Annotated in this window: 49 protein-coding genes, 4 tRNA genes and 1 pseudogene; 37 read left to right on the forward strand and 17 right to left on the reverse strand. The window is 39.7% G+C overall.

Annotated elements, in window-relative coordinates; all coding sequences use genetic code 11:
* Positions 1-46 precede the first annotated feature (46 nt).
* From Aba26S_RS13015 to Aba26S_RS13030, 4 genes are all read left to right on the forward strand, one after another.
* Entirely contained in the window at positions 47-3,151 is a 3,105-nt protein-coding gene (locus tag Aba26S_RS13015) for an efflux RND transporter permease subunit (RefSeq protein WP_043972540.1), read from the forward strand.
* Positions 3,152-3,440: 289 nt separating this feature from the next.
* Positions 3,441-4,778, forward strand: a complete 1,338-nt coding sequence (gene mgtE, locus Aba26S_RS13020; protein ID WP_043972543.1) for a magnesium transporter — start codon at positions 3,441-3,443, stop codon at positions 4,776-4,778.
* 77 nt (positions 4,779-4,855) lie between these two features.
* The gene (locus Aba26S_RS13025; protein WP_043972546.1) at positions 4,856-5,446 is read left to right on the forward strand and encodes a DUF4112 domain-containing protein; all 591 of its coding nucleotides are present in this window, start codon (positions 4,856-4,858) and stop codon (positions 5,444-5,446) included.
* Positions 5,447-5,456: 10 nt separating this feature from the next.
* The gene (locus Aba26S_RS13030) at positions 5,457-5,759 is read left to right on the forward strand and encodes a hypothetical protein (protein WP_043972548.1); all 303 of its coding nucleotides are present in this window, start codon (positions 5,457-5,459) and stop codon (positions 5,757-5,759) included.
* 147 nt (positions 5,760-5,906) lie between these two features.
* On the opposite strand, the gene htpX is transcribed toward Aba26S_RS13030, so the two are convergent.
* The gene (gene htpX, locus Aba26S_RS13035; protein WP_004660837.1) at positions 5,907-6,812 is read right to left on the reverse strand and encodes a protease HtpX; all 906 of its coding nucleotides are present in this window, start codon (positions 6,810-6,812) and stop codon (positions 5,907-5,909) included.
* Between the two features lie 217 nt (positions 6,813-7,029).
* A complete protein-coding gene (locus Aba26S_RS13040; protein WP_005243689.1) occupies positions 7,030-7,911 on the reverse strand; it encodes a lytic transglycosylase domain-containing protein in 882 nt (293 codons plus the stop codon).
* 497 nt (positions 7,912-8,408) lie between these two features.
* Between Aba26S_RS13040 and ttcA the strand changes: the two genes are divergently transcribed.
* Together ttcA and Aba26S_RS13050 are read left to right on the forward strand one after the other, a co-directional pair.
* On the forward strand, positions 8,409-9,314 hold the full coding sequence (gene ttcA, locus Aba26S_RS13045; RefSeq protein WP_005243687.1) for a tRNA 2-thiocytidine(32) synthetase TtcA: 906 nt from the start codon (positions 8,409-8,411) through the stop codon (positions 9,312-9,314).
* Between the two features lie 196 nt (positions 9,315-9,510).
* A complete protein-coding gene (locus tag Aba26S_RS13050; RefSeq protein ID WP_004651955.1) occupies positions 9,511-9,894 on the forward strand; it encodes an SCP2 sterol-binding domain-containing protein in 384 nt (127 codons plus the stop codon).
* Between the two features lie 54 nt (positions 9,895-9,948).
* On the opposite strand, the gene Aba26S_RS13055 is transcribed toward Aba26S_RS13050, so the two are convergent.
* Positions 9,949-11,058 (reverse strand): transglycosylase SLT domain-containing protein, encoded by a 1,110-nt coding sequence (locus tag Aba26S_RS13055; RefSeq protein ID WP_005243680.1) that lies wholly within the window; start codon positions 11,056-11,058, stop codon positions 9,949-9,951.
* A 372-nt stretch (positions 11,059-11,430) separates the two neighbouring features.
* Between Aba26S_RS13055 and greB the strand changes: the two genes are divergently transcribed.
* Both greB and Aba26S_RS13065 read left to right on the forward strand, forming a co-directional pair.
* A complete protein-coding gene (greB, locus tag Aba26S_RS13060) occupies positions 11,431-11,919 on the forward strand; it encodes a transcription elongation factor GreB (RefSeq protein ID WP_043972554.1) in 489 nt (162 codons plus the stop codon).
* A 96-nt stretch (positions 11,920-12,015) separates the two neighbouring features.
* A tRNA-Ser gene (locus Aba26S_RS13065) sits at positions 12,016-12,105 on the forward strand.
* Positions 12,106-12,932: 827 nt separating this feature from the next.
* On the opposite strand, the gene Aba26S_RS13070 is transcribed toward Aba26S_RS13065, so the two are convergent.
* Entirely contained in the window at positions 12,933-13,529 is a 597-nt protein-coding gene (locus Aba26S_RS13070; RefSeq protein WP_005243561.1) for a LysE/ArgO family amino acid transporter, read from the reverse strand.
* A 557-nt stretch (positions 13,530-14,086) separates the two neighbouring features.
* Here Aba26S_RS13070 and Aba26S_RS13075 point away from each other — a divergent pair.
* Positions 14,087-15,250 (forward strand): annotated as a pseudogene (locus Aba26S_RS13075) (MFS transporter).
* 243 nt (positions 15,251-15,493) lie between these two features.
* Entirely contained in the window at positions 15,494-16,381 is an 888-nt protein-coding gene (locus Aba26S_RS13080; RefSeq protein WP_043972557.1) for an ArgP/LysG family DNA-binding transcriptional regulator, read from the forward strand.
* 168 nt (positions 16,382-16,549) lie between these two features.
* On the opposite strand, the gene Aba26S_RS13085 is transcribed toward Aba26S_RS13080, so the two are convergent.
* A complete protein-coding gene (locus Aba26S_RS13085) occupies positions 16,550-16,885 on the reverse strand; it encodes a hypothetical protein (protein WP_005243553.1) in 336 nt (111 codons plus the stop codon).
* A gap of 324 nt (positions 16,886-17,209) precedes the next feature.
* Here Aba26S_RS13085 and Aba26S_RS13090 point away from each other — a divergent pair, with 324 nt between their 5' ends.
* From Aba26S_RS13090 to Aba26S_RS13100, 3 genes are all read left to right on the forward strand, one after another.
* On the forward strand, positions 17,210-17,626 hold the full coding sequence (locus tag Aba26S_RS13090; protein WP_043972560.1) for a J517_1871 family lipoprotein: 417 nt from the start codon (positions 17,210-17,212) through the stop codon (positions 17,624-17,626).
* 67 nt (positions 17,627-17,693) lie between these two features.
* Entirely contained in the window at positions 17,694-18,317 is a 624-nt protein-coding gene (locus tag Aba26S_RS13095) for a MarC family protein (protein ID WP_043972562.1), read from the forward strand.
* 219 nt (positions 18,318-18,536) lie between these two features.
* Positions 18,537-19,058: an acyl-CoA thioesterase gene (locus tag Aba26S_RS13100; RefSeq protein ID WP_005243546.1), complete on the forward strand. Its 522-nt coding sequence runs from the start codon at positions 18,537-18,539 to the stop codon at positions 19,056-19,058.
* A gap of 133 nt (positions 19,059-19,191) precedes the next feature.
* Here the strand turns inward: Aba26S_RS13100 and Aba26S_RS13105 are convergent, their stop codons facing one another.
* Positions 19,192-19,380: a hypothetical protein gene (locus tag Aba26S_RS13105; RefSeq protein ID WP_043972564.1), complete on the reverse strand. Its 189-nt coding sequence runs from the start codon at positions 19,378-19,380 to the stop codon at positions 19,192-19,194.
* Between the two features lie 478 nt (positions 19,381-19,858).
* Between Aba26S_RS13105 and Aba26S_RS13110 the strand changes: the two genes are divergently transcribed.
* From Aba26S_RS13110 to pgaD, 7 genes are all read left to right on the forward strand, one after another.
* Entirely contained in the window at positions 19,859-20,866 is a 1,008-nt protein-coding gene (locus tag Aba26S_RS13110; RefSeq protein ID WP_043972566.1) for a GTP-binding protein, read from the forward strand.
* Between the two features lie 84 nt (positions 20,867-20,950).
* A complete protein-coding gene (locus tag Aba26S_RS13115; RefSeq protein ID WP_005243542.1) occupies positions 20,951-21,481 on the forward strand; it encodes a YaeQ family protein in 531 nt (176 codons plus the stop codon).
* Between the two features lie 30 nt (positions 21,482-21,511).
* Positions 21,512-21,853 carry an FKBP-type peptidyl-prolyl cis-trans isomerase gene (locus Aba26S_RS13120; protein ID WP_005243541.1) on the forward strand — a complete coding sequence of 114 codons (342 nt, stop codon included), beginning with the start codon at positions 21,512-21,514 and terminating at the stop codon, positions 21,851-21,853.
* A 365-nt stretch (positions 21,854-22,218) separates the two neighbouring features.
* Positions 22,219-22,620 carry a hypothetical protein gene (locus Aba26S_RS13125; protein ID WP_005243540.1) on the forward strand — a complete coding sequence of 134 codons (402 nt, stop codon included), beginning with the start codon at positions 22,219-22,221 and terminating at the stop codon, positions 22,618-22,620.
* Positions 22,621-22,875: 255 nt separating this feature from the next.
* A complete protein-coding gene (gene pgaB / locus Aba26S_RS13130) occupies positions 22,876-24,873 on the forward strand; it encodes a poly-beta-1,6-N-acetyl-D-glucosamine N-deacetylase PgaB (protein ID WP_005243539.1) in 1,998 nt (665 codons plus the stop codon).
* Positions 24,874-24,886: 13 nt separating this feature from the next.
* Positions 24,887-26,143 carry a poly-beta-1,6-N-acetyl-D-glucosamine synthase gene (gene pgaC / locus Aba26S_RS13135; RefSeq protein WP_043972569.1) on the forward strand — a complete coding sequence of 419 codons (1,257 nt, stop codon included), beginning with the start codon at positions 24,887-24,889 and terminating at the stop codon, positions 26,141-26,143.
* A 32-nt stretch (positions 26,144-26,175) separates the two neighbouring features.
* Complete coding sequence (gene pgaD, locus Aba26S_RS13140) at positions 26,176-26,592, forward strand: poly-beta-1,6-N-acetyl-D-glucosamine biosynthesis protein PgaD (protein WP_005243536.1); 417 nt, start codon at positions 26,176-26,178, stop codon at positions 26,590-26,592.
* Between the two features lie 141 nt (positions 26,593-26,733).
* Here the strand turns inward: pgaD and Aba26S_RS13145 are convergent.
* Positions 26,734-26,819 (reverse strand) — tRNA-Leu (locus Aba26S_RS13145).
* 213 nt (positions 26,820-27,032) lie between these two features.
* Between Aba26S_RS13145 and Aba26S_RS13150 the strand changes: the two genes are divergently transcribed.
* Positions 27,033-28,793: an alkaline phosphatase gene (locus tag Aba26S_RS13150; protein WP_043972572.1), complete on the forward strand. Its 1,761-nt coding sequence runs from the start codon at positions 27,033-27,035 to the stop codon at positions 28,791-28,793.
* A 125-nt stretch (positions 28,794-28,918) separates the two neighbouring features.
* Here Aba26S_RS13150 and Aba26S_RS13155 read toward each other — a convergent pair.
* Positions 28,919-29,004 (reverse strand) — tRNA-Leu (locus Aba26S_RS13155).
* 8 nt (positions 29,005-29,012) lie between these two features.
* Positions 29,013-29,086: transfer RNA gene (locus tag Aba26S_RS13160), tRNA-Cys, on the reverse strand.
* Positions 29,087-29,238: 152 nt separating this feature from the next.
* On the opposite strand from Aba26S_RS13160, the gene folD reads away from it, so the two are divergent.
* The 3 genes from folD to Aba26S_RS13175 all read left to right on the forward strand — a co-directional run bounded on the left by folD (position 29,239) and on the right by Aba26S_RS13175 (position 31,252).
* Complete coding sequence (gene folD, locus Aba26S_RS13165; RefSeq protein WP_043972575.1) at positions 29,239-30,087, forward strand: bifunctional methylenetetrahydrofolate dehydrogenase/methenyltetrahydrofolate cyclohydrolase FolD; 849 nt, start codon at positions 29,239-29,241, stop codon at positions 30,085-30,087.
* Between the two features lie 49 nt (positions 30,088-30,136).
* Complete coding sequence (locus tag Aba26S_RS13170) at positions 30,137-30,805, forward strand: methyltransferase (protein WP_016651634.1); 669 nt, start codon at positions 30,137-30,139, stop codon at positions 30,803-30,805.
* 162 nt (positions 30,806-30,967) lie between these two features.
* A complete protein-coding gene (locus Aba26S_RS13175; protein ID WP_043972578.1) occupies positions 30,968-31,252 on the forward strand; it encodes a GNAT family N-acetyltransferase in 285 nt (94 codons plus the stop codon).
* A 56-nt stretch (positions 31,253-31,308) separates the two neighbouring features.
* On the opposite strand, the gene Aba26S_RS13180 is transcribed toward Aba26S_RS13175, so the two are convergent.
* Positions 31,309-31,731: a hypothetical protein gene (locus tag Aba26S_RS13180; RefSeq protein ID WP_043972580.1), complete on the reverse strand. Its 423-nt coding sequence runs from the start codon at positions 31,729-31,731 to the stop codon at positions 31,309-31,311.
* A gap of 290 nt (positions 31,732-32,021) precedes the next feature.
* Here Aba26S_RS13180 and glpK point away from each other — a divergent pair, with 290 nt between their 5' ends.
* From glpK to glpD, 3 genes are all read left to right on the forward strand, one after another.
* Positions 32,022-33,536 carry a glycerol kinase GlpK gene (glpK, locus tag Aba26S_RS13185; RefSeq protein ID WP_005243524.1) on the forward strand — a complete coding sequence of 505 codons (1,515 nt, stop codon included), beginning with the start codon at positions 32,022-32,024 and terminating at the stop codon, positions 33,534-33,536.
* Between the two features lie 52 nt (positions 33,537-33,588).
* Positions 33,589-34,347: a DeoR family transcriptional regulator gene (locus Aba26S_RS13190; protein WP_005243523.1), complete on the forward strand. Its 759-nt coding sequence runs from the start codon at positions 33,589-33,591 to the stop codon at positions 34,345-34,347.
* 262 nt (positions 34,348-34,609) lie between these two features.
* Positions 34,610-36,130, forward strand: coding sequence for a glycerol-3-phosphate dehydrogenase (gene glpD, locus Aba26S_RS13195; RefSeq protein ID WP_043972582.1), 1,521 nt, complete (start codon positions 34,610-34,612; stop codon positions 36,128-36,130).
* An 80-nt stretch (positions 36,131-36,210) separates the two neighbouring features.
* On the opposite strand, the gene Aba26S_RS13200 is transcribed toward glpD, so the two are convergent.
* From Aba26S_RS13200 to Aba26S_RS13210, 3 genes are all read right to left on the reverse strand, one after another.
* Positions 36,211-38,379 carry a TonB-dependent siderophore receptor gene (locus tag Aba26S_RS13200; protein ID WP_043972584.1) on the reverse strand — a complete coding sequence of 723 codons (2,169 nt, stop codon included), beginning with the start codon at positions 38,377-38,379 and terminating at the stop codon, positions 36,211-36,213.
* A 162-nt stretch (positions 38,380-38,541) separates the two neighbouring features.
* Positions 38,542-39,249 carry a hypothetical protein gene (locus Aba26S_RS13205; protein WP_005243519.1) on the reverse strand — a complete coding sequence of 236 codons (708 nt, stop codon included), beginning with the start codon at positions 39,247-39,249 and terminating at the stop codon, positions 38,542-38,544.
* A 193-nt stretch (positions 39,250-39,442) separates the two neighbouring features.
* Positions 39,443-41,272 carry a phosphoenolpyruvate carboxykinase (GTP) gene (locus Aba26S_RS13210; RefSeq protein ID WP_043972586.1) on the reverse strand — a complete coding sequence of 610 codons (1,830 nt, stop codon included), beginning with the start codon at positions 41,270-41,272 and terminating at the stop codon, positions 39,443-39,445.
* Positions 41,273-41,670: 398 nt separating this feature from the next.
* Between Aba26S_RS13210 and Aba26S_RS13215 the strand changes: the two genes are divergently transcribed.
* From Aba26S_RS13215 to groL, 4 genes are all read left to right on the forward strand, one after another.
* Positions 41,671-42,609, forward strand: a complete 939-nt coding sequence (locus Aba26S_RS13215; protein WP_043972589.1) for a diacylglycerol kinase family protein — start codon at positions 41,671-41,673, stop codon at positions 42,607-42,609.
* Positions 42,590-43,357, forward strand: a complete 768-nt coding sequence (locus Aba26S_RS13220; RefSeq protein ID WP_005243513.1) for a metallophosphoesterase — start codon at positions 42,590-42,592, stop codon at positions 43,355-43,357. Before Aba26S_RS13215 ends, Aba26S_RS13220 begins: the two co-directional genes overlap by 20 nt.
* A 175-nt stretch (positions 43,358-43,532) precedes the next feature.
* Positions 43,533-43,823: a co-chaperone GroES gene (gene groES, locus Aba26S_RS13225; RefSeq protein WP_005243512.1), complete on the forward strand. Its 291-nt coding sequence runs from the start codon at positions 43,533-43,535 to the stop codon at positions 43,821-43,823.
* A 58-nt stretch (positions 43,824-43,881) separates the two neighbouring features.
* Positions 43,882-45,516, forward strand: a complete 1,635-nt coding sequence (groL, locus tag Aba26S_RS13230; protein WP_005243511.1) for a chaperonin GroEL — start codon at positions 43,882-43,884, stop codon at positions 45,514-45,516.
* Positions 45,517-45,783: 267 nt separating this feature from the next.
* Here groL and Aba26S_RS13235 read toward each other — a convergent pair whose 3' ends face one another.
* On the reverse strand, positions 45,784-45,999 hold the full coding sequence (locus Aba26S_RS13235; RefSeq protein WP_004828347.1) for a hypothetical protein: 216 nt from the start codon (positions 45,997-45,999) through the stop codon (positions 45,784-45,786).
* A 286-nt stretch (positions 46,000-46,285) separates the two neighbouring features.
* The gene (locus Aba26S_RS13240; protein WP_004828350.1) at positions 46,286-46,978 is read right to left on the reverse strand and encodes a hypothetical protein; all 693 of its coding nucleotides are present in this window, start codon (positions 46,976-46,978) and stop codon (positions 46,286-46,288) included.
* A gap of 592 nt (positions 46,979-47,570) precedes the next feature.
* On the opposite strand from Aba26S_RS13240, the gene Aba26S_RS13245 reads away from it, so the two are divergent.
* The gene (locus Aba26S_RS13245) at positions 47,571-48,518 is read left to right on the forward strand and encodes a MobA/MobL family protein (RefSeq protein ID WP_004828353.1); all 948 of its coding nucleotides are present in this window, start codon (positions 47,571-47,573) and stop codon (positions 48,516-48,518) included.
* A gap of 153 nt (positions 48,519-48,671) precedes the next feature.
* Here the strand turns inward: Aba26S_RS13245 and Aba26S_RS13250 are convergent, their stop codons facing one another.
* Both Aba26S_RS13250 and Aba26S_RS13255 read right to left on the reverse strand, forming a co-directional pair.
* A complete protein-coding gene (locus tag Aba26S_RS13250; protein ID WP_004828355.1) occupies positions 48,672-49,523 on the reverse strand; it encodes a hypothetical protein in 852 nt (283 codons plus the stop codon).
* A complete protein-coding gene (locus tag Aba26S_RS13255; RefSeq protein WP_004828357.1) occupies positions 49,510-49,854 on the reverse strand; it encodes a hypothetical protein in 345 nt (114 codons plus the stop codon). The genes Aba26S_RS13250 and Aba26S_RS13255 overlap by 14 nt, the downstream gene beginning before the upstream one ends.
* Before the next feature lie 1,343 nt (positions 49,855-51,197).
* Between Aba26S_RS13255 and Aba26S_RS13260 the strand changes: the two genes are divergently transcribed.
* From Aba26S_RS13260 to Aba26S_RS13280, 5 genes are all read left to right on the forward strand, one after another.
* Entirely contained in the window at positions 51,198-51,806 is a 609-nt protein-coding gene (locus tag Aba26S_RS13260; RefSeq protein ID WP_004828358.1) for a hypothetical protein, read from the forward strand.
* 30 nt (positions 51,807-51,836) lie between these two features.
* Positions 51,837-53,420, forward strand: coding sequence for a CAP domain-containing protein (locus Aba26S_RS13265; protein WP_004828361.1), 1,584 nt, complete (start codon positions 51,837-51,839; stop codon positions 53,418-53,420).
* Between the two features lie 23 nt (positions 53,421-53,443).
* Entirely contained in the window at positions 53,444-54,205 is a 762-nt protein-coding gene (locus Aba26S_RS13270) for a hypothetical protein (protein ID WP_004828362.1), read from the forward strand.
* 28 nt (positions 54,206-54,233) lie between these two features.
* Entirely contained in the window at positions 54,234-54,617 is a 384-nt protein-coding gene (locus Aba26S_RS13275; RefSeq protein WP_016541226.1) for a hypothetical protein, read from the forward strand.
* A 115-nt stretch (positions 54,618-54,732) separates the two neighbouring features.
* Positions 54,733-55,035, forward strand: a complete 303-nt coding sequence (locus Aba26S_RS13280) for a hypothetical protein (RefSeq protein ID WP_004828367.1) — start codon at positions 54,733-54,735, stop codon at positions 55,033-55,035.
* Positions 55,036-55,214: the final 179 nt, after the last annotated feature.

Raw genomic sequence — 55,214 nt, forward strand, 5'->3', positions numbered from 1 at the left:
CGTATTTTTGAAAAAATTGACTGTTTCAACAATGGAATGAACAGCCATGTTATCTAAGTTTTTTATTCATCGCCCAATCTTTGCCAGTGTTCTCGCTATTATTGTTATGGCTGTTGGCTTATTTGCAATTTTAAAGTTACCTGTAGAACGTTATCCCGATATTGCACCACCCCGAATCACTGTTGCTGCAAACTATAGTGGAGCAGATGCTCAAGCGGTAGAAGACAGTGTTACTCAGGTTTTAGAACAACAAATTAAAGGTATTGATCATCTGCTCTATTTCAATTCGAGTAGTGATGCCAGTGGTAATAGCCGAATTAGTCTGTTCTTTGATCAGGGGACCGATCCCGATCAAGCACAGGTACAAGTCCAAAATGCAATTAATGGTGCGATCAACCGTTTACCCGAAGATGTACAGCGTCAGGGAGTTAATGTTCGTAAATCCTTAAGTGATTCTTTTATGGTGATCGGTCTGGGGGATAAATCAGGGCGTTCAACCAATTTGGATATTTCAGATTATCTCACCAATCACTTTGAACTCAATCTCAGCCGAATTGAAGGCATTGGGGAAGTGAGCGTATTTGGCTCGCAATATGCCATGCGTATTTGGCTGGATCCACAGCGTCTGGAACGTTATCAATTACAAGTGAGTGATGTCCGTACGGCACTTGAAAATCAGAATGCGCAAGTCGCCGCTGGTGCAATTGGAGATTTACCAACAGCGGATGACCAGTATTTAAATGCCAAGGTAACGTCGGGTTCGTTGTTAAGAACACCTGAACAATTTAAAAATATTATTGTCAAAGCCAATACAGATGGCAGTTTTGTCTATTTAAAAGATGTCGCACGGGTTGAAGTCGGTGCTGAAAATTATCAGGTCTTTAACCGTTTAAATGGTTATCCTGCTTCAGGACTTTCACTGTCCTTGACCGTCGGGGCCAATGTGATGCAGGTGGCCGATGCGGTCTATAAGGAAGTTGCCCGTTTAGAGAAAGCATTACCAGAAGGTTATTTTGTGGTTTATCCACGCGACGATACACCTTTCGTAAAAGAGTCGATGTCACAAGTGGTGTCTACCTTGATTGAAGCCATTGGTCTGGTGGTCTTGGTGATGTTTATCTTTTTGCAGAACTGGCGAGCAACCTTGATTCCAGCAGTCACGGTTCCTGTGGTCATTCTCGGAACCTTCGCCGTATTAGCCGTTTTAGGGATGAGTATCAATACTCTGACCTTGTTTGCGATGGTATTAGCGATTGGTTTGTTGGTCGATGACGCGATCGTGGTGGTAGAGAACGTTGAACGTCTGATGCATGAGCAGCAACTCAGTGCCAAGGAAGCTTCAATTCAGTCCATGCATGAGATTAGTGGAGCCTTAGTCGGGATTACCTTGGTTCTCACAGCTGTATTTATTCCAATGTCATTCTTTAGTGGCGCGACAGGCATTATTTATCGTCAGTTCTCGATTACCCTCGTGGTCGCCATGGGGCTTTCATTACTTGTGGCGTTGATTTTAACCCCGGCACTTTGTGCCATTTTATTGAAACCACAGCAAAAACAGGCGCGTTGGGCGATCAAGTTCAATCATGGACTGGACTATATAAAAACGCGTTATCTGAATGTTTCACAAAAAGTCATTAATTTAAAAGCCATTTCACTGTTGGGTATTGTGTTGCTGATTGGCTGTTTTATCTGGGTTTATCGTGATCTGCCAACCAGTTTTCTACCACAAGAAGATCAGGGCTTGTTAGGCGTTCAATTCCGTTTACCGGAAGGAACACCGATGAGCAAGACTGAAGAGGTAGGCAAACAAATCTCAGATTATTTTCTTGAACATGAAAAAGCCAACTTGAATGGTGTCATGGTGATTCATGGTCGTAACTTTTCTGGAACAGGACAGAATCTTGGTCAAGCCTTTGTGTCACTGAAACATTGGAATGAGCGCAAAGGTGCAGAAAACAGCGCACAGCAGATTCGTGCACGGGCTATGCAATATCTTTCACAAAATAATCAAGCACGTATTATGGTGTTGATGCCCTCGGTAATTCGTGGTTTAGGTAATTCTGACAAAATGGAGTTCTGGTTACAGGACACCAAGGGCCTAGGCCGAGAAAGTTTATTGAACTCTTTCAAACTGCTACAACAGCAGGGCAATGCGCTAGGCCCAGTCGCAAATCTCGACAAAAAAGGCAATGACGATCAGGCTGTGCTGAATATCAAAATTGATCATAAGGCTGCGATGATTCATGGTCTTAATGTCAGTGAAATTAACCGAACCCTCTCGACGGCGTGGAGTGGCAGCTATATCAATGACTTTATTGATCGTGGACGAATTAAACGGGTCTATTTACAGGGTGATGCGCCATATCGTTCTAAGCCTGAAGACCTGAATTATTGGTATGTAAAAAATACCAATGGTCAAATGGTGCCATTCTCACAATTTAGCCAGATTACATGGCAAGGTGCCCCACCAATGTTAGAGCGCTTCATGGGCTATCCAGCGATCAGTTTGGAAGCAGACGCAGCCAATGGATTTAGTAGTGGACAAGGGATGCAAGCCATTCGTGGCTTAGTTGATCAAATGCCTGATGTAGGGTTGGAGTGGAGTGGCTTGTCTTATCAGGAACAAGAGTCCAGCAATCAGGCGATCTGGTTATATTTAATCTCGGTTGCCTTTATTTTCCTTTGCCTTGCAGCACTCTATGAAAGCTGGTCAATTCCTTCTGTGGTAATGGCGGCGATTCCACTCGGGATTGGAGGAACGATTTTATTTAGTTATTGGTTTGGTTTCGCCAATGATATCTATTTCCAGATTGCACTGCTGACTACTATTGGTCTGTCCTGTAAAAATGCCATTTTGATGGTTGAATTTGCAGCAAGCTTGCAACAACAGGGACGAAGTGCGCTGGAAGCTGCATTACAGGCAGCAGGCCTTCGTCTCAGACCAATTCTGATGACCTCAATTGCCTTTGGTGCGGGTGTGATCCCCTTGATGTTTTCGAGTGGTGCAGGCGCATTAAGCCGACAGGCGATTGGTTATAGTGTATTTGGTGGGGTTGTGTTTGGCACCATTCTGGTACTGATCTTTATTCCATTTATGTATGTCTTGGTCAGAACTGTATTTAAACCAAAAGCGAAAATAGAAACTGCTTAAAGGCAGTAAAATTAGCAGTAGAAATGAACAATTCGTGCCCTGCATAACGGTTCGAATTGTTCATTTTTGTTGTCTAAGTTGAGAAGATAAAAAAATATTTGTAGTATTGCCGTGCCGTATAAGCGGTTGAATGAGGATTGATTGCCTACATGGACACCCAGAGTTGTAATTTTTCAAGAATTACACGTTTTTATATTTCCCAAAATCTGAATGAAGACCGTTACTCGACAGTAAAATAATCTGTTGTATTTGGCTCTTCGTTGCAGATAATTGTAGTGAAGAGGCAGATATGAGCTACAACAATTTTTTATATTTATTAAATGATGCGTTAAAGAATAATCATATTGAACTTGCGCTGGCGTCGGTTAAAACTTTTCGGGCCGTTGATATTGCTGATGTATTGACACAATTATCGGTAGAACAAAGTCAATTACTACTGACGCATTTACCAGAACGCGCTTATGTTTTTTCTTATCTTCCTCCCCATGAACAAGCCAAACTTGCTCAAACCATGCCAAGAAATATTTTGGCTGAAATTATTGGGGAAATGTCATCGGATAAACGGGCCGATGTATTTAAGCGTCTGGATGAAGAGCAGCAAAATGCACTATTGCCTGCATTAGCGCAGGCGGAACGAGAAGATATTCGTCAGCTTTCATCCTATGTGGAAGGAACCGCTGGGGCCATCATGAGCTCGGAATATGCCACGCTCAAACCCGATATGATGGTCAAAGATGCGATTAAAATGTTGCGTCTAGAAGCACCAGATACCGAAATGATTTATTTTGCCTATGTGCTGGATGAAGCACGTAAAATTTTGGGTGTTTTGACTTTAAAGCAGTTAATTCTTGCACCTGAAGAGCAAAATATTAATGAACTGATGGAAACCAATGTCCTGACAGCCTATGTTGATACCGATCAGGATGAGGTGGCCAAAACCATTGCCCGTTATGATTTACTGGCCTTACCGATTATTGATCATCAACAAATGATGGTCGGGATTGTGACTTATGATGATGCCATGGATGTGGCGAGTGAAGAAGCAACCGAAGACTTCTTGAAGGTTGGTGCGGTCAATGCATCGTCCAAAGTAAGCATTAAATCGGCTCCTATTCTGCAACTCTATCAGAAGCGGGTATTCTGGCTGGTCTTTCTGGTTTTTGGAAGTTTATTGTCAGGAATTGGGATTGCACACTATGAAGATGTGATTGCACAGCATCTGGTGTTGGTGTTTTTCTTGCCTTTGTTGGTGGGAAGTGGCGGTAATGCAGGCTCTCAATCTTCTACCTTGATGGTTCGGGCGTTGGCAACAGGGGATGTCCAGTTTAAAGACTGGTTCTATCTACTTGGGCGCGAAAGTCTGGTGGCTTTATGTCTTGGCGGAACGATGGCCGTTGCGGTTTCCTTGTTGGGTTATTTCCGGGGGGACGAATTGGTCGCTTTGGTACTGGCCCTGAGTATGATGGGGATTGTGTTAATGGGCTGTTTGATTGGCATGAGTTTACCTTTTATTCTGAATAAAGTCGGTTTAGACCCTGCCAGTGCTTCTGCACCTTTGGTGACGTCGATATGTGATGCGACAGGGGTGATTGTGTACTTGTTTATTGCATCGATGATTTTATTCTAGACCGTAATAATAATTGTACCGACAAAAGTTCAAAACTACTTTATTCTCAAGCATAAACATTGTTTTAGGTTAAGTGAATGACTGATCGATCACAACAAAAAAAATTAACTCAACAGCAAGCCATTGCTATTGAGCGTGATTTAGCAAAATTCGCCAACACCATGGACAGTCTGGTTCGGATTCCATTTACCAAACAAGGCGTGGGGGCGGATGCCGCACTGAGTACCATTCCTTTTGCCGGTGATGTCGCAGGTTTTGTTTTAACGCTATACGCTTTTAAAAAAGCCCGAGAAGTCGGTGTTCCACAGCACAAACTAAAGGGGGTGGTGAAACTGGCGATTATGGATATGTTAGTCGGCTTTATCCCGATTATTGGTACGGTCTTTGACGTGTTTATCCGACCTAGCAGAAAGACGCTTGAGATTGTACATGCGCATATCCGTGAGGAATATCAGGTCCACAGTGATATCCATGTGGTTCATCCGTTTTTACACGAGTCACTGGAACAAAAGCAGAAAACATCCGCATTTTGGCGTAATCCAGTGGTGAGCTGGATCTGGTTGCGTATTCCCGATTTATTGGGGATTGCGGTATTGATTTTATTGGTAGTAGCGGTCTGGGCTGGCTTTAGTTACCTATGGCAATTTTATCAACATACTATTTCTTAGTGGTTAATATATGAGGCATCTAAAAGAATTGCCAGAAAATTGGGTACTTATACAAGCAGAAAAAGAGTCGATATTTTCTAATGAACTTAAACGTGAGCTTATATTGGGTCATGTGCTTTTTGCTAAAAAAGCGGTAGCTATTGCTCGAAAAGATGGAGAGGATGATGTTTTATTCTTTTTAGAAAATCAGGAAGATCAATATGCTGAAGTCCATTTAACATGGAATAATGAAACTAATCCGAGATGGCCACATACTTCACTTTTTAAAAGTTTCAATGATTGGAAAAAAACAGTTGAAGATGCTTGGGAGTAAAGTAATTTATACTTATAGTATGATCATATAATCTTTGATTTACTTGATTTCTTTACCTTATCAAAATAGGGTGATTCAAACATTAATTTTGATATGGCAAAAAATAAAGCCTCCATCTTGGAGGCTTTATCATTTATCTGATACTGATTATTGAACGTTTAATTGCTGTAATGCTGCAACACGCTGTTCAATGGTTGGGTGGGTTTGGAAAAGAGCCGCTAAGCTAAAGCCTTGTTCCTTACCTTCCGCAATCGCAAATGCTTTCATTTCTTTTGGCATTTGATCTGGCATTTCTGATTCAGCTTGTAAACGAAGCAGGGCAGAGATCATTGCTTGTTTACCTGCTAAACGTGCACCCGCTTCGTCTGCGCGGTATTCACGTTGACGAGAGAACCACATCACGATGGCAGAGGCCAAAATACCAAAGACGATGTCAAGTACAATCGTAATGGCAAAATAAGCAAGTCCTGGTGCTTCACCATCTTCACGACCAAAGACATTACGGTCGATGAAGTCACCTGCAATACGTGCAAAGAACATGACGAAGGCGTTGACCACACCTTGAATCAAGGCAAGCGTGACCATGTCGCCATTAGCAACGTGACCAATTTCGTGAGCGAGTACTGCACGAAGTTCATCTTTGTTCATACGCTCAAGTAAACCCGTAGAGACGGATACTAGCGCATCGTTTTTATTCCAACCTGTCGCAAATGCATTGGATTGGTAAGAAGGGAAAATACCTACTTCAGGCATTTTAATACCTGCACGTTGGGATAATTGAGCCACTTCTTGTAATAACCAAGCTTCTGCTTGACTACGAGGTGCATTTGGGTCGATTAATTCAGTTCCAGTGGTTTTTTTAGCCATCCACTTCGACATGAATAAGGAAATTAAAGAACCCACCATACCAAAGACAAAACAGACGACTAATAGGTTGCCTAGATTCAAGCCACCCGCGCCATGGTAACTACCGACACCGAAGAGTGACAAGATAATGCCAGCTACAACCAGTACCGCGAGGTTGGTAAGCAAGAACAAACCAATCCGCATCATTGAGAAAATCCTCTTATAAATTAAAACTGATCTGATTTATAAATTATAAATCATAACGCTAATATGCAGGGCGAACCCTAAAAATTCAAGCAAAAAATAGGCATAGATACATTTAGCCTATAAAACAGTGAATTGAATGTGAAACAGGGACTTAAAGAGGATTTTGTTTAAAAAATATCAGCTAAAATCATCCTGTGAGAATAATGCCCCAGAATTATTAATTACTGAAATGTATTCGGGCTGAAGCGGTGGCATTGGTGGTGGTGTAAGTGCCTGATGGCGCGTCGGTAAAGGTACCATCCGCCAAGGTAATAATTTGGCGATTATATTGTTTTGGCGCAGGAGGTGCTGCTTCTACAGCTTCATTGACAGGGGCGCTATAATTTGCCGATTGAGCTAAGACTTGGCCATTAGTCGCAGCATTGTTTGAATTGTTGAGCGAAGTGCCGAGACCCGAGGCATAGAGATTTTGATAACGGCTAGTGACGCGACGGACGTAATCTTGTGTTTCACGAAATGGTGGAATGCCGCCATATTTATCAACATTGCCTTCGCCTGCATTATAGGCTGCGATTGCAAGTCGGGTATCGCCATTAAAACGTTTGATTAACCAACTGAGATAACGTGCGCCGGCAAAGATGTTCTGCTGTGGGTCATAGGCATTGTTGACATTAAAGCGGCGTGCTGTTGCAGGCATCAATTGCATCAAGCCTTGAGCACCCACAGGGGAGCGCGCATTAATATTGAAACCCGATTCGGTATGCATCACTGCCTTAATTAACCCTTCCGAGACACCGTGTTGTTGTGCTGCTTGGCGGATCAGGTGATCAAAGGCATTTTTATTTCGACTATAGCTGGGTAAGACAGAAGCTTCACTTGTGCCCCAGTTACTATAACTATGAATATTGCTGTCAGGGTAATACGTCGCTTTAATCACTTTTAAGTGACTGTACTCGGCTTTTTTCTTATTGGTGAGTAGGGTGGTGCCATTATTGTCTTTAAATTGGTAAATGGTCTGCCCAGCATGACTAGACGCTGTACTATTAAAAAAAACGATTGATCCCAGACAAAGAGCAAAAAAATAAGTTGTTTTGTTCATCGTTATAATATTCACGAAAGGATGAGCATAAGTTCTATTCCGAAGTTTAACAAAAAAAAGTAAAAAAAGAACTTTTGCTACAATTTTTTTATTTTTCACTGTCAGACAAAAATCAAGTCAATTTGTTCGAATGTTCAGCAAAAAAAAATTAAAAAAAAATTTTAAAAACTAAGTCTTGACTTATGTAAGTCATTGTTTTTAATTTGATAAAATAGGTGGTTAAAAAATGATCAATCTAATCGGAAGCCTTATTTTAAGATAAAAGCACTTTGTCAATAGCTAAGAAATCCACAAATTTATCCACAGCTTTTGTGGACAACTGTGGAAAAGTTTGAATTATAAGCAATCCAGCGCATCTAGGATTATTTTGATCAGAATTTTACCAGTATGAAACTCAAATATGACGATTGAAAGAAATTGAAAAATTCTTTAGATGCGCATCTTTTCGGAATGAGATAAAATCTTGCGGTATTTTTGTTTATGAGTAAATCACGTCTATGTACGCGCCAGTGGAGTCCAATCAAGGATTTAATTTCAAGCCAGAACTTCCGACAAGTTCGGCGTATTATCGCCTGTTGAAGAAACTTCGTCGTCAGGTGGGGCATGCAATTCGTGATTACAACATGATTGAAGATGGTGATAAGGTCATGGTATGTGTGTCTGGTGGTAAAGACAGCTATACCTTGCTGGATATCTTGTTGCAGTTTAAACGTATTGCACCGATCAATTTTGATATTGTGGCGGTGAATCTGGATCAAAAACAGCCAGGTTTCCCTGAAGATGTGTTGCCACGCTATATGGAAGAAAACAATATTCCATATTACATCTTGGAAAAAGATACCTATACCATTACTAAGCGCCTAACCCCTGAGGGTAAAACCTATTGTGCGGTGTGTTCACGCTTACGTCGTGGTTCGTTATATGGTTTCGCTCAAGAGATTGGCGCAACTAAAGTCGCGCTAGGCCACCATCGTGATGACATCATGGCCACTTTCTTTTTGAATTTATTCCATGGTGGTAGTTTGAAGGCAATGCCGCCAAAACTGCTTTCTTCCGACAAAAAGAATATTTTGATTCGTCCTTTGGCCTATGTCGAAGAAAAAGACATTATTAAATATGCTGAGTTACGCCAGTTCCCGATCATTCCGTGTAACTTATGTGGTTCACAAGAGAACTTGCAACGCGCCATCATTAACGACATGTTACGTGAGTGGGATAAGCAGCATCCAAAACGCTTACACAGTATCTTTGGTGCACTACAGAACGTTTCTCCATCACAACTGGCGGATCGTGAATTATTTGATTTCGAAGCGTTGGATGGCCAACGTGAATTTGATCTGAAAGATCCAGAAGAGATGAAAAACCGTCTGGATGTGGTCAATCTGAGTTTTGCTGCTGAGTAAAGTGTAAAACTTTTTGAAAAGGTACTTGTTAAGTACCTTTTTTTTATAAAAAATTTAAAAATTGAATCCTGCGTACAAAAAATCATAGCCTAAAATAAAAATTACATGCTATAACAGGGCACAAGCAAATTGCTTCATGTGATGTTGTCTGGATAGATGGCACAAGAAATTGAACAAATACATTTGAGGAATAATCATGGCTGCATTTTTAACTGATGATTGGTTTGCAACTGTTGAAAAACTGACTGCTGAAGCTGGTGATTTAAACTTGCCACCTGCACTTGCGAATTTAGCGATTAACTTGGTTGTAACAGATGCAGCCGGTAATACAGAGTTGGCTTTAGATGCGGGTAAAATCCAAAAAGGTTTATCTTCAAATGCTAAAACGACTTTGAACATGGATGCTGAAACACTACGTAAAGTATTCTTAGAGTTTGATATGGCTGCTGCAATGCAGGCATTCATGACAGGCAAAATCAAAGTACAAGGTGATATGTCTCAGCTCATGGCTTTACAAACCGCTAAGCCGAGCCAAGAGCAAAAAGATTTATTCAAGAAAGTTCTTGAGCAAACTGCTTAATTTCTCTCTTCATAAAAAAAGCTTACCCTGAGGTAAGCTTTTTTTTCATTTAATTTAGACATCTACACGGTTGTTGGTTTTGAGATGCTCTAAATAGGTACGAATACGGGTAACGTATTGAACAGCTTGCTTATAACGACCGTTACGTGCTTGATTACGCTGTAAATGATCGTACAGGTTAACCCATTGGTTCGGATCTTTACCTTGTGCACGGATTCTTTTTTGAATCTGGCTGACTGCACCTGGTCCCATATTGTAGGCAACCAATGCATACCAGTTACGGTCCGGATAAGGTACGTTAGAAAACTGATCTAACATCAGATCAAAGTATTTGGCACCGCCTTGAATACTTTGAACAGGATCGGATCGATTACTTACTCCCATCGCTTGTGCTGTACTATTGGTCAACATCATCAAACCACGGACACCAGTGGGAGAAACTGAAGTCGGTTTCAGATAGGACTCTTGATAGCCAATGGCTGCAAGCAAGTGCCAATCTAAATTGTATTTAGAAGCACTCTGTTTGAAACTGGCCTTGTAAATTGGTAAACGTTGCTTCAAATCTCTTTGAATAGTTGACCAAGACTCAGGCTTAACCACATTTCGGTTATAGAATGAGGCCAGTTGCTGTGTCATACCAGATTGTTTACTTTGACAGATAAAACCACTGGCAGTTAGTGTGAGTGGATCATCGGCCTGTTTAAATACCCAATTCAATTGAGGGTTTAAACCATTTTTGCTCAAACTTGCCTGATCACCGCAACTTGCCGAAAATGAAACCAGTTGTTTATTTTCAATTGCAGCCAGATTGGCGGTTGTCATCGCAATGTTTGCTTTACCTTGTGCAACCCACTTTAATGCTGTGGCATTGTCTGGAACGGTTTTGAAATCGAGTTTTACATTTAAGCTTTGTGCATATTTGCGCGTTAAATCGTATCCAAAACCATGTAGGAATTTATCTTCCTGGAAGACGGTTGTTGGGCTTTCAACAGCAACTACGGTTAGGACATTTGTGTTCACAACGGTATTGTATTGATGTGATTTCTCAGCATTCAAGCTATTGAACGGCAGGATTGCAACGCCTAAGGCCAAAGCTTGAAAAGGTCGTTTGGAAGATAAAGAGTTAAGGCTAGGCCTCGACCCAGAACTTGAATTACTGTGCATGTTGTCTCCGCTACAGGTAATTTATGCCCAAAAATTTCAGCAAAACAATGCCTTAACTTTTAAAAGTTGATAAATTCAATAAGGGGTGGGCAAGTCATGAACGTCATTCAAAATGACATTAATTAAAGGGAAAATAATGCAAATATTTCACAATATTTACAAAGTGTATAAAAAATAAACAAAAACAAACTTAGGGGCGCATATTAAGCGGCAAAATAAAGAATGTCAAATTTTGCTCAATAAAAAAGCGAGAATTGCATCACAAACCTATGATTCGAAAAAGAATAAAATTTATACACTTTAGTCATGGTGAAATAAGGAATACAATGCAAAAACTTGTAAATGGACTGTTGTATTCACGTATTAGGGCTTATGAAATCGAATTTAATTACGCGTACTGGACATGATCTATTGGTTGCTGAGTTGAAGAGACTTTGGCATGAGGAGCGACCTGAAATTACCAAGAAGGTAAATTGGGCAGCAAGTTTAGGTGATCGTTCTGAAAATGCGGACTACCAATACAATAAACAATTACTGAGAAAAATTGATCGTCGTGTTCGCTATCTAGGAAAACGTTTAGAAGAATTAAAAATTGTAGATTATGTACCTGAGCAAGAGGGCAAGGTCTATTTTGGTGCCTGGGTTGAAATCGAAAATGAGGCTGGAGAGCAAAAAAGCTTGCGTATAGTTGGTGTCGATGAAATTTATGACCACCACCCCCAACATATCTCGATTGAGTCACCTATGGCACGTGCACTACTGAGTAAACAGGTTGATGATGAAGTAGAAGTGCATACACCATTAGGTAAAAAACTGTGGTATATCAACTCAATTCGCTATGAAAAGCCTGAAAATGCATAAAAAAACAGGTTGTTGAGTTTATTTTGAGCATTTGATGCATGTTTTTAAATAAAAGATTTGCCAAGTCTAACTTTTATTTATATGATAGCCGCCATTGGAAGCGTGGCAGAGCGGTTTAATGCACCGGTCTTGAAAACCGACGAGGGTGTGAGTCCTCCGTGAGTTCGAATCTCACCGCTTCCGCCAAATATCAAAATAAGCCCTTGTTTTTGCAAGGGCTTATTTTTTTATCTATGCTTTTACTCCTCAACTTACCCCACATAAAAAGTTGGATTGAATTAAGTTAGCTTGGCTTGTTTATGTATTGATATGGCTATATAAAACAAATCTATTTGAAAGAGCTATAATATATTCATCAACAATCATTGTTATGCCATAAAGTTGCATCGGGATTATTTAGCGGTAGGGGGTAATCTTTTTTATCTATTTAAAATTTTTATGCGTTGCTGATTTATGTAGAAAATAGATATATAAAACAGTTAATTCTTGAGCATCGGGATCGTAATTTTGAAGTGCAAGAACATCATGCAAATTTTTTGAATGTCCTGTGTTTTTTAATCAAGGATAACAAGAAACAGTCTAGGTATTTTCAAACCTGCATAGTAGCTTTAATATCCATACAGCTTGAAAAAGCTCCATTTTCTAGACACATAGCTACAAAAGACATGCATATAACCGTTAGAACCTTAATAAGAAGGTTAGGTGCAGAAGGAAGTAACTCTGGTTCAATTTTACAGGACGTGAGAGTCGCTCTTGCAAAATGTTTAGAGCGCTAGACGCAAAGAGTGACCTATATTTCTAGGTTTTTTTGATTGCTTTGGAAGTGCACTTTTATTATCTGGTTTCAGTCAATTGTTGCAATGACACCAAACAAATATGGAGAATATTACAAGGATAGCTCGTCACTCAGTATATGAATCGTGATATGCAATAAGACTAGTCAATGATCTAAGATATTGATATAAAGCATAAAAAGCCCTTGTTGAAATAAGGGCTTTTTATGCTTGGATGGGTTAGATAATTAATTTGGTTGCAATCGCCCACATCATCATGCCAACCAACACATCTAAAACTCTCCACGAGCTGGCCTTTTTAAACAAAGGCAACAAAACTCTTGCACCATAGCCGAGTGCAAAAAAGAAAATCCATGAGGCGAGGATTGTACCTGCCGCAAATAAATAGAGCTGATCCACAAACTGTACCGAAATCGAGCCGACCAGAATCACAGTATCTAAATAGACATGTGGATTGAGCCAAGTAAAGGCAAGACACATCCCGATAATTTTAAGCAGTGAATCTTTTTCAATATCACTCGGGTTGAGTGCCGAACTATTTTTTATGGCTGAATAAAAATTTCTAAGTCCATAGAAAAATAAAAAAGCAGCGCCGAAATATTTGGCAATTGTGACAATCAAAGGAAAGTCGATCACGATTTTAGAAAAACCCGTGACCCCGAGATAAATCAAAATAGAATCCGAAAGTGCGCAGATTAAGCAGACCCAGAAAACATGTTGCTGCTTCAAGCCCTGTTTCAGGACAAAAGCATTTTGTGCCCCGATCGCTAAAATTAAAGAAAAGCCGATGCCAAGCCCATAGAAAAATGCAGTCATATTTTAGCTCCTCAATCATGTCGGTAGTCTGTACTGGCTTTGGATTGAAAAGAATCACAGTGTCATTTACAGATGAATTTAGGCAAAAGCACTCCGTCTAACGCTTGGATCAAGTGTTAGAGGCTTTTCCTGTTGAAATTTACTCTTGGCTATTATCTTTTTTTATTTTTAAAAGTCAGTAAAATTAAGATTGTTTGAGTTTGGCTAAATTTTTTTAAGGTTTATATCCTGAATAAGAAAACAATGTGAGGTATTCTTTTGTGGTCGCTGAAGAGGAGGTGTTTTGACGTTGTAACAAAGCCTATGTCGTGTGCGATAGATTGTGCTTACAGGTTTACTTATCTGAAATTTATATTGCTGAATAAGCAGCGTATAGGAACAGCTTTGTGTAACAAAACGACTTAAAATAGTGTTGTCCGAATTTCCCCCCTTATTTTTCCATTATTCCCCCTTATTTTTGGAATCATTTTAAATAAAAATTAAAAACAGTCGACACAGGAAGTGTTCGAGGCAATAACCAAGCAAACATTTAAAAAAAATAAGTCAGTGAGTCAGGCATGGACCTCAATCATAATATCCAGAGTGTAAACAATCTAATGCTCAGCAAAACACGAAAAGTAATTGCGCTCGGTTTTGCGACACAAGGTCTTGGCTACGCTACCGTGATGACCGCACTGCCTACGATAAAAGGCCGATTCAAGCTTTCGGATGATCAGTTATCGCTGATTATTCTGGGAGTATGCATTGCAGCGGCACTCGGTTCAATTTTAGCTGATCGGATAGCAGTCAAACTTGGATCACGAGCTGCTGTTGTGACGGGTTTTATTTTTGAATCCATCGGAATCGCAATTGCTGCATTGAGTCCCAATGTGATCCTGATGATTGCTAGCTTTTTACTTTATGGGCTTGGACTCGGCTGCTTAGATGCAGCACTAAATATGCAAGCTGTTATGATGGAACAGCGGCTTGGTAAAAGTGTATTTGGTGGATTCTTTGCTTGTTATACAGCGGCTGCATTCTTAGGTGCATTAATGATGTCAGCCACTGTTTCAACTTCATTGGGAGCAACGACAGCATTATGCATTGCGGTATTGATTGCATTGCTCACCTCGCAACTCTCTAGACGCTGGTTATTTCAGCAGAAACAAGGTTCAGAATTACATCCGCAAGAGAAACCGGTAATTCCATATCAGCAACTTCTCATTTTTGGGGTGATTATTCTGATTGTATTTACGGTCGATTCCGCAATCAGTACATGGAGTTCAATTTATCTCAAAGATGTTTTAGCCAGCTCTGCAACGATTGCTCCTTTAGGTTATGCAGCGTATCAAATAGGGATTTTACTCACACGCTTAAGCCTCGATTATCTGCTGCAATTTAAAACAGCGACCTGGGTTGCTTTGGTCACACTCCTGATCGGCGCATTGGGTTGTGTATTAGCTGGTATAAGCCATTCATAAATGACCGTTATTTTAGGTTTTGCACTGGCCGGTGTTGCTGTAGGAGCATTGATTCCACTGACCTATTCTGCTGTTGGCCGTTTAGATGAAAACCGACGAGATGAAATTATTGCGCGTGTGAATATTTTTAATTATGGCGGCGCGGTCGCAGGTGCGGTCATTGTTGGGTTGCTAGCCACACCTTTTGGTTATGCGCCGTCGTTTATAGGTTTGGCATTTGCCTTACTCAGTATTATTTATTTGAGAAAGCGATTGGGCTGATCTACATCAATCAGGACTAAGTCCTTTGTGCTGGTCAGGATTCGGGGGAACCGGCAACGATCTTGGAAAAATGAGTGACGCCAAGGTAGACCAGAATTCGAGCTGAAAGTAGCTAGAACCCTTGTCGAAGGAATGGGAAATTTTTCAGATAGAAAATTTAACTGTTACGGTTATCTTTTTTTATTTTTGAAATTTAGTAAAATTAAAGATGCTGGGGATTTCCTAAATTTTTCTAAGGTTTATATGCTGGATAATAAACAATGTGAGGCCTTTTTTGCGGTCGCAGAAAATGGAAGCTTCGAACAGGCTGGTGTGAAACTCTATATTACTGCTTCAGCCGTAACCTTGCGGGTGCAGGCGCTTGAAAAGGAATTGGGGCAATTATTGCTGATTCGTGGTCGTCCCTGTGTACTCACGCAAGCGGGGCAGCAATTGTTTGAACATTTGCAGCATATAAGACGTTTGGAACAAAATTTATTACACGGTTTGACGGGGAGTGCCGAGTCGAATTTTTTTAAGACGGTGATTGGTTCAAATGAAGATTCTTTAGCAACATGGTTACTTCCAGCACTAAAAGAAGTTTTATTGAAAGAAAAAATTGTAATTGAGCTTAGAACCGATGATCAGTCTCATACTTATTCATTATTGGAGAGGGGAACGGTCAGTGCCTGTATTTCGATTGAGGATAAACCGATGCGGGGCTGCAATGCTGAATATCTCGGTGTGATGCGCTATCGAATGGTTTCGACTAAACACTTTCGAAAAAAATGGTTTGCCGAAGGGGTGCATAGAGAGAACCTCCGGATGACGCCAGCCATTATCTTTAATGAGAAAGATCGGATGCATTTCGATATCTTGGAAAAAAGATATGGTTTGATGAAAGGAACCTATCCTTGTCATTTGATTCCATCATCAGAGTCTTTTGTCACGGCGATTAAGTTTGGACTCGGCTATGGCATGGTGCCTGAATTGCAGCTGAATGCTGAAAATAAAGAAGATGGACTAGAGGAATTATTGCCTGAAGCAAAAATCGAAATTCCATTATATTGGCATCACTGGACTCAACAATCGAAACCTTTGCAGCTTCTTACTGAACATATTGTAAATCATACTCGATTAATTTTGGCCTGAGATGAGAGAGTAACAATAAAAAATATTATATCATGTATAGAGTAAGATTTTAAATGCATGAGCTAACATTACTTCTAAAACGGTTAATCGGCGAAATGAAACCTAATAAATGTTTAGAAGTAATGTCAAAACTAAAACAAGCCTAAATATTATATTGGACGACAATGCTTAGAAAATTCTAGAGCTTCCAACATATTGTTTGGAGACATTATTTAAGGCGGTTAATATACGGCTAGTATCTTTCGTGCTTAATGCTTCATTCAGCTCATGCATATACGTTACAATTTGTGCTTTCACTTTGTCTGCGAAAACTGGCGTGACAGCTTGATCTTCATAAAGTAAGACGTAATTTTTTGCAAAACCATAAATAAGAAATAATGAACAATGTTCGAGTGGATTTTCTGCCCTGATAATGGCTTGTTCACATTCATTTTTTAATTGTTGGTAGGCATCCGTTCCATTTGGAAGAGTTTGAAACGTTTCAAAGATCGCTTGGAAAGTCATTTGAATTACTCGCTCAAAAAGAAAATCTACAGATGATTGAACTAAAAATCAAGGGATAATTTTTTATTTATGGTGCGCTTTAATGTCTGATCATTCATATTAGGTTATGGCTGATATGAATTTTAATTGAATCATGGGAAAGGGGTAATATGATGCTGTGGTTAAATCAAGTTGTATGAAATTTGAATATTGATAAAAATACAGAGATGAATTTTTAAAGTATTTTTACATTTTCCATACTTGTGATATACAGGCAATACCAATTAAAAAAAGTATGAATATGGGAAAATAATAAGAATTATTTGATTTTTATCATTTTAGGTGATGGTTGTGAAAAACATTTTATTACCCGTAATTTTCGCTTTTAGTTTGGTGGGCTGTACTTCAATTACCACGATGTCTCCTGCTCAATTTAATCAATTAACAACTACCCAGATTCCTTTTGCAGGAAGTTGGGCGGGTGTGGTGGGGCCTTCTTCTACCGTTCTAAGTTTGAATCGTCAGGGCAGTGGGATGTTCTGTGTCGATAATGGTAAAGAGCTGATGTCGTATAAGGTAAAGTTGGTCGATAGTGTGCTATACACCGATCAAGGGATAAAGTTTAACGTGAAAGAGTTAAACAATAACAACGCCAAGATTCACATGAGTCTGTTGGGCTTGGGGGGAACCTTTGACTTAAACAAAGATGATCAATTGAAGCATGTAACAGTACGTTGTAAGCAAGTTTTGAGTGGATCATAAATCTATCGCTAGATCTTATTCCATGTCATGACGGCATTTCATGTTTTCCGCTGATCAAGAGAGTGCTATGTTTTCTCCTTATATTCATGCATTTGCATTATTTTTCTCACTTTTAAATCCTTTCCTTATGAGCGTCTATATGGTGGGGATGATTCGTAATACAGATGCGAAGATATTTAGTAAGGCCTTGATTCAAGGGAGTCTGATCGCTTTCGGGGTGTTTATTCTGTTTGCTTGGGGTGGGGAGAATATTTTCAGTCGCTATTTGAATGTGCGTTTTGAATCTTTCCAGATTTTTGGTGGTCTCATTTTCTTAGTCATTGGTTACCGCTATGTGTTCCAAGGTGCTGAAACAATTGGTGAGATGCGCGGGGCACCTGAGCATTTAGCTGGTACTATTGCCATGCCTTTTATGATTGGTCCTGGTACCATCAGTGCAGCTGTTGTGACTGGGGTGAGTGTACCTTTTACTGGCGCAATGGTGGTTATTGCACTGACCTTGATTTTGACTTGCAGTATTTTGATTTTAATGAAATTTGGTCATGATCATTTGCGCTATAAACATGCAAAATATATTGACCGCTATTTTGATATTGTTGGGCGGTTATCGGCGTTGCTGATTGGTACCATTGCCATTGATATGATTGTGAATGGTATTGTCGGCTTGATTCGCTCTGCTAATCTTGGTTAAGGAATGTTTTCAAGTTGCACTGAGGAGATTGGAGCAGCTTTTATTTGATTTGCACGTTCATGGCATTTCTATTAGATAAAAGCGCTTCAATGTCATTATTTTGAATAAAATCATAGAAAGATCATAAAAATAATTGATGATGTTTTAGCACTTTACGCATATTTTTATAGGCGTGAATAAAGGATAATAATCACGTTACAGTCTCTATGAGTTCTCTCCATGTATCAATTAGATCAAGCTAACCAAGCACCTGACGATCAGTCAGCGTTGACGATGACTGTTTTGATGACACCTGACATGGCTAATTTTTCAGGTAATGTTCATGGTGGAACGATTTTGAAGTTGCTTGATCAAGTCGCTTATGCCTGTGCAAGCAGATACTCGGGTAGCTACGTCGTAACTTTATCTGTTGATCGTGTCAATTTTAAAGAACCCATTTATGTGGGCGAACTGGTTACTTTCCTTGCCAGCGTGAATCATGTTGGGCGTACCTCAATGGAAATTGGCATCCGTGTAGAAGCGCAAAATATTCAAAAAAGAACCATACGACACACCAACACCTGTTATTTCACCATGGTTGCTGTTGATGAGCAACGTAAGCCAAAAGAAGTTCCAGCATTAAATCTGGATACTGAATGGAAACGTTGTCGTTTTGAAGCAGCGGAGCAACGTAAGGCGACACGTTTGCAGGAAGTTCATCAACCTTCATGTAGTGTGTTTAAAAAATCGACGCAATGTTAAATCATTATCCATGTTTTAAAAAAATAAAGATCGAACCGCAGCATGGTTCGATCTTTTTTTACATTTGTAATGAGATAAGCGTTAAGTCATTACAAATGTGGGTCTAAAGGTCTGGAGGAACCTTCAGATCGGTTTAGTTTGTTGGTGCTGGAGTCGATGCTGGTGCTTCGGTCGCAGTTGCATCAGTTGCAGCTTGAGTTTCTGGTTGTTCTTGAGTTGAAACAACGACTTTATCTTCAGTTTGAGCATCTGCAGGTGCTGCAAATGTCGATGCTGCTGCAAGTGTAAGCGTCGTCGCAAGAAGTGTTTTGATAAGTTTCATGTTTGGCATCCTTTATTTCATTTAAAATAACAGCCTCAATAAAATGATTTAGGGCATCTAAATCGCTTATTCGGCATGAGGTTCATGCTATGTGCCAAACGCTGATGCGGCAATATTCTTAACAATCTATTACGTCAATCTTAACAATATGAAATATTGAATCTCCTTATGTAGTTTCTATGTAAAACATCATGAAGAAATTAAGGATGAAAATGTATGAAAATATGTTTTTTTGATTAAAAATTAATCTTGTTTTTTACGCGTTTAAACATTCGATTAAGTTTTATTAAAAACGAATAATTGGATAAATCACTTATATTTAGAATGTAAATAAGATTTTTAGATTTACTTTGTGATAGATGTCTCTTTATTTTTATTTAGTGTTATTTGGGTTGGATTGCTTGCACTATTTTAGAGTTTATTTTATTTCATTCATTTTTCTCTTTAGAATGAAATAAATTCTTAAGACGAGTTGGCCGTGAAATTTGTTGCTCCCAAAACAGTTCCCACCCATATTATTTCTGGCTTTTTAGGAGCAGGTAAAACCACCTTGTTGCAGCATTTATTGACCCAAAAACCAGAGCAGGAAGTCTGGGCAATCCTGATGAACGAGTTTGGGCAAATTGGAGTGGATCAACAACTGATTACACAGCAATCCGGTTATGCAGTGAAAGAGTTATTAGGTGGGTGCTTATGTTGCAGTAGTCAGTTGCCCATGCAAATCGCATTGGCTCGTTTGCTTAGTGAAAGTAAGCCTGATCGTTTATTTATTGAACCAACAGGTTTAGGGCATCCTGCACAATTATTAGAACAACTCACTGAACCACATTGGCAAAATAGCTTGGCCATGCGGGCATTGGTGATTGTGGTCGATGGCAGTCGCTTACATGATCAGGACTGGGTCGAGCAGAATTTATATCGTGATCAATTAAAAGCTGCACAAATTGTGGTGTTGTCGCATACGGACTGCATGACAACAGCAGACCATCAGGCCTATACAGCCTTAAAACAAGAATATGAAACGTATGTCCAACACTGGATTGAAGCTGAATATGGGCAAGTGCAGATGCAGCAGATTGATATTGTGCAGCAACCGTTGCAACGCAAGATTCAACCTTTACTCAAGTTGCAACAAGCACAGCTCGCTGCTGAGCAACTGCCACAAATAAAGCAGCTTCCCTATCATTATGTTGAAATGGCTCAAGGCTATACGGTAGCAGGTTGGAAGTTGCCTAAGCGTTGGCAATTCAGCTTTTATGATCTGTTAGATCTGCTGTGTGCTCAGCAGGATTGGCTACGAATCAAAGGTATATTTAATACCGATCAGGGGTGGAAAAGTTTTAACTTTAATCCGCAGCAATTTAACTATCAATCTGCTGAAGAGAGTATTGATAACCGAATTGAGATTATTGGCCAATCGGCACAGGATTGGCTGTTATTTGAAACACAATTATTGAGTTGTCGGATTGATCAGATTAATGGCTAAGATGATCAAAGCACATATTTTTGTTGAAAAAATAGAGTATGCTTAGCGCCAAATTTGAGTACACCGTATTGAAGAGTATCGTTTATGGCGTTAAAAGCAACAATATATAAGGCAGATCTGAATATTGCCAATATGGATGAGCATATCTATGCCGATTATCAACTGACACTGGCTTTACATCCATCTGAAACCATTGAGCGTTTGATGGTTCGTATTCTGGCTTATGCACGTTATGCTGATGAACGTTTAGAATTTACCAAAGATTTATTCGAAACAGACGAACCCGCATTATGGCAAAAAGATTTGACGGGATTATTAGAAAAGTGGATTGAAGTTGGTTGTCCGTCTGAAGATAAAGTGAAAAAAGCCAGTGCACGCTGTAAACAGGTTGCAGTGGTGACCTATGGCTCTCAAGCCGATGATTGGTGGCAGAAAAACACCAAAATTAAAACCCTGAGCAATGTGGAAGTATGGCGGTTGGCACCCCAAACTACGCAAGCACTTGAAGGCTTATGTGAGCGAACCATGCAGTTACAGCTCAATATTATGGATGGTGAATGGACCTTGTTAAGTGATCAAGGTCAAGTCGACATCCAGTGGCAGCAATTGCAATAATTTTAGTTTGAGTGATCTGGAGAGATATTAATGAGCACAGAATTAGAAATCATTGATTTAAAAGTGGGTGAGGGTAAAGAAGCAGTGAGAGGTGCTTTAATTACGACACATTACACTGGCTGGCTTGAGGATGGTACCAAGTTTGATTCGTCACTTGATCGTGGCAGCTATTTTGAGACCGTGATTGGAACGGGTCGTGTGATCAAAGGTTGGGATCAAGGCATTATGGGCATGCGTGTGGGTGGAAAGCGTAAACTGATTGTACCAGCTCACTTGGCTTATGGTTCTCGTAAAATCGGTAAAATTATTCCAGCCAATGCCAATTTGACTTTTGAAATTGAGCTTTTTGATGTAAAAACACGCGACGAATAACATTTCGCACGCACTGAAATTCAAGTGATTGGGTTAGGTTTTTCAACAAAATCACTTGAAAATCATATGTATAAGTTGGTACTGTCGATTTTATAATAAGATTCTGATTTTAAAACTATTTCTTTTATCTGAATTTTATTACAGGCTATGAAAAAAATATTGCTTCTACATACAGTCCTGTATATCTTTGAGTTGAAAGGGCAATTTTTTGATCAGCTTTAATTTTGAATAGCAATGTGCTTTTCAAGTGTTTGAAACTTTGCTCTCTGGGTGGCTAGAAGTGGATTGGGGTGAATCCCTTGATAGCAACCGATTATAAAAAATGTAACATAAGTAAGATAAAAATTGAGTGAGTAGAGGCTGATATGAATGATTATCTGGATATCACGGCATCGGAATTATTAAGAGAGTTGGATCATTTTTTTCTGATAGATACCCATGACGGTGCGCAAACAGGCTTTTGGGTCAACGAAAAAGCATTGACTGATAAACATTATTGGATGGATGGGAATTATAAAGTTGAAATTCTCAGGTCATTGCAACCATCACATCAATATGCTCCCCATGACTATAAAATCACTCGTTTGGCTTTGGGTGAGAATGATACGAATGTCGTGTTATTGGACTATGATGGGGTGCATAAAAGAATCCAGACTTTTCGTCGAGGAGAGTGGGTGAATCGTTTGAATAAGTATTTTTATCAGAAAGAGCGTCATTATTTACAGCAGCTCGCCGATCATCCGAACTTTCAGTCAATTCAGTATTAAATAGATAACTGTCTTAGTTTGCCTCTAATCTTGATCAAATAGATTTGAGGCTGTTCTTCTCGTTAAAATATATTCAGTTAAAGTGTGATTGATTTCATAAAAAATATATTTAAGTTTATTTTCAGTTTTTAAAATTATAAATACAATCCTTAGTTCTTGCTGACCATTCAAAAATATCTTATCAGTCCATTAAACTGTAAGATGATAAAGGCATGATCTGCGATCATTGAATTCCAATTTTGAGACGATATCTCTATGACAACACGTTTCGTGTCTCCGACCTTAAAAGTTTTTCTTGGTCTCGTATTTGGAGTAGTTGCCTGCTCCACAACTGTTGCGGCGAATTCGCAAATTGATGCAACCACATTAACCGTCATTGGATATCATGAAATCACGGATCGAAAAGATGCCTTGATCCCAAGTTACGCGGTTACAGCAAAACAGTTTGATGAGCATATTGATTGGTTGCAAAAGAATGGTTATCACTTTATCAATGTGGATCAACTAATCAAGGCTCACCAAGGTAAATATAAGTTGCCAACTAAGCCCGTGTTATTGACAGTGGATGATGGTTATCAGTCTTTTTATCAAAATGCTTATCCAGTTATTCGGGCGAAAAAGATCCCTGTGGTTTTGGCTGTGGTTGGTTCGTGGCTGGAACCCAAAGCAGGACAGAAAGTCGATTTTGGTGGCGAACTGATTGAGCGAAATAAAATTCTGAGTTGGGATGAGCTTAAGGAAATGCAAAGCAGTGGTCTGGTTGAAATCGCCAGTCATAGTTATCATTTACATCAAGGGGTAAATGGTAATCCGCAGGGAAATTCAGAGCCTGCTGCGATCACCCGTATTTATGATCCTAAAACCAAGAGTTATGAAAGTGATGCCGCTTATCAGGCACGAGTTTTCAAGGATCTTAAAAAAAATAATGAGTTATTAAAGTCACATGGTTTACGCTCACCACGTGTGATGGTTTGGCCGTATGGTCGCTATAATATGCAGCTGGTGCAGATATCTAAACAGTTAGGGATGCCGATTACCATTACTTTGGATGATGGGGCAGACCATGCCAAGCAATCGCTGCAAAATATGAGTCGTATCTTAATTCAAGGGAATATGTCGACCAGTACCTTGGCACAAGAGATTAAAAATCGGGAATTGAATCTAAATGACAATAATCGACCGCAAAAAATCATGCATGTCGATTTAGATTATATCTATGACCCAGATGCCAAACAGCAAGAACGTAATCTAGATCATTTAATTGATCGTATTAATGGTATGGGGGTGAATACTGTTTATTTGCAAGCCTTCTCTGATCCTGATGCCAATGGTTCTGCAGATATGGTTTACTTCCCAAATCGCCATATTCCAATGCGTGCAGACTTATTTAACCGTGTCGCTTGGCAGATTCAGACACGGACACCTGTACAGCGTTTATATGCCTGGATGCCGCTGTTGGCATGGGAACTACCAAAATCGGATCCTGTATCAAAAGATTTGGTCGAAACTCAGCAGGCTAAAGCAGGTGAGCATCTGAATATGGGCTATATTCGTCTCAGCCCATTCTCGCCAGAAGCGCGTCAAACCATTAAAGAGATTTATCAGGACTTAGCGAAATCGACACCATTCGATGGTTTGTTGTTCCATGATGATGTGACATTGTCCGATTATGAAGATGCGAGTCCAGAAGCCTTGGCGGCCTATGCAAAACAAGGTTTACCAACAGATTTAGCTAAGATTCGTGACAACGATGCAGATTTACAGAAATGGACAGCATATAAAACCCGTTATCTAGATGACTTTGCGATGGAGCTTGCAGCGGAGGTGCGTCAATATCAACCCTTCCTTGTGACAGCTCGTAATCTGTATGCACAGGTGGCTTTAAATGCCTATGCTGAAAACTGGTATGCTCAATCTTTGGAGCAATCCTTAAATCGTTATGATTTTACTGCAATTATGGCAATGCCATATATGGAAAAATCGGATAATCCAACCAAGTTTTATACGGATATTCTCAATCGTGTGAAGCAATATCCGAACGGCATTAAAAAGACCGTGATGGAGTTGCAGGCAGTAAACTGGCGTAATGATCAAAAAGTTCCATCTGAAGAAATGGCAGCGACGATCAAGTCTTTATATGAGCAGGGTGCAATGCATGTGGCGTATTATCCAGATGATCCGATCAAAGGACATCCAGATGTCGAAACCATGCATAAGGCTTTTAGTCTAAAATCATCTCAATTAGTACCATAGTCGAGTAATGTAGATGAGTTGGATTGCTTTATTGTGGTCATACGCCATTAAGTTTGTTTTTTACTATCCATTATTTATGTCGTATTTATGGATGGTCGGGGCAATCATTTTTTATTGGAAAGAGCGCCAAGATCCACCATATCAGCAACCTGCCGCTTTGCCTGAATATCCGAAAGTTGCGGTATTGGTACCGTGTTTTAATGAAGGTGATAATGCAGAGGAAACCATTAGTCATGCACTTAAGCTGGATTATCCAAATTTTGAAGTGATTGCGATTAATGATGGCAGTTCTGACAATACTGGTGAGGTGCTAGATCGCTTGGCTACTCAATATGAAAAAATACGAGTCGTTCATTTGGCGCAAAACCAGGGTAAGGCGATGGGACTACAAGCGGGTAGCTTGATGACCGATGCTGAATTTTTGATTGGAATTGATGGGGATGCGTTACTGGATCCCTATGCGGCTAAATGGATGATGCGCCACTTCTTGGAAGACCCAACAGTCGCGGCAGTCACGGGTAATCCACGTATCCGTACGCGTTCGACCCTATTGGGGCGAATACAGGTTGGGGAGTTTTCTTCAATTGTCGGCATGATTAAGCGTGCTCAACGAACCTTTGGTCGTCTATTTACAGTTTCTGGCGTAATTACGGCCTTCCGTAAAAGCGCCGTGCATCAGGTTGATTACTGGTCACCAAATATGTTGACCGAAGACATTGATATTACCTGGAAGCTACAACGTGCAGGTTGGGATGTACGCTTTGAACCAAATGCCTTGGTGTGGATCTTAATGCCAGAAACCTTAAATGGTTTGTGGAAACAGCGCTTGCGCTGGGCTATGGGTGGGGCACAGGTACTGATTAAGAATATTGACGTTTTCCTCAAGCCCAAGCTTAATTTTTTATGGCCATTGATGTTTGAGTTATGTTTAACACTCGTTTGGTCATATTTAATGCTTATAATGGCCGTGATCTGGTTACTGCATTTTATCTTTGCGATTCCAGCTCTGGCTGTGGTGAGTTCACCATTTTTACCATATGGTAGTGGAATTTTATTAGGTGCGACCTGTTTAATTCAGTTTGCTTTAAGCAAATGGATGGATAGTCGTTATGAACCAAACCTTGGGAAAAATTATTATTGGATGATTTGGTATCCTTTTGTGTTTTGGTTGATCACGATTACTGCTACAATCGTCGCCTTTCCAAAGGTACTGTTGCGTAATGATGGGAAGCGTGCCCGTTGGATTAGCCCAGATCGTGGAATTCGTTGAGTCTAAAGATTTATTTTGCTGAGTAAAAAGCAATGAAAGCAGACAGTTTGATTATTGATGTACGTCGCCAGTTGCCATGGCATAAACGTTATTTTTCAACGACAACAACCGCAATGATGTGGGCGGGGTGGTTGCTGTTGTGGCGTCCATTTATTTTGGTGTGGGTGTTGGTTGAGTTACAAAAAACGCATATCGCACAGCGTTTAATGACGGCCTTTGGTGATGGGATTGAGCATGGTGTTACAGCACTATTTATGTGTGCAATTGCATTATTATTATGGAGCTTTTTGCCTTCAAAACGTATACACCAAAAGCATGCGGTAGAAAAGACCTTGCCAGATTATGCACGTTATTTTGAATTGCCTGAGCAAGAGATTCAGGTAGGGCGTCAGCAGAAAGTCAGCATCGTGCATCATGATGAGAATGGTAAGATTATTCGCGTAGAATAAGTTGACTGATTAAAATCAAAAATATCGAATGCCTTAATATTTTTATTAAGGCATTTTTTATGCATGATTATTAAATTTTAGGCATAAAAAAACCAGCTTACGCTGGATTTTTATTTGCACCATATTTCACTAGCTGAAACATGGTGCCCGAGGCCAGACTCGAACTGGCACGCTTTGTGGGCGGGGGATTTTAAATCCCCTGTGTCTACCGATTTCACCACTCGGGCATGTGCGCAATAATAGAGGACACATTAAAGCTTGGCAAGAGTAAAACAGACGATTTGCTTTCTTTTCAATCAATTCATGTGTTTATCTGATGAAAATTAAGCACTGTCATATAACTTTCATGATTCTTTCATCAAACTGAGATCAAAGTTTCATCTACGCGAGTTAATTTAAGTCATTTATTTATAGTGATAAAAGTTAAGGTAGCTATCTAAATGACAGCAAAAATTTCACGACGGGAACTCATTCAAAAAAGTCTATTCGGTTTCGGGGCATTATCTTTATCTGCGGGATTTACCGGTTGTAATGACAGTTCGGATAAAGAAACAGCAGTATTACAAGTGAACTTTGAACACGGAGTGGCTAGTGGGGATCCTTTGCAAGATCGAGTGATCTTATGGACACGTTTAACACCAAGTGACAGTAGTGCGCGTTTACAAGTGACTTGGGAAATTGCGCTAGACTCGCAATTCAAGCAAATTATTAAAACTGATAAAGTCACGACTACAGCAGCCCAAGATTTTACTGTGAAAGTAGATGCGACAGGTTTAAAACCAGATCAAAGTTATTTCTATCGCTTTAGCTTTGGCGATAAGTTTTCACCGATTGGACAAACCAAGACCTTACCAACCAGTACCTCAAAGGTAAGTTTTGCGGTATGTTCATGTTCCAACTATCCAGCAGGCTATTTCTATGTGTATCGTGAAATGGCCAAGCAAAATGTTGATGTGGTTATTCATCTGGGGGACTATATTTATGAATATGGTGCAGATGGCTATGCAGCAGAAGATGCAGCGAAATTGGGGCGGACACTTGCAGCAGACAACAATAAGGAAATTATCAAACTAGAGGATTATCGCAAACGTTATGCGCTGTATCGTAAAGACAAAGATTTACAGGCACTACATCATCGTCACCCATTTATTGTGATTTGGGATGATCATGAACTTGCGAACGATGCATGGCGCGATGGGGCTGAAAACCATCAGCCAAACGAAGGGCCATTCCTTGATCGTAAGCTCGCGGCTTTACAGGCTTATTTTGAATGGATGCCAATCCGTCCTGTGGATGAACAACACACCAAGATTTATCGCCAATTCGATTTCGGTAATCTGGTTCAATTGACCATGCTGGATACCCGTATTATTGCACGTGATGAACAGTTGGACTATGCCAATTATATGACGGCGAATGGTTTGGATATTGCAAAATTCCAAGCAGATTTGACCAACCCAGCACGTACTTTAATGGGCTATACCCAACGCGACTGGTTAATTGGTAAGTTACAGCAGTCCAATGCAGCATGGAATGTACTCGGTCAGCAGATTCTGATGACCAAGATGTTGGTTCCAGCGGAATTACTACTGGCTTTGGCTGAAATTACTGCAGGTAATCCGAGTGCGGACACCTTAAATAAAATGAATGCGCAAATTACTGAATTGGTGACTTTAAAGATTCGCCTGCAAAAAGGTGATCCAACTTTAACAGCACAAGAAAAAGCGCGTGTGTTAACTGTTGCACCTTATAATCTGGATGCGTGGGATGGCTATTTTGCTGAGCGTGAGATTGTGTATGGTGCTTTGGCACAATTAAAGAAAAAGGTGGTGGTGCTGGCGGGGGATACTCATAATGCTTGGTCGTCAAACTTATACAGCAAAGATGGGGCATTTGTTGGGGTGGAGTTGGCAACCAGTTCAGTGTCTTCACCAGGTCTGGAAAAGTATTTAAATATTCCACTTGCACAATTACAGCAGTTTGAATTTGCATTCACGACCTTGATTGATGAGTTGAATTACTGCAACTTAAATCAGAGAGGCTATTTGATTGTTCAATTTGATACTGCACAAGTGCAATCACAATGGATTTATGTCGATTCGATCAAAAAACCTGAATATGTGATTGATACAACCCGTGGTTATCAGTTGGTTTTAGATAAAAACTTACTGCCAGTAAAAACAGGGCAGCAAGTGGCTTAAAGTTAAAAAAGCGAGGGAAGGCCAAGTCAATGTACTTGGCTTTTTTATTCTGAGCTAAATTTTAGGCATAAAAAAACCAGCCTGCGCTGGATTTTTATTTGCACCATATTTCAGTAGCTGAAAGATGGTGCCCGAGGCCAGACTCGAACTGGCACGCTTTGTGGGCGGGGGATTTTAAATCCCCTGTGTCTACCGATTTCACCACTCGGGCTTTACCAATGGAGGCGGAGGTCGGAATCGAACCGGCGTACACGGAGTTGCAGTCCGCTGCATGACCACTCTGCCACCCCGCCATCTCTTGGTGATGCACATATTAGCAATCTTTAAAAAAAAAACAATAGTGTTTTTCGCGAATATGCACATAAAAACAACATCTAAAAGAATATTGCTCAAATTATCATGTATTATTTACGCAATTGATTCATACCCACTTTGGAGATGCGCTGTGGCATTGGTTTTAGACGGTCGTGCATTAGCAAAACAAATTGAAACGGATTTGTTGGTACGTGTAGAAGCTTTAAAAGCAAAATCGGGGCGTACCCCAATCTTGGCAACGATCTTGGTGGGTGATGACGGTGCATCTGCAACATATGTACGTATGAAAGGCAATGCATGTCGTCGTGTTGGCATGGACTCGCTGAAAGTTGAGTTGCCAAAAGAAACCACAACTGAGCAGTTATTGGCTGAAATTGAAAAATTAAATGCCAATCCAGATGTGCATGGCATTTTGCTGCAACATCCAGTACCTGAACAAATTGATGAAAGAGCATGTTTTGATGCGATTGCACTGGAAAAAGATGTAGATGGTGTGACTTGCTTAGGTTTTGGTCGTATGGCGATGGGCGAAGCTGCTTATGGCTCTGCAACGCCAGCAGGTATTATGACCATCTTGCAAGAAAACAAGATTGAAATTGCAGGTAAGCATGCTGTTGTTGTGGGGCGTTCAGCAATTCTGGGTAAACCGATGGCGATGATGTTGTTGCAAGCCAATGCAACCGTCACGATTTGCCATTCACGGACTAAAAACCTTGCTGATTTCGTAAAACAAGCTGATATCGTTGTTGGCGCAGTGGGTAAGGCTGAATTGATTCAAAAAGACTGGATCAAGCAAGGTGCGGTTGTGGTTGATGCAGGTTTCCATCCACGTGATGGCGGTGGCGTTGGTGATATCCAATTAGTTGGTATCGAAGCGGTTGCTTCTGCTTATACGCCTGTTCCAGGCGGTGTAGGTCCAATGACGATCACCACCTTGATTCGTCAAACTGTAGAAGCTGCTGAAAAAGCATTAGCGTAAAATGATTAATAACCCCTCGCGAAGAGGGGTTTTTTAGAACTAAACAAATATGAGCTGTACTTTTCAATTTGCAAAAGCACCTGAGCAATTGCTTAAAGCATTGCATGAGGTGATTCCAAACACCGATTTGCTGGCGCAACAGTTACCTGAAACGCCGATTTCACTCTGGTTGATTCCACCTGTCTTCCCAACCGATCGCTTGGATGATGAAGTCATTCGAAGAATCTGGAATGAAACGCCATACTGGATCTTTTGCTGGGCCTCAGGTTTGGCAATGGCACAATGGCTGTTGGCAGAACCGCATCATGTTAAAGATAAAGTGGTGCTGGATTTTGGGGCGGGTTCTGGTGTGGTGGCAATTGCCGCAAAAATGGCGGGTGCCAAGCGGGTGATTTGCTGTGATATTGATCCAGTCAGTCTTGCATCATGCCGTGAAAATGCCTTGTTAAACGATGTTGAACTTGAATATCTGGACGATTTGTATCAGTCCGAGCCAGTCGATGTGTTATTGGCGGCAGATGTACTATATGACCAGTCCAATCGTTTCTTTCTTGATGAGTTTTTAAAGTTTGCACCTGAGGTATGGGTGGCGGATAGCCGTGTCAAAAACTTTAGTCATCCACAATATCTCAAAATTGATGAGCGTAGTGCAACGACTTGGCCTGATTTGGATGAAGCCAAAGAGTTCCGAAATGTCAGTTTTTATCGGACTAAATAAACCACGTCCAACCAATGAGCAAGATGAAAATCGCTGGGTGAAGCAATAAAAATCTTAACAAAACAGTCTGAAACACCATGTTAAAACATTGAGTGAAAGAGCGACACGATAAGTTTCAACTTTATTGAGTGAATCAACGGCGAAAAGCAAAAGGAGCATGATATGGCGATTCAGCAGTCTGATGATGGTAAGCACGGCACATTTCAGTTATTTGAAGGTGAAGTGTTGGCAGGTGAAATGGCCTATACTTGGGCTGGAGGTGAGATGTTGATTATTGATCACACCGATGTGAATGAGGATTTTCGCGGTCAGGGAGTGGGACGTAAGCTTCTTGATGAATTGATCGCTTTTGTGCGTGAGCGTGAGGTGAAAGTAATTCCCTTATGTCCTTTTGCAAAATCTGTATTTGATAAGGATCCATCGATTCGTGATGTGTTAAAAGTATAAAAATAAGTATGGATGTATTCAGTTTTGAACACATCCACTTGGATTGAACAAAACCATCAAGAACAAGTATAACGAACTACTTTAAGTGTGCTTGGACGTGCCTCAAGTGCTTGGCGGGTTGCGTAACCTTCACTATTATTTAAATCGGGTGAGTTCGACAGGCCAAAAGTTGTGCGACTGTTGCCCAGTTTTACACCATATTGTTCCTGTTGAGCAGGATTCATGATTTCGTTAACACTCAGTACTGAAATTTTGTAGTTTTTTTCTACACCAAGAACTTGTTTGCACGCATGTTGTAATTTTTTCTCATCCACATCGCGATTGCTACGGGCCGCAAGCGTATAAGAAATTGTTGCGGAAGACGTTGTTTTATTTTCGATTTGGTATCCTGTCATACCATTATATTGATGTGGGCTACTTTGACAGGCTGCAAGAACAAGAGCACCGCTCACAATTAACAATAAATTCGTTTTTTTCATATCAATGATCCCGTTATTTCTGCTTTTAGTATCGCATAAAATAAGTTTTTTATTGTGAGGAATCTTTAAAATACAGGCTATTCATCGTTTTTTAGCTTCAAATTTAAACAAAGAATTTTCGTTTTCGAACAATTTTGCATATAATCTGCCAAGTTTTTTATTTAATACAGAAGTCATTGCTTTTTTGCAGTATTGGAGCCCGTTTTTTAACGGGCATTTAATTTATTGCAAGATGGGGTTTGTTGAAATGTGACTTAGCCCTCAATTAAGCAAGTCTGGATAGGTATGTCATGATCTCTACAGATAGTCAAAAGAAATACGTGGTTGCATTTGACCAAGGTACAACGAGTTCACGTGCGATCGTGTTGGATCACGATGCGAATGTCATCAGTATTGCTCAGCGTGAGTTTACGCAAATTTACCCGCAGCCAGGTTGGGTTGAGCACGATCCAATGGAAATCTGGGCGACTCAAAGCGCCGTATGGGTTGAAGCTTTAGCGCAAGCAGGTATTTCTAGCGAGCAAATTGCAGCGATTGGGATCACCAATCAACGTGAAACCACGGTGATTTGGGATAAGCAGACCGGCAAGCCTATTTATAATGCAATTGTATGGCAAAGTCGTCAAAGCAATGAAATTTGTAATCAACTGCGCCAAGACGGTTGGCAGGATTATGTCCACAAAGTAACAGGTCTGGTACTTGATCCGTATTTCTCGGCAACTAAAATTAAGTGGATTCTGGATCGCGTTGAAGGCAGCCGTGAACGTGCAGAACGTGGTGAGTTGCTATTTGGTACGATTGATACCTGGTTACTTTGGAAATTGACCAACGGTCAAGTGCATGTCACAGACTATACCAATGCTTCACGTACGATGTTATTCAATATCGAGACTTTGCAATGGGATGACAAACTTCTTGAAGCGTTAAACATTCCAAAAGCAATGTTGCCTGAAGTCCGTAGTTCTTCCGAAATTTATGGTTATACCCATACCATTAGCGGACAAGAGATTGGAATTCCGATTGCAGGTATTGCAGGTGATCAACAAGCTGCGTTATTTGGACAAATGTGTGTGGAAGTGGGGCAAGCAAAAAATACCTATGGTACAGGTTGCTTCTTGCTGATGAACACAGGCAAACGTATTGTTCAGTCTGATCATGGTTTATTGACCACAATCGCGTGTGGTCCACGCGGTGAAGTGAACTATGCATTGGAAGGTGCGGTATTCAATGGTGGTTCTTGTGTACAGTGGTTGCGTGATGAACTCAAGGCGATTAATGATTCGCATGATTCTGAATACTATGCAACCAAGGTCAAAGACAGCAATGGTGTCTATGTGGTCCCTGCATTTACTGGTTTAGGTGCGCCATACTGGGATCCTACCGCACGTGGTGCAATCTTGGGGATTACCCGAGGTGTGAGCATCGAACACATTATTCGTGCAACGCTCGAGTCGATTGCTTATCAAACCCGTGATGTTCTGGATGCCATGCAGCAGGATTCGGGTGAAAAGTTACGTACCTTACGTGTTGATGGTGGTGTTACTGCCAATAATTTCTTGATGCAATTCCAAGCTGACATTATGGGAACTTCAGTAGAACGTCCTGCAATGAAAGAAACCACGGGGATGGGTGCGGCATTCTTGGCTGGTTTGGCAGTCGGTTTCTGGTCGGATTTGAATGAATTAAAGAGTAGAATGACGATCGAAAACACCTTTGTGCCAGAGTGCAGTCAAGATGTGACTGAGAAACTTTATAAAGGTTGGTTAAAAGCAGTCGGACGCACTCGTGATTGGGCGGAAGATTAAGCTAAAATAGCTCCAATTTAAGCGGACTTAAAACAACACAGGATGGATGAGCATGAGCTTGATACTACGCCAACAGAAAACCCTCGAGTTGGTGAGAGAACGTGGCTATATCAGTATTGAAGAACTTGCTCAACATTTTGATGTTACCCCACAGACGATTCGCCGTGATATCAATCAATTGGCAGATGAAGGTTTGCTCCGTCGCTATCATGGTGGGGCGGCGCATGATTCGAGTGTAGAAAACACTGAATACACAATGCGTGTTGGGCACATGCTGGAACAAAAAAGAATGATTGCAGCCGCAGTGGCTGCAGCTGTTCCTGATTATGCCTCTTTATTTATTAATATTGGAACCACAACAGAAGCCATTGCACATGCTTTGTTGAATCACACGGGTTTAAGGATTATTACCAATAATCTTAATGTCGCCAAAATCCTTAGTACCAAAGAAGATTTTGAAGTCTTGATTGCCAGTGGGCGTGTTCGTCCAGATGGCGGAGTCATTGGTCAGGCGACTGCGGACTTCTTTAAACAGTTTAAAGCAGATTATGCACTGGTCGGAATTAGTGGAATTGAGGAAGATGGTACGTTACTCGATTTCGATTTTCAGGAAGTGTGTGTGTCTCAGGAAATTGTATCTAGCGCACGTCAGGTGTTTCTTGCGGCAGATAGCAGTAAATTTGGCCGTAATGCCATGATTCGTTTGGGGTCGCTAAAGCAGGTGGATTGTATTTTTACCGATCAACAACCAAGCGAAGAATTTATGAAAACAATCCGTGAGCTAGATGTTGCTCTGGTTGTTGCCGAATAGATCTTCACTTTCGAAAAATTGTTACTTTTCTTGAGCCGAGTGTCTCTGGTTCAGGTTTATTTAAATAAGAAGAATGTTGTAAGCCCGAGCGGTCTTTGCATTGCTCAATCGTGATCTTTTTGTATACATCTATTTTCAGTTTTGATTATTTATCTAAAAATGCCTATAAATTGGCATTTTTTTGACTGTTTTTTGTTGTTTATTTTCATTTTGCATGTTTTAATGTTCGTTATTGAACAATAATGAAAATTTGCGGTGACTTATGCAAACTTCTCCTCAGTCAAATGACAAAATTTACGACCTAGCTGTGATTGGTGGTGGTATCAACGGTGTTGGTATTGCCGCAGATGCTTCGGGTCGAGGCTTATCTGTATTCCTATGTGAAAAAGATGATCTAGCCAGCCATACCTCTTCTGCAAGCAGTAAGTTGATTCATGGTGGTTTACGTTATCTTGAACATAAAGAGTTCCGTCTTGTACGCGAAGCCTTGGCCGAGCGTGAAGTGTTATTGGCAAAAGCACCGCATATTATTCGACCAATGCGTTTTATCATGCCGCATCGTCCACACTTGCGTCCAGCTTGGCTAATTCGTACAGGATTGTTCTTCTACGATCATTTGGGTAAACGTGAAAAGTTATTGGGTTCAAATAATGTCTATTTTAAAGAAGACAGCCCATTAAACTCAGCGATTACGCGTGGCTTTGAATACTCAGATTGTGCTGTTGATGACTCTCGTTTAGTGGTGCTCAATGCAATGCATGCCCGTGAAAAGGGTGCTGACATTGTGACGCGTACCCGCTGTTTATCGGCACAACGTGAAGGGCAGTACTGGGTTGTTGACTTGGAAAATGCACAAGGCCAGTTCCAGATTAAAGCCAAGGCTTTGGTGAATGCAGCGGGTCCTTGGGTTGCACAGTTTATTAAGCAAGATTTACAGCTTAAATCACCCTATGGCATTCGCTTGATTCAAGGTAGCCATATTATTGTGCCGAAGCTGTATGAAGGTGATAAAGCCTTTATTATGCAGAATGATGACCGTCGTATTGTGTTCGCAATTCCGTATTTAGACCAATACACCATGATTGGTACGACGGATCGTGAATACCAAGGTGATCCAGCACAAGTGAAAATTACACAAGAAGAAATTGATTACTTAATTGAAGTGAGTAATGCACACTTTAAGAATCAATTGACGCAAGCGGATATTATTTCGACTTTTGCAGGCGTGCGTCCACTGTGTGATGATGAGTCAGATAATCCATCGGCGATTACGCGTGACTATACTTTGGCATTGTCTAAAGAGGGTGATGAGCAAGCGCCGTTACTTTCGGTTTTTGGTGGTAAGTTAACCACGTATCGTAAGCTGGCAGAATCTGCAATGCAGCAATTAAAGCCATTCTTCCCTGAAATGAAGGGGAGCTGGACTGCAACAGAAGCATTGCCTGGCGGTGAAAATATGGAGTCGGCTGAGCAGCTGGCAAAAGAAATTCGCGCACAAGTCACAGATGCTTCAGAAGCTTTAGCGAAACGTTGGGCATCTGCTTATGGCTCACGTATCTGGAGTATTTTGGGCGAAGCAACCTCGGTTGAACAGCTGGGGCAGTATTTTGGCCAAGGCTTATATGCAAAAGAAGTCGACTATTTGTGTGGTTCTGAATGGGTAACGAACAGTCAGGATATCTTGTGGAGACGTTCTAAACTCGGTTTGAACTTTGCGCAAAATGAAATTGAAAACCTGGATGCTTATTTGGCAAATAAACCAAACACCACGGTTGCTGCTTAAAAGTTATTGATAAAAAAGCCCCTTGTCCATGCATGGACAAGGGGCTTTTTTATTTTTTGTTTGGGCTGAACCTTTACGGTTTAGTATTTGAACTTGAGTGCAACGCTGTAGTTCGCTGGCTCACCATAAAAGGATTGACCATCGGTAAAGCTATTTAGATATTTTTTATTGGTCACATTATCGGCATTGGCTTGAATGCTGAAACGCGGGTTAACTTCATAGCTTGCCATTAAATTGATCAGTGCATAATCGCTTTGTTGAAGATAAGTGGCATAGGTAGGGTCTAAACGACTGATTTTACTTTGCCATTTTAAACCGGCACCAACTTTCAGTTTTGGTAACTGTGTTGGAGAGTAGGTGGTGAGGAGGTTAAAGCTTTGTGTCGGGTTGTAGGTTCTGGCTGCCCCGCCATTTTTTAAATCTTGTAAGCTAAATTGAGTGTAACCCAGAGAAACATTGACTTGATCGGTCAACTGACCAGCCAAACCAACTTCTACACCCTGTGAGCGTAGGTCGCTGATTGCGACTTTACGATTAAGTGGATTGCCATCCGTAGCGCGTAGCGGATAGTTATTTTCTTCCGTTCGGAAAATGGCCAGTGTTCCCGTTAACTTGTCATCTAGCCATGAGCTTTTGAATCCAAGTTCGTAACTTTGTCCTTTGATTGGATCTGCGACTTTCCCCGTCGCTTCATTAACTGAGGTCTGTGGTCTAAAAATAGAGGTATAACTCATATAGCCTGTATATTCAGGTGTGAAGTTATAGCTAAGGCCTGCATAAGGTGAAACTTTACTTTCATTATAATTCATTGGTGCATTATAGCTTGAGCCTTCACTTTTGGCCTGAACATAGTTTGCGCCTAAGGTTAATTTGAGGTCGTCATTCAGATGAAGGCGTGTGGCAGCATAAACCGATTGGTTGCGTTGCGTATAGTCAGCTGTTTGAGAAAAATTAGACCAACTTACACTACTGGGTGTCCAACTCGCCCAATCGGTTGTATAGGGGCTATTGTCAACATAGCTGATATTGCTATCCAGAAGTGTTCCTTTTTTCTCATGGTCGTTTTGATGACTTTTGGAGAAGGTATAGCCAACAATGGCTTCATGTTCACGATTGAATAGGTCGAATTTACCTTGCAAATTAAAATCGGCAGTATGTAGTTTATTGTTTTCCAGAAAGCCACTTGGAGTGAGTGAAATGCCTGAACCGTCTGCTTTAGGGTAGCCATAATAGTAGAGTAGCTGGCTTTGGCGATCTTTTTCGTTATAGTTATAGCTTAGATTGGCAGACCATGTTTCTAAGAATTTTTGCTTTAACTCAATGAAGGCCTTGCGTGATGTGTTGTCCCAGTAAGCCCAATCTGGATTCGGGTTATAAGAACGGTCATAACTAATTTGTTTGCCTGAAGCATCCATGAGAGGGAGCGCACCCCAATTGTTGGCATTCGGCTTGTTTTTTTCTTGACTGGCACCGATAGTCAATAACGTCTGGTCGGTAATATCCGCTTCTAGAACCCCTGCAATCCCATTTTTCTCAGATGAGTAACGGTTTAAATAGGAATGGCCGGTTTGCTCAAATCCAGACAGACGACCACGAAGATTATTATTTGAAGAGAGGCTGCCAGAAACATCAGCTTCGTAGCGTTGAGTATCCCATGAACCATAGCTTAAACCTGCATTGGCTTGGAATTCTTTGGTTGGGCGTTTGCGAATATAGTTGATGGTCGCACTTGGATCGCCAAATGCATTGGTCAGTGCATCTGCACCTTTGATGACTTCTATGCGGTCATAGAAGTAACTATCTGGATTGGTGTCATTATAGTTCCAGCCACTCGCGGGAAATCCGACTCCATCGACCAGAATATTTGAAATTTCGAACCCCCGTGCCATATACACTGAGCGGTCAGTTTCGGAGGAGTTGACGATAATGCCTGGTGTGTTATTTAAAATATCTCTAGAGCTGGTTAATCCAAAATCTTCAATTTGTTGACGTGTCACCACATTAATGGTTTGAGGGATTTCTTTGGCTTCAATATTGAGTTTAGTAGCGCTAGCGCTGTTTTTAATCGTGTATGCCTGAGTTTTTTCACTATTATCATCATCTTGAATCGCTTGCACTTTGATGCTTGGGAGTTGTTGTGCCCCTTCATCTAGCGCATGGCTGTATGAACTAATGGAGATAAATCCTGAGATGGCTAAAAAGAGAGGTGTACGCTTAAAAAAAGGGGAGAGGCTCATGTCTACAACCATGTAAATGAGAAATATTATTATTATAATTATTGTTAATATTTATTAATTTTGCAATTTATTTCATTGTTAGGTTAATGGGAATAGTTGTATTGATAGGCGAATTTAATAGAATTTTTCGAAGAGGCGACAATAAAAAAGGCCGCCGAAGCGACCTGTGATCAGTTATGTCCAGTCAAAGGTAAATAAGACGCGTCGAGTTTCGGGTTGATAAAACATCAAGATATTGTCGGCACCGTGATTGCAATATTCCCAACCCGATGCGGAAGCAATAAAATAATAACGTCGTTCATGTTGATCAAAGATCTGTACAAAACAATTGTCATCTTGTTCAATATTTTTCAATTTAAGTTGTTCTTCGATGGGATAGCACCAGTTGCCATAACTTGCATCACCACCCAATTGATTGAGTAAGATGGCGGGTTTCTTATTCTGATACTTGACATCAGAGGTGCTAATTACTCTTTTTTGTTCTAAGAAACGTTGTTTGACCTGTTGAAAATCCGCATGCATTTCTTGGCTATGATTAAAAACGTCAGTATATGAAGCGTGATTGTTATTTTCTAGAATAAAATAGTGCTGATCAGCTAGCCAATGATATTGAGATTGTTCATCTAGTTGTAAAATAAACCAATTTTCATGCGCAAATTCATTGTGGAACTCCGTTGTTTCTGAGCCGATGTAGCATTCATAAGGTTCAATGGGATTGACTAAATGAATCCAGCCTTGCCATTCAGGATTGATCTGGGCAAGGTTAATCGAAATGAGGGGGAGTAAATGTTTTGTGAGAAAGGAGTCTCTGGCTGCAAAGACAGTGTCTGAGTCTGGGAGTAATTTTAAAAAATCTTGTGCAGTTGTAATGTCTTGTTGCATAACTTTTCCTGTTTAAATCGATGAGATACAGATCTCTTTATATTTTTAAACTGACTTTTGCTTGCACATTAAAGTCTTAATTTGTTCATCTTCGATGGGTGAAAATCACGTTTAAGGCTGTTAGTATATTATAGTTTGTCAGCTTAAAATGACAAAAAAGGCCGCCGAAGCGACCTTTTTATGTCAATGATGATTAAGCAGATTTAACCGCTGCTAATAATTCATTTTGACGATCTTTAAGCGCTTGAGGTAAGCGAGCACCAAGTTTAGTAAATAGCTCAGTGTGGCTTTCAAGCTCTTTGATCCATTGATCTTTGTCTTGAGCGGTAACAGTGTTGAATTGCTCTTTAGAGAAATCAAGACCAGTCCAGTTCAATTGTTCGTAAGTTGGAACATAGCCAATCGGTGTTTCAGTCGCTTCTGCACGACCTTCACAACGATCAATGATCCACTCAAGAACACGCATGTTTTGACCAAAACCAGGCCATACGAAGTTACCTTCGGCATCACGACGGAACCAGTTTACGTTGAAGATTTTTGGTAGTTTGTTACCCGCAGCTTCAGCTTTCGCGCCGACTTTTTTGCCCATGTCTAACCAGTGACCGAAGTAATCAGCCATGTTATAACCCGCAAATGGAAGCATTGCGAATGGGTCACGACGTACGATACCTTGTTGACCAACAGCTGCGGCAGTGGTTTCAGAACCCATGGTTGCTGCTTTGTAAACGCCATCAACCCAGTCAAATGCTTCAGAAACTAAAGGTACTGTGTCTGCACGACGACCGCCAAAGATGAATGCAGAGATTGGTACACCTGCTGGATTTTCCCAGTCAGCGTCAATCGAAGGGCATTGACCTGCAGAAACAGTAAAGCGTGAGTTTGGATGCGCTGCTTTTTCGCCTTCAACGTAAGGTTGACCTTTCCAAGTAATCAGGTCTGCTGGAACTTCTTTAGTTAGACCTTCCCACCATACTTCGCCGTCTTTGGTCACTGCAACGTTGGTATAAATCACATCTTTATGCATCGTTGCGATACAGTTCGGGTTAGTCTTGGTATTTGTACCAGGCGCAACACCGAAGAAACCAGCTTCTGGGTTGATGGCATATAAGCGACCATCTTCACCTGGTTTGATCCAAGCAATATCGTCACCTACAGTCTCGATCTTCCAACCTTCATAGCCCGCTGGTGGAATCATCATTGCAAAGTTGGTTTTACCACAAGCAGAAGGGAATGCTGCTGCGATGTAGTGTTTTTCACCTTGTGGGTTGGTCACGCCTAAAATAAGCATGTGTTCAGCTAACCAGCCTTGCTCACGACCCATTGCAGACGCAATACGTAATGCCAAGCATTTTTTGCCTAGTAGTGCATTACCGCCGTAGCCAGAACCGTAAGACCAGATTTCACGTGTTTCTGGATAGTGAACGATATATTTTTCATTATTACATGGCCAAGCAACATCTTTCTCGCCATCTTTAAGCGGTGCAGCAACAGTGTGTACACATGGGATAAACTCGCCATCTGTGCCTAACACGTCATAAACTGCTTTGCCCATACGTGCCATTTTTGTCATGCTGACAGCAACGTAAGGAGAATCTGTTAACTCAATACCAATATGAGCAATGTGGCTTCCTAAAGGACCCATCGAGAAGGGAACCACATACATGGTACGGCCTTCCATTGCACCGTCAAATAATCCATTTAATTTTGCACGCATCTCAGCAGGAGCAACCCAGTTATTGGTTGCGCCAGCATCTTCTTGATTTTGAGAGCAGATATAAGTGCGATCTTCAACACGAGCAACGTCAGAAGGGTCAGAATTTGCAAGATAAGAACCAGGATGTTTTTCTTGGTTAAGTTTTTGCATGGTGCCGTTAGCGATCATCAAGTCCATCAGACGTTGATATTCTTCTTCGCTGCCGTCACACCATTCGATTTTTGCTGGTTTGGTTAATTTTGCAATTTCTTCCACCCATGCAATTAGCTTAGGGTGACGAACGAATTCTGGTGCGTTCACTTGGGTCATGGTGATGCCTTTTTAAAGTGTGTACAACGTACAAGTTCTATCTACTGGATGGCAGTAAGACAGAGGAAGTAAAAAAAGTGGCTGTATTAAAGCATAAAATCATAAAAAATATAAGACTAAAGAATAGGTGGGGGGATTAAGGTGTTTAGGGATAATTATTTTTATTTTATTGTTTTTAAACAACTTTATTATTTTATATTTTAGTATTTTGTTTATTTATATATATTATTTTTGTTATAAATCATGTTTTAAAACAATAGTTTAATTTATTTTTTGTTTTTTTGAGAATTGTTATTGATTATATGAATGAAGCTCATTCAAAATTTACATAAACAAGCTTTTATTTGTTGATTTTGTAAACAAAAATATGATTATTCTCGCCCTTAAGGTTGATGTTAATGACTCAGAATTTACAGCCTTTATCTATTATTTATAATCAAAAATCAGGTTTTCATGCAGCGCAACAGGATGAAGAATATGAGCGTCTCATGACCTTCTGGACGCAATATGGATTCGAAATCCAGGTATTTGAATTAAATCAGCAGGTCAACTTTGATGAGATGATGCAAGATGTTTTACTTCGGCATCGACAGGCTGATTTTCGTGGTGTAGTGGTTGCTGCAGGTGGGGATGGGACTCTGAATGCGGTTGCCAAGAAGCTAATTCATACCGATATCCCGATGGGAATTATACCGTTGGGAACGTTTAACTATGTGGCTCGGGCATTAAATATTCCAATTGATGTTGCTCAAGCGGCAGAAGTAATTGCAACAGGAAAAATACAAGATGTTCATGTGGCAGCGATCAATGACCAGATTTATTTGAATAATGCGAGTTTGGGGCTCTATCCTTTATTTATTAAGAAACGTGAACTTTATAATCAACGGTTAGGGCGTTTTCCCTTAAATGCCTATACATCGGGTTTAGATGTATTGCTGCGTGAATATAAGTCATTGAAATTAGCTGTCACTGTAGATGGTCAAAAATATCCAGTTGCGACCCCATTGATTTTCTTTGGTAATAATCAACTGCAGCTTAGTGATATGAAATTAAGAATTGCGAAATGTGCTGCAGATGGCAAGTTGGCAGGTGTTGTCGTTGCGAAAAGTGATCGTCTCAGTTTATTGAAAATGTTATGGAAACTCATTCAGGGCAAAATTGATCAAGCTGCTGATGTGTATTCATTTTGTGCCGAGCATATACAGGTTGACTGTAAAAAGCCAAAATTAACCGTAGCTGTGGATGGAGAGCTTATGGAAATGCAAACCCCGTTAAAATTTTCAGTTGAAAAATCTGCATTAAAAGTGATGGTTCCTAATGCTACTACATCTGTCTGATCTACATTTTGGAACGGAACGTGAAGTTTGTATTCAGGCGATCAAGCGGTTTTGTTTAGAGCATCAACCAGAAGCAGTGGTTGTCAGTGGTGACCTCACCCAGCGTGCACGTTTTAAGCAATTCTATGCATGTCGTCAATTTTTAGATGCATTGTCGATTCCTTATCTGGTGGTTCCTGGCAATCATGATATTCCACTCTTCCATATCTGGAACCGTTTTTTCTCGCCCTTTGTTCGTTATCAGGCGTTTTTTGGTCGCTTGGAAACCACATTGGAAACAGAGCATTTTTATATTGTAGGGATGAACAGCATTCGCCGTAGATACCATACGCGTGGACATATTTCGCTGGAGCAAATCCACGAAACTGACGAAAAGCTAAAGCATGCGCCGTTGAATAAACTTAAGTTGGTGACCTTCCATCAGCCTTTTTATACTTTTCCCAATCAGCATGGGGATAAGGACTGTCCTGTGCTCGCGAAAATTGCATTAGAGCGTTGGGGGGAACGAGGCTTATTGGGTTTATTGCATGGGCATCTACATAACGTGGCTGTGCATGATTTAAATCAGATTTTCCAGTTGGGATTTGATCATCCAATTTTAGATATTCATGCCGGTACAGCAACTTCGAATCGATTACGCTTTGGGTTAACCAATAGTTTTAATGTGATTTTGAATGATGGAACAGTGGAACATTATTGGTTAGATGAAACACAGCAAGCCTTTTTGAAATCAGAAAATGTTGTTTAATTCAGCAGCGCCATACTGTTGTGATTAAAAAAACATCTATAAATAGATTTTTTTTTCATTTCCCCCTTGAAGCCATTTTTTTCAACCCCACAAAAGTGGCATATCAAAATTTTATGTATTGCCAAGAACTGGCGGTACACATTAATCAAAAAGACTAAGTCTGATGGAGTTAACTATGAGCAACATTCGTCCATTACATGATCGTGTTGTGATTCGTCGCGTAGAAGAAGAAACTAAAACGGCTGGTGGTATCTTACTTCCAGGTTCTGCTGCTGAAAAACCATCTCAAGGTGAAGTAATCGCAGTAGGTAATGGTCAGATTACTGACAGTGGCGTTCGTGCTTTAGACGTTAAAGTTGGCGATAAAGTATTGTTCGGTACTTATGCCGGTACAACAGTAAAAGTAAGTGGTGAAGAGCTCTTGATCATGAAAGAGTCGGATATCTTAGCGGTACTTGAAGGTTAATCCAAACATAACTCAAAAATTATCAGATACAGTAATTTAAAAAGATTCGGAGTTTAACATGTCAGCTAAAGACGTAAAATTTGGTGATTCAGCGCGCTCAAAAATGATTGCAGGCGTAAACGTACTTGCAGATGCGGTGAAAGTCACTTTAGGCCCTAAAGGTCGTAATGTTGTGATTGATCGTTCTTTCGGTGCACCACACATTACTAAAGATGGTGTAACTGTTGCGAAAGAAATTTCTTTAAAAGACAAGTTTGAAAACATGGGTGCTCAACTTGTTCGTGAAGTTTCTTCTAAAACCAATGACATCGCAGGTGACGGTACAACAACGGCAACTGTACTTGCTCAAGCAATCTTAAATGAAGGGATCAAATCTGTAACTGCAGGTATGAATCCAATGGATTTAAAACGTGGTATCGACATTGCAGTGAAAACGGTTGTTGAGAATATCCGTGCGAATGCAAAACCTGCAGATGACTTTAAGGCAATTGAACAAGTCGGTTCGATCTCTGCAAACTCTGACACTACTGTTGGTAAGTTGATTGCGCAAGCAATGGAAAAAGTGGGTAAAGAAGGTGTAATCACTGTAGAAGAAGGTTCTGGCTTCGAAGACGCTTTAGACGTTGTAGAAGGTATGCAGTTCGACCGTGGTTATATTTCTCCATACTTCGCGAACAAGCAAGATACATTGACTGCTGAACTTGAAAATCCATTCATCCTTCTTGTTGACAAAAAAATCAGCAATATCCGTGAATTGATCACTGTATTAGAAGCTGTTGCTAAAACAGGTAAACCACTTCTTATTATCGCTGAAGATGTTGAAGGTGAAGCGCTTGCAACACTTGTTGTGAACAACATGCGCGGTATTATCAAAGTATGTGCGGTCAAAGCACCTGGTTTTGGTGACCGTCGTAAAGCAATGCTTCAAGACATCGCGATCTTGACTGGCGCGACTGTGATTTCTGAAGAAGTGGGTATGTCTTTAGAACAGGCTTCTCTTCAAGATTTAGGTACTGCACATAAGATCACTGTTTCTAAAGAGAACACTGTGATTGTCGATGGTGCTGGTAATGCAGCGCAAATCGCTGAACGTGTTCAACAGATCCGTGCACAAATTGAAGAATCAACGTCTGAATATGACAAAGAAAAACTTCAAGAACGTGTTGCTAAATTAGCTGGCGGCGTTGCAGTCATCAAAATTGGTGCAGCAACTGAAGTTGAAATGAAAGAGAAGAAAGACCGTGTAGATGATGCACTTCACGCAACGCGTGCTGCAGTTGAAGAAGGTGTTGTTGCAGGTGGTGGTGTTGCACTGGTACGCGCAGTGAATGTGTTAGATAACTTAAAAGGTGCTAACGAAGATCAAACTGCGGGTATTAACATTTTACGTCGTGCAATCGAAGCGCCTCTTCGTCAAATCGTTTCGAATGCAGGTGATGAGCCTTCAGTTGTGATCAATGCCGTTAAAGCGGGCGAAGGTAACTTCGGTTATAACGCTGCTACTGGCGAATATGGCGATATGTTGGAAATGGGTATTCTTGATCCAGCGAAAGTAACGCGTTCTGCACTTGAGCACGCAGCTTCTGTTGCTGGTTTGATGTTGACAACTGAATGTATGATTACTGATATCCCAGAAGATAAACCAGCTGCTCCAGATATGGGCGGTATGGGTGGTATGGGCGGCATGATGTAAACCGCGCATATGTGGTTTAAGTTATTGTAATTTAATAATATTTAATCAGTATTTGTTAAACTTACTCATAATGTTACTCACATTCAAGTTTGTTACAAAAAAGGTCACAAATTTTATTTGTGACCTTTTTAATTTTATAGATCTACTAGATCTCTTAAAAACTAAAGTCATCATATTAGATAAGAATTTAACTATTGGATGAATGAAAATATTGAAAAAATACGCCTGAGAAAAATCAGGCGTTTTTGACTTAGAACAACAGCTATTTCATTCTGACGTAAGAGTGGAGTTTTCCTCATGAATAATACAGGAAAGGACATAGCTATTAAGCCAGTAATTTTTACGTCCATCTTTGATTGGTCTTGTCACGCGACCAGTTTTAATTCGATCATATAGCTCCTTTTCTGAAATATTCATGCGCAAAGCGAATTCGGCAGTAGATACTCGACGTTCGGTATTAGTTAGGTCTATAGATACAGCCATTAAATATCTCCTTCAATAAAGTTTTAAGAGAAAACCTCTTAAAATAAAGGCTATCAAAATATAAAAAAAAAAGATGAGATATATGGAAAAAAACCAAAAAAAGATGAGATATATGCAGAAAATAAAAAAAGATGAGATATGTTTAAAAAATAAAAAAAAGACTTATTTTTTTTATTATATCAGTAAATAATCTTTTGTAAGTTGTCAGTAATAACAACGTTAGCTCATTAGCCCATTTAAAATAAATGAGCTAAACGTATACTACTTTATCTTTTAAGCTATATTTTTATTTAAAAGGCATCCTTGGGTCAGATAAAATAGAGTTTTTCTTATCGTTAAAGTTTCTACCAATTTCTGAGAACTTAAATTCATTTATTTCATATTCTGAAAATAATTCTCTGTTAAAATAATTTTTAGTCTGATAAAGCTCTACCATCTTAAGTGTAATATCCAGATAATTCATTTCAATATCTTTAGATTTTAAAAATGATATAAGCACACTGCCAAGAAAAAACTTCTCATGATTCTCTTTTTTCCTGTCTTTTATCTTCTGATTTCTTTGCTTATACGAATTATTCAAAGATTTTTTAATTTCATAGTGTGCTTTTTGTTTGATTTCATATGGAATTTTTCTATTGTAATTTTTTAGCATTTTTAATGTTATTTTTAATCTTTCTTCAGTCTGAGAAAAAGGATCTTCATATCCACTAAAATCAACGATATCATTTTCAATATCAGAGCGATTACTCTTTTCGATTGTGCAGATAGAATCCATTAATTCTGATAATCTGTCTAATTCTAAGATTTTGTGATATTTATTATTTAATCTTTTTGTGTCTTCTTCGGTAAATTGATTTTCTGTTTTCGATTGAATTAATTGAAGTACCAACTCATCTGAATGAGTACGTCTTGCTATCTGATTTAAGTGTTTTTCAACTCTTAAAATTATTTCTCTCACTGTTAATTTAACTCTAGCCATTTTTAAACCATCTGTTTTTAGGAAAATGTTGGTATATCACAAAGTCTAAAAAAAAATCGTCAAAAGTTGATGTTTTCAAAAAATACTACTCTTCTGTTAATTTGAGCTGTTAATTTATGGCTGTTAATAGTGGGACAGATAAAAAATATTTTTTGCGAATGCAAAAAAGATTTTTTATATCTCGTATCCGTGTCTTTTAAATTTCGCTTCGCTTTCATTTAAAAGACACTTCTCCTCGTGCTGCGCAGCCCTGTTAATTTTTAAGTATATGATTTTTAATGATTATAGGGTGTTACTCTTATGTGCTATCGGCGTTACTCATATTTTAAAGAGTGTTACTCTTATTTATTTAAGCTGTTACACGTATTTTATAAATATCTTATGTGACTGTTTTTATTGGTAAAAATTGATATTTTTTAATTTTTTAGTCTGTTACTCTTATTTTTAGGTTCTGTTACTCGTGCAATTTTATTAAATGTGTGTTTTTTGATCGAAATTTAAGTTTTTTTCATTTTTCTTCACCAAACGAATCATGATTTTTTAAAATTTTGTAGGATCCGATATTCCAATTTAATTAATATCGGAAGTAAAGATGTATTATTTTCATTTAAGTCACAACGTTAAAGGTGATAGTCAAATAAAATTGAGTGACGGTCATTCAAAGTATCGACTATCAAAAAGTGCCTATCACTATATTACTCGCACCTTATATTTTTCTAAGCATAAAAGTGAGATTGAAGAGCTTGAATATTGTGCTTCTTATCATATGCCAGCTTGGGTCGATAATCATCCCGATCAGTTTTGGTATGCAGCAGATCAATATACAAGTGAGACCCGACGAACCTCATCACATATTACAATCGCTTTGCCAAAAGAATTGGATGAAAATCGGCGCATTGAATTATCTGAAAGGTTAATGCATGAGTTTTGTGGTCAATATAAAATGCCATGTACAATCGCAATTCATAATCATGTTGCTGCGCTGGATGGACAGTCAGAACAACCACATTTACATTTATTATTTTCAGAAAAAAGTATGTTGGATAATATCCAACGTTTACCAGAACAGTTCTTCAAGCAATATCGTCAAAAAAATCCTGATAAAGGTGGTGCATTAAAAATCACGGCTGATGTGCTTGGGTTTGGTCGTAACATATTATTTCACTACCGAACAAAAACTGAAAAAATAATAAATGAATTTTTAGAAAAATATGCGCCAACTAAGATTGTAGAAATTCATGGTCTTAAATTAGAAGTGAGCAGTGCAGTGTCATGTTTATCAAATGAAGATTATAATAAAAAATATGGAACTAAATTAAAGGATGTTCCTCAAATTCCTAGGCACTTACTGTATAGCACCGATCCTGAAGATCAAGACACAGTGAAAAATTATAGAAAGGAGATTCGGGAAATTCGTCAAAATAACTTATGTGAACTCTATAAAAAAGAGTATGAGTTAGCGTTGGCTAAAAAACGTGAACAGGAAAATACGAATACACATTATCGTGATCAATCGAAAGATCTAGATTATGACTTTTAATATACATACATTAAATAACTAAGGTCGGTTATCTCTGATGAGCCAGTTGAATGGATTTAATCAGTCTTTGTTTAACCTTTGATTTAATCAAATGATCCGTTTATGAACTTCCTATAGACGGATCATTTGAAATTGGTCTTCGTTCGATTTGACCTATTTCTTTAAATAATTTTCCATTTGTAGCTGTTCAAGCATGTGCCATTGATAGCGCTCATGTCCTGCAAAATTCTGTTTGATATATACAATATGTTGAAGAATCCGCTTCTGATACTTTAAGAGTTGTTGAATACGTAGATCATCACAATCAATATCTACACGGTGCTGCCTGAGTGCTTGATAAAAGCAGCGGTAATTGACATCCATATTTTTTAACGTTTCGTTTGATGCAGCAGGGTGGAGGGGTTGGCTTAATCCTTTTACTGAATAAGATTCACGCGTGACAAAGTCGGGGCGCAGACGGGATTCTTTTGCCACTTTTAATGTTGGTTCAAATGTATTTGATTTAACCTTGATATTTTGAAATGCCTGTTGTATTGAACTCATTAACATGGATGACTGGACGGCTTGAGCAGACTTCTCCAGAGAGGGGGTGATTACGACGGGATCAGGAGTTGGTACGATCTCATTAGGCTGATTGTTTTGCCCGTTATTCAGCGTGATGAGTTGTTTTAATTTCTTATAATTAATCGTATAGAAATTGGTTTGTAGCCATTTGTTCTGTGCTAACTTTTCAATCACAAGAATTCCAGCTTGCTTTAACTTTGCCACAATTCGTTTGATTGTTGATACGCTATACACGCCAAGCGTCGCTTGCCATTGCTCGTAGCTATGGAACCAATACTTTTTTCCATTAAAAATTTTCCCCTCGTTATTTTCTAAGCAATAATGCAATTTCTGTAGAAAATTGGCAGCCGCTACGCCAAACGCTTTTGCAAGCGTAGGCGAAGCAATTAAAGGATAGTCTCCCGAAATCAGGAGATTGTTATTCTTCTTAGCCTTGGACATGACCAGCTCCAAACAGCACACGCTGTGCGCGCTCAATCAACTTGTGACGTTGATGCGTACGGAATGCCCATAAAGAGGAGAGGTTATTATTTTGATTAAACTTTGCGACTTCGAGAATTTGCTCATCATTCATTTCATGCATACATTCACGGATGATCTGATGTGCTTGTTCAAGTTCTTTGAGCAAGGAATTTGCGGTATCAACAGCAATATAAAGATTGGCGAGTGTCTGGCGTTGTGGATTTGAAATTGATTTACCGAGTTCAACAATTAGTTGAGAGGCTTGTTTTTTAGGTGTGCAAGTGTTTGCACCATGAAGAATTGCGTTCATAGCAGTAGTCCTAGATAAGTTTAATTACTTACCGCCATCACTTGTCACAATGATGGTGGCAGCTAAACAGGGGTGACAATACTGAATCTAGGCTCAGCCAACCTTACGGTTGCCCTGTCAAGCTGCCATAACGACTGCTAAACAGTAGACAAAAAAATAGCCGCAAGTGCGACATTTATTTGCACCTAGATTATATCAGGTTGTCACGCCTGAACACAGATTTTGCTGTGTAGGTTTAGCTTAACTGGGTATACCTTAAACTGTCAATGATCCAATTCAACCTTTTTACATATCTTAACATTAAATAATCTATTGATTCTCCTGAAGATATTTTGAATTTCTGACGGCTAGGAAACTGGTTGTTAGAATTTTTATGCACGATGGTCATTGTTCAATGTTTATTCTTTTTCTTGCTTTGAGAACTGATCTGAATAGGTCTTAGATGTGTTTAAGTCATAAACTCAGAGTGATTGCTGTTAATCATGAGCTGAATTCATGATCGATTTTTCAGTGCCTCATCAATGTTTAAGACTTTCACTAAGCTTTCTCTAATATGAATGGGTTGAATTAGGATATTACCCATAGCTTTATTGGATAAGATCATAAAAGGATAAGTCCATTCTGAATCATAACTCACATAACTAAACCGATTTCAATAAGCCAAATATTTAAAGGTGCGGTTGGGAAATTTATTGATTTATTTTATTGTTTTATCTTACTAAAGAAGAAAAGTCCATTTTAGTCTCATCCATTAAACCAAAATGAGCTAATCGAGTGGCTTAATTTGACCTCATGGGAAAAATCAAACACTTAACTTAAATTCTTACAAGTAATTTGATCGTCCAGATTTTAGTATTGGTAAAATTGACTAAAGCTTTGAATAAAATTAATATGGGCTCGCTGGCCTACATTGCCAGTCGGTTTTGACAGACCGTTGATCCAGCACAGAGAATAGCTCGCCTATTTTTTGTGGACCTTCTCGTCCCTCTTTTATCTTTATGGTAGGACAGAAGGGGGACACCTTCGGGTGTGCTGGTTCCTTGGATCCCAGTCTGTCAACCCTCTTTTGTTCTGCCACCATTATTTGACAGTGATATGGCAGAACTTCTTAAGATTCAAGGAGCTTCACATGTTGTATCTATCTTTTCTCATTTGTGCCTCACCACCTGTTCAACCTTGTTGTGCTTTGCAACGGGGACTAGACGGCTAACTATTATTCGTCTGTATTAAAAAACTTTTAACAAGAACAATCCAACGGTGGATGGCTAAATCACGCCTATAAAAATAGACCTTTTTATATCTGCTGGTGATTGTGAATTGCATTGAACATGTGGGGAACAACCATGACTGAATTAACTAAACCTAAAATTATTCCAATCGAAAACCGTCCTCAAAAATCCAAGCTATTTTTAAAATGTGTGGTCTTGCCGATTGTGATCTTTCTCATTGTTGCCAAAATCTTTTCCTTTGGTGCTTTTGCCTATATCTTCTTTGGCTTTGACCTGTTCTGGTTTGTGATCATTTACTACCTCTATCAATATGGAAATACATATTTCGATGGAATGACTGAGCAACTGAAACGCCAAGGGGAAACTTTTAACTATCAAAATCGTGGTGTCTGGATTAATAGTCAGGACAAAACTATCATCCTATTTGATCAGCCTGATCAACGTCTCGTCAAATATCCTTTTGACTACATTACCTCTGTGGGTCATTACAATCTGGTTGAAGATCGCTTTAGAACGACAACCACTGTGATCAGTAACCCAATGATGGGAACCCATGTTAACCAACAAGTCCATCGGACACCGATGAAACGTGAGTTCCAAGTCAATATTGGAACACGGGATCAATTTAAGCCAAATTATAGTCTTAAGGTGTTATTCCCTTGGCGTAGCCCAAAAATGGCCAGTGAAATCCGTCAACTCCTTTCGGCTGATCATTATCAATAACAACAATATAAAAATTTAAGGCAGTCAATCATGATGATTTCAAGATCGTTTATGCCATCTGTGCTGATGTTGTCAATCAGCACAGTCATGCTCGGATGTGGAGGCGGTTCAGGTGGAGATTCCAGTTCATCCAATGACGGTGGAACGGATAATCCAGATAATGGCAATACAATCCCTAAGCCCGTGACCTGTGTTGAAAGCCAATATCTGGAAGAGGGTGTATGTAAAAACAAGGTAGTGCAGAATATTCAGTCACTACCATTCAGTACCCTGATTCAAGGTCAAAGCTATCCATTATCGCTTCAGACAGATCAAGGGCTGGCAGTGACTTTTAGCAGTAACACTCCCAACATCTGTAGTGTAAATGGCAGTGAACTCAAAGCTCTAAAGGTTGGACAATGTACTCTGGGATTGACACAGGCAGGCACGGCAAAAGTTCTACCATTGAATAGCAGCATGACCGTCAATGTGACTTGTGCTGCCGATCAATATCTAGAAAATAATGTTTGTGTCAATAAGCTCAAACAAACCATTGTCCCATTCAAAATGAAATACATCCTGACGGAGAGTGTGTATTCACTGGATACTGAATCCAGTGCCAAACTTCCTGTCACGATTAGCAGCCTATCTACTGCAACCTGTACTTATTCTAATGGTGAACTAAAGGGGAGTGGTGCGGGTACATGTACCCTTAAACTCACTCAGGAGGGTGATGCCAAAACATTGGCAGCACAGAGTCAGACGATTAGTTTCGATGTGTTTAAAGGCTCATCCATGAGTGATGCCCCCGATATCAACAACTGTTATGCAGGCAAGCTCAGTGCAAAGTTTAGAAATGAATTTTTAAATGAGCTCAATACAGTTCGTGCCTTGCATGGGCTGCCAAGTATTACATACGACTATGCCCGTGAAGATGAAATGATGCAAACCGCACTGATTCTTGCGGCAAACAACATCCTGACCCATTACCCCGAAGCTAACACAAACTGCTATTCCGATATTGGTGCAGTGGGTGCAAGAACCAGTAGTCTGGAAATGGGAGTAAGACAGAATAAGAATGACTATTCACCTGCCGAAAGCATTACCAATATGGTGCATGACAAATTAAACCTGTTTGCAGGAGATGTGGGGCATCGACTCTGGATGCTCAATCCCTTCTTACAAAAATCGGCGTATGGTTCAGTTAATGCACCATCATTTAAAGATACCCGATTCCCTTATGTGGTCGGTACGTCCTATAAAGTGGTTTATCCCTTTAATCATACAACCACTGCACCACTCGGTGTGATTGCCTATCCCTACCACAACTATCCAGCCAAATATTATATGGCGGGTTCAATTCTCTCGATTTCAGTTTTAACCGAACAAAAGAATTTCTTTGCCAATCGCAATGTGGACTACGCTAAAGCTAACGTTGTTGTCACTGAACGAAGTAGTGGGGCTAAACAGAAGATCAGTAATATCCGTTATGAAAATATCGGAGTTCCCAACCATATCCAGTTTAACTTTGACGATTTGAAGTTGAATGTGATTTATGACGTCAAACTCAGCAATGTTCTGGTGAATGGTCAGCCTAAAGAATATTCCTATTGGTTTAACGTGAATGGTCGGTAATCCAACATAAGGACAACAACAAAATGACATGTATGATTCAAAAAATTCTCGTTACGAGTATCTCGCTGCTCATGATACATACCGCGATGGCTCAACCTATTTCTGCTTCAGCTTTAACCCTAGAGCAAGGCTTATCCTGTCTGGATTGGGCTGAAAAAGAACAATCTTTTAATAATCAACTGGCGCTGGGTGACAAGGCAGATATACCAACACCAGCGATCGTCAAACTTCAGAAACAATTTCAACAGCTATATAGCAAGCAAAAGACTACCATTATCGATGATTCAGACGATGAAAATTTCTGTCAGGACTGCCCTGAAACAACCGTCTATCTTCCTAGAAACAAAAGTAATCCGATTCAACGGATTGAGACCTCAATGCATGTCAGTGTTGCAGGAGCAAATACATCGATCTATCGTCGAGATGACATCGCCACAACTAAACAAAAAATTGAGAACGCATTAAATATTAAATTCAGTCACTATACAGGACAGCAATTCAAAAGCTTTAAACAGCAGTGGGATAAAGCTTCTATGCATGATGATCAAAATAGAAGTAAAACTCAAAAAGTCTTTCAGCAATATCCACATTTAAAGGTCTTTAATGGTGAAGTCTTCCAAAATCAAAAGATCTATACACCCAAACAGATTTATATCTATAGCCAGCGTTATAAACGTGACAGTTCTTATCTGAATGACATGATTGCTTTTATCAGTCTTTATGACAATCCGATCAATCCATCACAGCACATCTTACAGTGTGGTTTTATTGACAATGTGTTTTAACCTCCAAATAAATAAAGAGTCATATCAAATGAAAAAATTAATATTCGCAGGATTATGTTTAAGTCTTTCAACACTGGCTTGTGCAGGTGCGAAAGAAAGCCTAGCAGGAAAGCGTTTGGTCTTGGATTTGCCAGATACTGAATGTGCAGGATTGTCTTTTGCCAAGAATGGTAAAGATGCAGCAATGTATGCTGAAATGGGGCAATGCCAAGATCCTTTACTACTTCGAGTAAAATGGCTAGATGACAAAACCTTTATTTTAATTGAGAAAGTACGAACGAATAATATTTCTCCACCACGTAGCTATTTATATAAAGTCCAAAGCATCAATCAGCATTACGTAAAACTGACTCAGATATGGACGGGGTGGGGTGATTCAAAAGACGATACGCTAGGCTATTATTTTAAATAGCTTGATCTAAGGTAGGCTAAATATACAAAGCTAAAACGATAATTGATCAGAGATTTTTAAAACATGAATTACTATGCAGAGGATCCCTTCTAGATAACTTAATCTAGGAGGAAACATGAAAAAGCTGAAATTTCAGTATCTACAACCTGCAAACACTCATCCTAATGACGGTATACGAAAACGATATCCCCATATGAGGAATGCTTATTTTAAAAAGTTCAGTACATATCCAGAACGTAGTTTCTATTTTTTTCATTTGATCGAATATAAGGATTATCCTTTAAAACTTCGTGTTGCACGAGGTTCTGGTTTGCCAGAAGAATGGGATGATCTTCCATCTTCAGTCTACAATGTAGCTAAAAGCTGGAAGCATAATTCCAAAAGAAAGCATCAGTACTTTAAAGAGGATGTTGCCTAAAATTTATTTTATCTAAAAATAAGGGAATAGTTTTTCCCTTATTTTTTGCTTAATGCCGAATTTAATAATTACATACTTATCTAGCAGTAGCGGATGATTTGACGACTGTAGAAAACTTAGCTCAAATTTAGCTTAATAGCTGCCCTAAAAAATGGGTAAGTATTAGATAGATCGGATTT

Source organism: Acinetobacter sp. NBRC 110496 (assembly GCF_000876115.1).
Taxonomy (GTDB): domain Bacteria; phylum Pseudomonadota; class Gammaproteobacteria; order Pseudomonadales; family Moraxellaceae; genus Acinetobacter.

Bases quoted from the DNA above. Each gene is read 5' to 3' on its own strand.
- Aba26S_RS13015 (WP_043972540.1), top strand. From the start codon at position 47: ATGTTATCTAAGTTTTTTATTCATCGCCCAATCTTTGCCAGTGTTCTC.
- mgtE (WP_043972543.1), top strand. From the start codon at position 3,441: ATGAGCTACAACAATTTTTTATATTTATTAAATGATGCGTTAAAGAAT.
- Aba26S_RS13025 (WP_043972546.1), top strand. From the start codon at position 4,856: ATGACTGATCGATCACAACAAAAAAAATTAACTCAACAGCAAGCCATT.
- Aba26S_RS13030 (WP_043972548.1), top strand. From the start codon at position 5,457: ATGAGGCATCTAAAAGAATTGCCAGAAAATTGGGTACTTATACAAGCA.
- htpX (WP_004660837.1), bottom strand. From the start codon at position 6,812: ATGATGCGGATTGGTTTGTTCTTGCTTACCAACCTCGCGGTACTGGTT.
- Aba26S_RS13040 (WP_005243689.1), bottom strand. From the start codon at position 7,911: ATGAACAAAACAACTTATTTTTTTGCTCTTTGTCTGGGATCAATCGTT.
- ttcA (WP_005243687.1), top strand. From the start codon at position 8,409: ATGTACGCGCCAGTGGAGTCCAATCAAGGATTTAATTTCAAGCCAGAA.
- Aba26S_RS13050 (WP_004651955.1), top strand. From the start codon at position 9,511: ATGGCTGCATTTTTAACTGATGATTGGTTTGCAACTGTTGAAAAACTG.
- Aba26S_RS13055 (WP_005243680.1), bottom strand. From the start codon at position 11,058: ATGCACAGTAATTCAAGTTCTGGGTCGAGGCCTAGCCTTAACTCTTTA.
- greB (WP_043972554.1), top strand. From the start codon at position 11,431: ATGAAATCGAATTTAATTACGCGTACTGGACATGATCTATTGGTTGCT.
- Aba26S_RS13070 (WP_005243561.1), bottom strand. From the start codon at position 13,529: ATGACTGCATTTTTCTATGGGCTTGGCATCGGCTTTTCTTTAATTTTA.
- Aba26S_RS13080 (WP_043972557.1), top strand. From the start codon at position 15,494: ATGCTGGATAATAAACAATGTGAGGCCTTTTTTGCGGTCGCAGAAAAT.
- Aba26S_RS13085 (WP_005243553.1), bottom strand. From the start codon at position 16,885: ATGACTTTCCAAGCGATCTTTGAAACGTTTCAAACTCTTCCAAATGGA.
- Aba26S_RS13090 (WP_043972560.1), top strand. From the start codon at position 17,210: ATGGTTGTGAAAAACATTTTATTACCCGTAATTTTCGCTTTTAGTTTG.
- Aba26S_RS13095 (WP_043972562.1), top strand. From the start codon at position 17,694: ATGTTTTCTCCTTATATTCATGCATTTGCATTATTTTTCTCACTTTTA.
- Aba26S_RS13100 (WP_005243546.1), top strand. From the start codon at position 18,537: ATGTATCAATTAGATCAAGCTAACCAAGCACCTGACGATCAGTCAGCG.
- Aba26S_RS13105 (WP_043972564.1), bottom strand. From the start codon at position 19,380: ATGAAACTTATCAAAACACTTCTTGCGACGACGCTTACACTTGCAGCA.
- Aba26S_RS13115 (WP_005243542.1), top strand. From the start codon at position 20,951: ATGGCGTTAAAAGCAACAATATATAAGGCAGATCTGAATATTGCCAAT.
- Aba26S_RS13120 (WP_005243541.1), top strand. From the start codon at position 21,512: ATGAGCACAGAATTAGAAATCATTGATTTAAAAGTGGGTGAGGGTAAA.
- Aba26S_RS13125 (WP_005243540.1), top strand. From the start codon at position 22,219: ATGAATGATTATCTGGATATCACGGCATCGGAATTATTAAGAGAGTTG.
- pgaB (WP_005243539.1), top strand. From the start codon at position 22,876: ATGACAACACGTTTCGTGTCTCCGACCTTAAAAGTTTTTCTTGGTCTC.
- pgaC (WP_043972569.1), top strand. From the start codon at position 24,887: ATGAGTTGGATTGCTTTATTGTGGTCATACGCCATTAAGTTTGTTTTT.
- pgaD (WP_005243536.1), top strand. From the start codon at position 26,176: ATGAAAGCAGACAGTTTGATTATTGATGTACGTCGCCAGTTGCCATGG.
- Aba26S_RS13150 (WP_043972572.1), top strand. From the start codon at position 27,033: ATGACAGCAAAAATTTCACGACGGGAACTCATTCAAAAAAGTCTATTC.
- Aba26S_RS13170 (WP_016651634.1), top strand. From the start codon at position 30,137: ATGAGCTGTACTTTTCAATTTGCAAAAGCACCTGAGCAATTGCTTAAA.
- Aba26S_RS13175 (WP_043972578.1), top strand. From the start codon at position 30,968: ATGGCGATTCAGCAGTCTGATGATGGTAAGCACGGCACATTTCAGTTA.
- Aba26S_RS13180 (WP_043972580.1), bottom strand. From the start codon at position 31,731: ATGAAAAAAACGAATTTATTGTTAATTGTGAGCGGTGCTCTTGTTCTT.
- glpK (WP_005243524.1), top strand. From the start codon at position 32,022: ATGATCTCTACAGATAGTCAAAAGAAATACGTGGTTGCATTTGACCAA.
- Aba26S_RS13190 (WP_005243523.1), top strand. From the start codon at position 33,589: ATGAGCTTGATACTACGCCAACAGAAAACCCTCGAGTTGGTGAGAGAA.
- glpD (WP_043972582.1), top strand. From the start codon at position 34,610: ATGCAAACTTCTCCTCAGTCAAATGACAAAATTTACGACCTAGCTGTG.
- Aba26S_RS13200 (WP_043972584.1), bottom strand. From the start codon at position 38,379: ATGGTTGTAGACATGAGCCTCTCCCCTTTTTTTAAGCGTACACCTCTC.
- Aba26S_RS13205 (WP_005243519.1), bottom strand. From the start codon at position 39,249: ATGCAACAAGACATTACAACTGCACAAGATTTTTTAAAATTACTCCCA.
- Aba26S_RS13210 (WP_043972586.1), bottom strand. From the start codon at position 41,272: ATGACCCAAGTGAACGCACCAGAATTCGTTCGTCACCCTAAGCTAATT.
- Aba26S_RS13215 (WP_043972589.1), top strand. From the start codon at position 41,671: ATGACTCAGAATTTACAGCCTTTATCTATTATTTATAATCAAAAATCA.
- Aba26S_RS13220 (WP_005243513.1), top strand. From the start codon at position 42,590: ATGCTACTACATCTGTCTGATCTACATTTTGGAACGGAACGTGAAGTT.
- groES (WP_005243512.1), top strand. From the start codon at position 43,533: ATGAGCAACATTCGTCCATTACATGATCGTGTTGTGATTCGTCGCGTA.
- groL (WP_005243511.1), top strand. From the start codon at position 43,882: ATGTCAGCTAAAGACGTAAAATTTGGTGATTCAGCGCGCTCAAAAATG.
- Aba26S_RS13235 (WP_004828347.1), bottom strand. From the start codon at position 45,999: ATGGCTGTATCTATAGACCTAACTAATACCGAACGTCGAGTATCTACT.
- Aba26S_RS13240 (WP_004828350.1), bottom strand. From the start codon at position 46,978: ATGGCTAGAGTTAAATTAACAGTGAGAGAAATAATTTTAAGAGTTGAA.
- Aba26S_RS13245 (WP_004828353.1), top strand. From the start codon at position 47,571: ATGTATTATTTTCATTTAAGTCACAACGTTAAAGGTGATAGTCAAATA.
- Aba26S_RS13250 (WP_004828355.1), bottom strand. From the start codon at position 49,523: ATGTCCAAGGCTAAGAAGAATAACAATCTCCTGATTTCGGGAGACTAT.
- Aba26S_RS13255 (WP_004828357.1), bottom strand. From the start codon at position 49,854: ATGAACGCAATTCTTCATGGTGCAAACACTTGCACACCTAAAAAACAA.
- Aba26S_RS13260 (WP_004828358.1), top strand. From the start codon at position 51,198: ATGACTGAATTAACTAAACCTAAAATTATTCCAATCGAAAACCGTCCT.
- Aba26S_RS13265 (WP_004828361.1), top strand. From the start codon at position 51,837: ATGATGATTTCAAGATCGTTTATGCCATCTGTGCTGATGTTGTCAATC.
- Aba26S_RS13270 (WP_004828362.1), top strand. From the start codon at position 53,444: ATGACATGTATGATTCAAAAAATTCTCGTTACGAGTATCTCGCTGCTC.
- Aba26S_RS13275 (WP_016541226.1), top strand. From the start codon at position 54,234: ATGAAAAAATTAATATTCGCAGGATTATGTTTAAGTCTTTCAACACTG.
- Aba26S_RS13280 (WP_004828367.1), top strand. From the start codon at position 54,733: ATGAAAAAGCTGAAATTTCAGTATCTACAACCTGCAAACACTCATCCT.